General features: G+C 66.4%; 50 protein-coding genes, 3 rRNA genes and 1 pseudogene. 45 read left to right on the top strand and 9 right to left on the bottom strand.

Annotated features, from left to right (window positions below):
• Positions 1-14: 14 nt before the first annotated feature.
• The 9 genes from BQ7388_RS08760 to BQ7388_RS08720 all read left to right on the top strand — a co-directional run bounded on the left by BQ7388_RS08760 (position 15) and on the right by BQ7388_RS08720 (position 7,890).
• Positions 15-485, top strand: coding sequence for a hypothetical protein (locus tag BQ7388_RS08760; protein WP_050796593.1), 471 nt, complete (start codon positions 15-17; stop codon positions 483-485).
• A 3-nt stretch (positions 486-488) separates the two neighbouring features.
• Positions 489-1,736 (top strand): serine/threonine-protein kinase, encoded by a 1,248-nt coding sequence (locus BQ7388_RS08755; RefSeq protein ID WP_062531485.1) that lies wholly within the window; start codon positions 489-491, stop codon positions 1,734-1,736.
• A 172-nt stretch (positions 1,737-1,908) separates the two neighbouring features.
• Positions 1,909-2,349, top strand: a complete 441-nt coding sequence (locus BQ7388_RS08750) for a hypothetical protein (RefSeq protein WP_062531484.1) — start codon at positions 1,909-1,911, stop codon at positions 2,347-2,349.
• Positions 2,350-2,435: 86 nt separating this feature from the next.
• Entirely contained in the window at positions 2,436-2,912 is a 477-nt protein-coding gene (locus tag BQ7388_RS08745) for a DUF5067 domain-containing protein (RefSeq protein ID WP_062531483.1), read from the top strand.
• Between the two features lie 67 nt (positions 2,913-2,979).
• Positions 2,980-3,342, top strand: a complete 363-nt coding sequence (locus BQ7388_RS08740) for a hypothetical protein (protein WP_062531482.1) — start codon at positions 2,980-2,982, stop codon at positions 3,340-3,342.
• Between the two features lie 267 nt (positions 3,343-3,609).
• Positions 3,610-5,595, top strand: a complete 1,986-nt coding sequence (dnaK, locus tag BQ7388_RS08735) for a molecular chaperone DnaK (RefSeq protein ID WP_255348642.1) — start codon at positions 3,610-3,612, stop codon at positions 5,593-5,595.
• Between the two features lie 83 nt (positions 5,596-5,678).
• Positions 5,679-6,449: a nucleotide exchange factor GrpE gene (locus BQ7388_RS08730; RefSeq protein WP_062531481.1), complete on the top strand. Its 771-nt coding sequence runs from the start codon at positions 5,679-5,681 to the stop codon at positions 6,447-6,449.
• 63 nt (positions 6,450-6,512) lie between these two features.
• Positions 6,513-7,469, top strand: a complete 957-nt coding sequence (locus BQ7388_RS08725) for a DnaJ C-terminal domain-containing protein (RefSeq protein WP_062531480.1) — start codon at positions 6,513-6,515, stop codon at positions 7,467-7,469.
• A complete protein-coding gene (locus tag BQ7388_RS08720) occupies positions 7,459-7,890 on the top strand; it encodes a heat shock protein transcriptional repressor HspR (protein WP_062531479.1) in 432 nt (143 codons plus the stop codon). The genes BQ7388_RS08725 and BQ7388_RS08720 overlap by 11 nt, the downstream gene beginning before the upstream one ends.
• A 273-nt stretch (positions 7,891-8,163) precedes the next feature.
• On the opposite strand, the gene BQ7388_RS08715 is transcribed toward BQ7388_RS08720, so the two are convergent.
• On the bottom strand, positions 8,164-8,529 hold the full coding sequence (locus BQ7388_RS08715) for a hypothetical protein (protein ID WP_062531478.1): 366 nt from the start codon (positions 8,527-8,529) through the stop codon (positions 8,164-8,166).
• Positions 8,530-8,696: 167 nt separating this feature from the next.
• Here BQ7388_RS08715 and clpB point away from each other — a divergent pair, with 167 nt between their 5' ends.
• From clpB to BQ7388_RS08700, 3 genes are all read left to right on the top strand, one after another.
• On the top strand, positions 8,697-11,315 hold the full coding sequence (gene clpB, locus BQ7388_RS08710; RefSeq protein ID WP_062531477.1) for an ATP-dependent chaperone ClpB: 2,619 nt from the start codon (positions 8,697-8,699) through the stop codon (positions 11,313-11,315).
• Between the two features lie 160 nt (positions 11,316-11,475).
• Complete coding sequence (locus BQ7388_RS08705) at positions 11,476-12,957, top strand: PASTA domain-containing protein (RefSeq protein ID WP_062531476.1); 1,482 nt, start codon at positions 11,476-11,478, stop codon at positions 12,955-12,957.
• A gap of 40 nt (positions 12,958-12,997) precedes the next feature.
• Positions 12,998-13,198, top strand: coding sequence for a hypothetical protein (locus BQ7388_RS08700; RefSeq protein WP_062531475.1), 201 nt, complete (start codon positions 12,998-13,000; stop codon positions 13,196-13,198).
• Positions 13,199-13,276: 78 nt separating this feature from the next.
• Here BQ7388_RS08700 and BQ7388_RS08695 read toward each other — a convergent pair whose 3' ends face one another.
• Positions 13,277-13,813 (bottom strand): hypothetical protein, encoded by a 537-nt coding sequence (locus BQ7388_RS08695; RefSeq protein ID WP_062531474.1) that lies wholly within the window; start codon positions 13,811-13,813, stop codon positions 13,277-13,279.
• Positions 13,814-14,092: 279 nt separating this feature from the next.
• Here BQ7388_RS08695 and BQ7388_RS08690 point away from each other — a divergent pair, with 279 nt between their 5' ends.
• The 8 genes from BQ7388_RS08690 to BQ7388_RS08655 all read left to right on the top strand — a co-directional run bounded on the left by BQ7388_RS08690 (position 14,093) and on the right by BQ7388_RS08655 (position 24,643).
• Positions 14,093-14,524 (top strand): Hsp20/alpha crystallin family protein, encoded by a 432-nt coding sequence (locus BQ7388_RS08690; protein WP_062531473.1) that lies wholly within the window; start codon positions 14,093-14,095, stop codon positions 14,522-14,524.
• A 295-nt stretch (positions 14,525-14,819) separates the two neighbouring features.
• Positions 14,820-16,043 (top strand): peptidase T, encoded by a 1,224-nt coding sequence (gene pepT / locus BQ7388_RS08685; protein WP_062531472.1) that lies wholly within the window; start codon positions 14,820-14,822, stop codon positions 16,041-16,043.
• Positions 16,044-16,113: 70 nt separating this feature from the next.
• Complete coding sequence (locus BQ7388_RS08680) at positions 16,114-17,661, top strand: YfcC family protein (protein ID WP_082719579.1); 1,548 nt, start codon at positions 16,114-16,116, stop codon at positions 17,659-17,661.
• A gap of 141 nt (positions 17,662-17,802) precedes the next feature.
• Positions 17,803-19,308, top strand: a complete 1,506-nt coding sequence (gene tilS, locus BQ7388_RS08675) for a tRNA lysidine(34) synthetase TilS (RefSeq protein ID WP_062531471.1) — start codon at positions 17,803-17,805, stop codon at positions 19,306-19,308.
• A 359-nt stretch (positions 19,309-19,667) separates the two neighbouring features.
• Entirely contained in the window at positions 19,668-20,222 is a 555-nt protein-coding gene (gene hpt / locus BQ7388_RS08670; protein ID WP_062531470.1) for a hypoxanthine phosphoribosyltransferase, read from the top strand.
• Positions 20,223-20,252: 30 nt separating this feature from the next.
• Positions 20,253-22,229 carry an ATP-dependent zinc metalloprotease FtsH gene (ftsH, locus tag BQ7388_RS08665; RefSeq protein ID WP_062531469.1) on the top strand — a complete coding sequence of 659 codons (1,977 nt, stop codon included), beginning with the start codon at positions 20,253-20,255 and terminating at the stop codon, positions 22,227-22,229.
• Positions 22,230-22,316: 87 nt separating this feature from the next.
• Complete coding sequence (locus BQ7388_RS08660; protein WP_062531468.1) at positions 22,317-23,510, top strand: pyridoxal phosphate-dependent aminotransferase; 1,194 nt, start codon at positions 22,317-22,319, stop codon at positions 23,508-23,510.
• Positions 23,507-24,643, top strand: a complete 1,137-nt coding sequence (locus BQ7388_RS08655) for a phosphatase (protein WP_197414971.1) — start codon at positions 23,507-23,509, stop codon at positions 24,641-24,643. The genes BQ7388_RS08660 and BQ7388_RS08655 overlap by 4 nt, the downstream gene beginning before the upstream one ends.
• Before the next feature lie 42 nt (positions 24,644-24,685).
• Here the strand turns inward: BQ7388_RS08655 and BQ7388_RS08650 are convergent, their stop codons facing one another.
• The 5 genes from BQ7388_RS08650 to BQ7388_RS08630 all read right to left on the bottom strand — a co-directional run bounded on the left by BQ7388_RS08650 (position 24,686) and on the right by BQ7388_RS08630 (position 29,579).
• Entirely contained in the window at positions 24,686-25,882 is a 1,197-nt protein-coding gene (locus tag BQ7388_RS08650) for a sensor histidine kinase (protein ID WP_159430820.1), read from the bottom strand.
• On the bottom strand, positions 25,869-26,576 hold the full coding sequence (locus tag BQ7388_RS08645) for a response regulator transcription factor (protein ID WP_062531466.1): 708 nt from the start codon (positions 26,574-26,576) through the stop codon (positions 25,869-25,871). The genes BQ7388_RS08650 and BQ7388_RS08645 overlap by 14 nt, the downstream gene beginning before the upstream one ends.
• A gap of 83 nt (positions 26,577-26,659) precedes the next feature.
• A complete protein-coding gene (locus tag BQ7388_RS08640; protein ID WP_062531465.1) occupies positions 26,660-27,271 on the bottom strand; it encodes a hypothetical protein in 612 nt (203 codons plus the stop codon).
• A 214-nt stretch (positions 27,272-27,485) separates the two neighbouring features.
• Positions 27,486-28,271: an exodeoxyribonuclease III gene (locus BQ7388_RS08635; RefSeq protein ID WP_009278198.1), complete on the bottom strand. Its 786-nt coding sequence runs from the start codon at positions 28,269-28,271 to the stop codon at positions 27,486-27,488.
• Positions 28,272-28,598: 327 nt separating this feature from the next.
• Positions 28,599-29,579: a patatin-like phospholipase family protein gene (locus BQ7388_RS08630; protein WP_062531463.1), complete on the bottom strand. Its 981-nt coding sequence runs from the start codon at positions 29,577-29,579 to the stop codon at positions 28,599-28,601.
• A 61-nt stretch (positions 29,580-29,640) separates the two neighbouring features.
• Here BQ7388_RS08630 and BQ7388_RS08625 point away from each other — a divergent pair, with 61 nt between their 5' ends.
• The 3 genes from BQ7388_RS08625 (at position 29,641) to BQ7388_RS08615 (ending at position 32,574) form a co-directional block, all read left to right on the top strand.
• The gene (locus BQ7388_RS08625) at positions 29,641-30,378 is read left to right on the top strand and encodes an NAD-dependent protein deacylase (protein ID WP_072500284.1); all 738 of its coding nucleotides are present in this window, start codon (positions 29,641-29,643) and stop codon (positions 30,376-30,378) included.
• 149 nt (positions 30,379-30,527) lie between these two features.
• Positions 30,528-31,964 carry a dihydropteroate synthase gene (folP, locus tag BQ7388_RS08620; protein ID WP_062531462.1) on the top strand — a complete coding sequence of 479 codons (1,437 nt, stop codon included), beginning with the start codon at positions 30,528-30,530 and terminating at the stop codon, positions 31,962-31,964.
• Positions 31,951-32,574: a hypothetical protein gene (locus tag BQ7388_RS08615; RefSeq protein ID WP_234946907.1), complete on the top strand. Its 624-nt coding sequence runs from the start codon at positions 31,951-31,953 to the stop codon at positions 32,572-32,574. The genes folP and BQ7388_RS08615 overlap by 14 nt, the downstream gene beginning before the upstream one ends.
• 63 nt (positions 32,575-32,637) lie before the next feature.
• Here BQ7388_RS08615 and BQ7388_RS08610 read toward each other — a convergent pair whose 3' ends face one another.
• Positions 32,638-33,429 (bottom strand): type III pantothenate kinase, encoded by a 792-nt coding sequence (locus BQ7388_RS08610; RefSeq protein ID WP_062531460.1) that lies wholly within the window; start codon positions 33,427-33,429, stop codon positions 32,638-32,640.
• 201 nt (positions 33,430-33,630) lie between these two features.
• Here BQ7388_RS08610 and rpmE point away from each other — a divergent pair, with 201 nt between their 5' ends.
• Complete coding sequence (gene rpmE / locus BQ7388_RS08605; protein ID WP_062531459.1) at positions 33,631-34,044, top strand: 50S ribosomal protein L31; 414 nt, start codon at positions 33,631-33,633, stop codon at positions 34,042-34,044.
• Between the two features lie 104 nt (positions 34,045-34,148).
• Positions 34,149-35,579: an NAD(P)/FAD-dependent oxidoreductase gene (locus BQ7388_RS08600; protein ID WP_062531458.1), complete on the top strand. Its 1,431-nt coding sequence runs from the start codon at positions 34,149-34,151 to the stop codon at positions 35,577-35,579.
• A gap of 48 nt (positions 35,580-35,627) precedes the next feature.
• Here the strand turns inward: BQ7388_RS08600 and BQ7388_RS08595 are convergent, their stop codons facing one another.
• Entirely contained in the window at positions 35,628-36,995 is a 1,368-nt protein-coding gene (locus BQ7388_RS08595; protein ID WP_062531457.1) for a hypothetical protein, read from the bottom strand.
• Positions 36,996-37,186: 191 nt separating this feature from the next.
• Here BQ7388_RS08595 and prfA point away from each other — a divergent pair, with 191 nt between their 5' ends.
• From prfA to rrf, 20 genes and pseudogenes are all read left to right on the top strand, one after another.
• The gene (gene prfA, locus BQ7388_RS08590) at positions 37,187-38,254 is read left to right on the top strand and encodes a peptide chain release factor 1 (RefSeq protein ID WP_072500282.1); all 1,068 of its coding nucleotides are present in this window, start codon (positions 37,187-37,189) and stop codon (positions 38,252-38,254) included.
• 75 nt (positions 38,255-38,329) lie between these two features.
• Positions 38,330-38,557, top strand: a pseudogene (locus tag BQ7388_RS13395) (peptide chain release factor N(5)-glutamine methyltransferase); the annotation flags it as partial.
• A gap of 186 nt (positions 38,558-38,743) precedes the next feature.
• Positions 38,744-39,202 carry an RpiB/LacA/LacB family sugar-phosphate isomerase gene (locus tag BQ7388_RS13390; protein ID WP_072500503.1) on the top strand — a complete coding sequence of 153 codons (459 nt, stop codon included), beginning with the start codon at positions 38,744-38,746 and terminating at the stop codon, positions 39,200-39,202.
• An 84-nt stretch (positions 39,203-39,286) separates the two neighbouring features.
• Positions 39,287-39,928 carry a uracil phosphoribosyltransferase gene (gene upp / locus BQ7388_RS08580; RefSeq protein WP_062531454.1) on the top strand — a complete coding sequence of 214 codons (642 nt, stop codon included), beginning with the start codon at positions 39,287-39,289 and terminating at the stop codon, positions 39,926-39,928.
• A 320-nt stretch (positions 39,929-40,248) separates the two neighbouring features.
• Complete coding sequence (locus BQ7388_RS08575) at positions 40,249-40,443, top strand: hypothetical protein (RefSeq protein ID WP_040656693.1); 195 nt, start codon at positions 40,249-40,251, stop codon at positions 40,441-40,443.
• A gap of 46 nt (positions 40,444-40,489) precedes the next feature.
• Positions 40,490-41,287 carry a F0F1 ATP synthase subunit A gene (atpB, locus tag BQ7388_RS08570; protein ID WP_009278184.1) on the top strand — a complete coding sequence of 266 codons (798 nt, stop codon included), beginning with the start codon at positions 40,490-40,492 and terminating at the stop codon, positions 41,285-41,287.
• Positions 41,288-41,381: 94 nt separating this feature from the next.
• A complete protein-coding gene (gene atpE, locus BQ7388_RS08565) occupies positions 41,382-41,576 on the top strand; it encodes an ATP synthase F0 subunit C (RefSeq protein ID WP_009278183.1) in 195 nt (64 codons plus the stop codon).
• Positions 41,577-41,621: 45 nt separating this feature from the next.
• Positions 41,622-42,230 (top strand): F0F1 ATP synthase subunit B, encoded by a 609-nt coding sequence (gene atpF, locus BQ7388_RS08560; RefSeq protein WP_009278182.1) that lies wholly within the window; start codon positions 41,622-41,624, stop codon positions 42,228-42,230.
• Positions 42,220-42,693, top strand: coding sequence for a F0F1 ATP synthase subunit delta (locus tag BQ7388_RS08555; protein WP_009278181.1), 474 nt, complete (start codon positions 42,220-42,222; stop codon positions 42,691-42,693). Before atpF ends, BQ7388_RS08555 begins: the two co-directional genes overlap by 11 nt.
• Positions 42,690-44,348, top strand: coding sequence for a F0F1 ATP synthase subunit alpha (gene atpA / locus BQ7388_RS08550; RefSeq protein ID WP_009278180.1), 1,659 nt, complete (start codon positions 42,690-42,692; stop codon positions 44,346-44,348). Before BQ7388_RS08555 ends, atpA begins: the two co-directional genes overlap by 4 nt.
• 6 nt (positions 44,349-44,354) lie before the next feature.
• Positions 44,355-45,269 carry an ATP synthase F1 subunit gamma gene (atpG, locus tag BQ7388_RS08545; protein ID WP_062531453.1) on the top strand — a complete coding sequence of 305 codons (915 nt, stop codon included), beginning with the start codon at positions 44,355-44,357 and terminating at the stop codon, positions 45,267-45,269.
• Entirely contained in the window at positions 45,269-46,747 is a 1,479-nt protein-coding gene (atpD, locus tag BQ7388_RS08540) for a F0F1 ATP synthase subunit beta (RefSeq protein WP_062531452.1), read from the top strand. Before atpG ends, atpD begins: the two co-directional genes overlap by 1 nt.
• A gap of 8 nt (positions 46,748-46,755) precedes the next feature.
• Positions 46,756-47,187: an ATP synthase F1 subunit epsilon gene (atpC, locus tag BQ7388_RS08535; RefSeq protein WP_009278177.1), complete on the top strand. Its 432-nt coding sequence runs from the start codon at positions 46,756-46,758 to the stop codon at positions 47,185-47,187.
• 14 nt (positions 47,188-47,201) lie between these two features.
• Positions 47,202-48,485: a UDP-N-acetylglucosamine 1-carboxyvinyltransferase gene (murA, locus tag BQ7388_RS08530; RefSeq protein ID WP_062531451.1), complete on the top strand. Its 1,284-nt coding sequence runs from the start codon at positions 47,202-47,204 to the stop codon at positions 48,483-48,485.
• A gap of 194 nt (positions 48,486-48,679) precedes the next feature.
• Complete coding sequence (locus BQ7388_RS08525) at positions 48,680-49,099, top strand: metal-dependent transcriptional regulator (protein ID WP_009278175.1); 420 nt, start codon at positions 48,680-48,682, stop codon at positions 49,097-49,099.
• A gap of 40 nt (positions 49,100-49,139) precedes the next feature.
• On the top strand, positions 49,140-50,048 hold the full coding sequence (locus BQ7388_RS08520) for a UTP--glucose-1-phosphate uridylyltransferase (RefSeq protein ID WP_062531450.1): 909 nt from the start codon (positions 49,140-49,142) through the stop codon (positions 50,046-50,048).
• Between the two features lie 15 nt (positions 50,049-50,063).
• Positions 50,064-51,467 (top strand): phosphohexomutase domain-containing protein, encoded by a 1,404-nt coding sequence (locus BQ7388_RS08515; protein WP_062531449.1) that lies wholly within the window; start codon positions 50,064-50,066, stop codon positions 51,465-51,467.
• 515 nt (positions 51,468-51,982) lie between these two features.
• A 16S ribosomal RNA gene (locus BQ7388_RS08510) occupies positions 51,983-53,497 on the top strand.
• A gap of 247 nt (positions 53,498-53,744) precedes the next feature.
• Positions 53,745-56,678 (top strand): 23S ribosomal RNA (locus tag BQ7388_RS08505).
• Positions 56,679-56,788: 110 nt separating this feature from the next.
• Positions 56,789-56,904, top strand: a 5S ribosomal RNA gene (gene rrf / locus BQ7388_RS08500).
• The 16S, 23S and 5S rRNA genes sit together here, the layout of an rRNA operon.
• Positions 56,905-56,991: the final 87 nt, after the last annotated feature.

Here is a 56,991-nt window from a genome sequence, read left to right as displayed (position 1 = left end):
GGGAAGGGAAGCGCATGGCCAAAGAGCGGTCGGAGGTCGATTCTTGCGGCCACGAGCACGTGACCGAGGAGCTCCTCGAGCGCCTGCTCGCGTCCACCTCGATAGAGGGCTATCTCAGCGCCGTCGAGCCCGACCTCGAGGGGCGCGACCTCGCCGAGTACCTGCGCGACCTCCTGGAGCGGAAGGGCCTCGGGCGCGCGCAGGCCATTGCCGCCGCCGGACTCAACGCCACCTTTGGCTACCAGGTCTTCCAAGGCACGCGGCACATCGGGCGCGACAGGGCCCTGATGCTCGCCTTCGGCATGGGCTGCACCCTGCACGAGGCCCAGAGGCTACTGCGTCTGGCGGGGCATGCGGAGCTGTGGAGTCGCCGGCGGCGCGACGCGATCGTCATCTTCTGCCTCGAGCGCGGGCTCAGCCGCGAGGACTGCGACGACGAGCTCTACCGCATGGGGGAAGAGACCCTCCTGCCTGCGGAGGGCTGACGCGTGGACGAGGGAGAGGTGTTGCACGCCCTTGTGCTGGACGACGCCTACAAGGTCGAGCGGGTGCTTTCCGAGCGAGAGGGGCTCAGGACCGAGCTCGTGACCCTTGGTGGGGCTGGCCTCTTCGTGCGCAAGTACTTCGCTGGCGGACTCGCCGCACCTGGGCTCTGGGGCACGTTGCTGGGCGTTGACGAGCCGGGGCTTCCCCGAGTGGAGACCGTCTACCGCCTTCCTGACCGCCTGGCCGTGGTGCTCGAGTACGTGGACGGGGAGTCTCTCGAGGGCCTCGTGACGCGGGAGGGACCGCTCTCCCTGCCGCGGGCGGTGCGGCTCATGGACGGAATCTGCTCCGCCGCACAGGCGCTCCACGAGCATGGCATCATACACCGCGACATCACGCCAAAGAACGTCATCGTGGATGGCGGGGGATGCGCCCACCTCATAGACCTGGGCATCGCGCGCCTGCGCTCGGACGAGGCGGGGCGAGACACGACGCTCCTGGGCACCTGGGGCTTTGCCGCACCAGAGCAGTTCGGCTTCGCCCAGACCGATGCTAGGTCCGACGTGTACTCCCTGGCGAGCGTGCTCGCCTACATGCTCACAGCTACCTGGCCAGGCGAGAGGGGCTTCGATCCTGCGTTGGGACTCGCCGCCGTGCCAGGGGAGGTGGTCGGGCTGATAGGCCGTGCCCGGTCGCTTGAGCCCAGCGCGCGCCCTCAGTCTGCGGCAGAGCTCATGGCTGAGTTGCGCTCCTGCGTCGAAGGTTCGGGCACGGCGGGACAGGATGATCGGGAGGGACCCGCTGCCGTGCCGGCCGTCGAGCTGCGCCCCAAGGGCGACCGGAGCCTCGCCCCCCACTCGCTCCACGTCTGGATGGAGCTCGCCCCGACCGTTCTGGCGCTGCTTCGTGCGCCTCGCTCCGTGCGCAAGACCGTCGCGCTCGTGTTCGCGGTGGTCCTCCTCGTGGTGTTCGCCGCGGGTCTCCTTGGCATGCCAGAGCAGGTGGGACGGCAGGTGGGGATTGCCCAGGAGTCGCTTGCCGCCATCTCGTACCTCGTGCTCATGGCCTGGTGGATACTCCTCCCCTCCTACGAGCTCGCTTGCGCCGTGGCAGGGGTGGGGGAGTACGCGGGTCTGGATCGGGGCGCGCTCCCGAGGCGTCTGCTGCTTCGTGTGGCGGAGGAGCTTTTCGCAGGCTTTGCGATTATGCTCGCGCTACAGATCCTTGCCCAGGCGGCCGGTCTCGTCTAGGCCCTTTGCGCAATGTCGCGCGTGGCGCGGAGGCTGCTCTGCCTTGGGTGCGCCTGGCCGCGCGGCCGCTCCCCACCCCCGCGCCACGTGGCCCTTCCGCGAAACAATGAGCTGCCAGCTAATGAATCGCCGCGTCGCGCCACCTACCCTTTCACGCGAAAGGGGTTGTGCAATGGATGAGTGGGGCTTCTTGAGGGACTGCGGTTCGGACGTCAGGCGCGCGTTGGAAAGCGCGCCGCTTGACGACCGAAACTTTGCCGGCTGGGCGGATGACGCCCTGCGCGAGCGCTCGCTCTCGCGTGGCGCGGTCGTGGGGCGCTCGGGCCTCAATCACACCTACGCGTATCAGATCCTCTCTGGGTCGCGAAGCCCCACGCGTGACAAGCTCCTCCAGGTCTGCTTCGGGATGGGGCTGGGCGTGGAGGACGCGAGCGACGCCCTGGAACGCGGCGGCCTGAGCGCCCTCAGGCCCGACCGCCGCCGGGATGTGGTCATTGCCTTCTGCCTCGAGCGCGGGATGGGCGTGACCTGCTGCGACCATCTCCTCTGGGAGCAGGGGGAGCGGCCCCTCACGGGCGGCGCGGCTCTGGGTGGCCCGCTCGCGAACAGTTAGCTGACAGCTAATGAACGGGGGTTCTCTCGCCCCTACCATCTCCTTTGTCCTGGCAGAAGCCAGCAAAGAGAAAGGTGAGAGAACACATGAGCGTCAAGAAGACCGTTTGTGCAGTTGTCGTTGCCACGCTTGTCGCCCTGCCGCTGGCGGCTTGCTCCGGCACCCCGTCGTCGAGCGGCGACGGCGCGGGCTCGGATCCCGTCCAGGCTCAGAAGGCGAAGTCCGACTACGAAGTGACAATCGACGGCTGCACCTCCGCCGTCGACTACCAGGGCAACCCTGCCGCGGTCATCGACTACAGCTTCACGAATAACTCCGACGAAGCGCAGTCGCTGATGGCGGTGGCGTCAATGGAGGTGTACCAGAACGGCATACAGTGCGAGCCGGGCATCGTCGACGGGGTCGATACTGCCGACTGGTCAAACAAGGTCAAGCCTGGCGGGACAATAAAGGTGCGCATCCCGTATGCGTTACAGGACACCTCGGACATCGAGGTCGAGGTGAAGGAGTACGTCTCTGCGAGCGACGAGCCCCTGGCCACCCAGACCTTCAGTCTCTCGTAGGGGCTACGACGGCTCATCGGCGGAGCATGTCAAGGCGCAAGACCACGCAATCGAAGGAAGCGAAGTCATGAAGAAGAAGCTCAACGTACTGCTGCTCATCTCGTTCGTGTTGGGGGCGCTGTACCTCCTGTACAGCGTCTACTACTGGGGTGGTGCGGGCTCCTCGGGGATGACCGCCTATCGAGCCGGCGCCGCGATTGCGACCTACCTCGTCATGCCCCACCTGGCATCCACTGCCGTGGCGGTCATCTTCAACGGGCTCGGGCTCTTCATGCACAAGCCCTCTTTCGCCTTGGTGGGAGCCATCCTCTACGCCGTGGCGATGGTTCTCTTCCCCATGTACTTCTTCTTCGTGGTCGCCCAGACCGTACTCTCGTTCGTTGGCTTCTCCCAGCTCAGGAAGGCGGGGAAGGAAGAGGGGGAAGAGTAGCGAACTCGTGCTGCCAGACGGTGCACGTGTATCGGGGTCCGAGGCGAGCTGCCGCGGACCCCTTCTTGTGGCACGACCCTGTTCCGTGCCGCCCCACCCACCCATGGGCGTCGTTCCCCGCAGGCGATGCGTCGCCACAAGCTCGATTGTCGGCGAGTGACCACCCCCTCTGGGTGGCTCAAGATTCCTCACTCATGAGAGAACAAAAAATCTAATGTGTAGAGACTTAGATTGCGTATAGAATCAGATACCGCGGGAACAATCGCAATGTACGAAGGCTCCGTCGGCGACTCGGCGGCAGCACAAGGGCAGACAAGCTCCCCGCCCCAGGGGCCAAGGGAGAGACAGAAGGGAATCGCAATGGGCAAGATTCTGGGTATCGATCTTGGCACCACCAACTCCGCGATGGCAGTCCTCGAGGGCGGCGAGCCCACCATCATCGTCAACGCCGAGGGCGACCGCACCACCCCGTCCGTCGTGGGCTTCCGCGCCGACGGCGACCGCATCGTGGGCAAGGCCGCAAAGAACCAGGCAGTCACCAACCCCAAGAACACGGTCTTCTCCATCAAGCGCTTCATGGGCCGTCGCTACGACGAGGTCAGCTCCGAGCTCAAGACCGTCCCCTACTCCGTGAAGGGCGGTACCGGCAACCGTGCCGTGGTCGAGATCGACGGCGAGGACTTCACCCCCGAGCAGATCAGCGCAATGATTCTAGCCAAGATGAAGGCCGACGCCGAGAAGTACTTGGGCGAGCCCGTCACCGACGCGGTCATCACCGTCCCCGCCTACTTCAACGACGCCCAGCGCCAGGCCACCAAGGACGCCGGCAAGATTGCCGGCCTCAACGTCCAGCGCATCGTCAACGAGCCCACGGCGGCGGCCCTCGCCTACGGCCTCGACAAGAAGGACATCGACCAGAAGGTCCTGGTCTTCGACCTGGGCGGCGGCACCTTCGACGTGTCCCTGCTCGACCTTGCCGACGGAGTCGTCGAGGTCCTGGCCACCAACGGCGACAACCACCTGGGCGGCGACGACTGGGACCAGCGCGTCATCGACTGGATGGCCGACAAGTTCCAGCAGGAGATGGGCATCGACCTGCGTCGTGACCCCATGGCGCTGCAGCGCCTGAAGGAGGCCGCCGAGAACGCCAAGAAGGAGCTCTCCAGCGCCCAGCAGGCAGACATCAACCTGCCCTTCATCACCGCCGACGCCACCGGCCCCAAGCACCTCAACTACACGCTGACCCGCGCCGAGTTCGAGCGCATCACCCGTGACCTGCTCGACCGCTGCAAGGGCCCCGTCACCAAGGCCCTCCAGGACGCCGGCCTGCAGATCTCTGAGGTCAACGAGGTCATCCTCGTGGGCGGCTCCTCTCGTATGCCCGCCGTGCAGGACCTGGTCAAGACCATGACCGGCAAGCAGCCCAACATGTCCGTGAACCCCGACGAGGTCGTCGCCGACGGCGCTGCCGTCCAGGGCGGCGTGCTCACCGGCGACGTGTCCGGCATCCTGCTGCTCGACGTCACCCCGCTCTCGCTGGGCGTCGAGACCATGGGCGGCGTCATGACCAAGATGATTGACCGCAACACCACGATCCCCACCAGCAAGACCGAGGTCTACTCCACGGCGGCCGACAACCAGACCTCCGTCGAGATCAACGTCCTGCAGGGCGAGCGCGAGATGGCTCGCGACAACAAGAGCCTGGGCAAGTTTAACCTGACCGGCATCCCCGCAGCCCGCCGCGGCGTGCCCCAGATCGAGGTCACCTTCGACATCGACGCCAACGGCATCGTGAAGGTCACCGCCAAGGACAAGGGTACCGGCAAGCAGCAGCAGATCACGATCTCTGGCTCCACCGCGCTCTCGGACGACGAGGTCGATCGCATGGTCAAGGACGCCGAGTCCCACGCCGAGGAGGACAAGAGGCACAAGGACGAGATCGAGGTCCGCAACCAGACCGACTCGCTGTGCTACAGCACCGAGCAGACGCTGAAGGACCTGGGCGACAAGGTGTCCGAGGACCAGAAGAAGGAGGTCCAGGACGCGGTCGACGCAGCCAAGAAGGCACTCGACGGCACTGACGTCGACGCCATCAAGGCCGCGGGCGAGAAGCTCCAGGAGGTCGGGCACAAGCTGGCCGAGATCGTCTACTCCGACACCCAGGCCCAGACCTCCGCTACCGGCGGAAGCTCGACCGACGACGTCGTCGACGCCGACTACGAGGTCGTGGACGACGACAAGAACAACCAGTAGGCCAAGGCCGCCTAGGCCCTAGGACAAGATGTTGGCTGGGGCGGCCCTTGCGGCCGCCCCTTTGGCAGCCCGAGGAGGGTGACGTGAAGGTGCCTATCGAGGGTGATGACATGAGGGACGAGGACGTCGTCGAGGCCACGGCGGCCGAGGGCGAGCCGGCGGTTGGGCAGGAGGTGGTCGCCGACGCCGCGCCCGAGGCAGAGCCCAGCGAGGAGGACCTGGTGGAGGCGGCGAAGCGCGCCGGCGAGCAGGCAGCTGAGACCGACTTCAAGGCCGACGCCGACAAGATCCGTCAGGAGCGCGACGACCTCCAGCGACAGCTCGACGAGGTTGCGGACAAGGTCGCTGCGGCGCAGAAGGAGGCCGCGGACTCGACTGACCGCCTGACGCGCCTGCAGGCCGACTGGGACAACTACCGTCGCCGCACCGCGCAGGAGCGCCTGGCCGAGAGGGAGCGCGCGGCCGAGAAGCTCGTGCTCAACCTGCTTCCGGTCCTCGACGACATGGAGCGCGCCTCTGCCCACGCGGCACAGACCGCCGATGGCGACGAGGCCCTGCTGCAGTTCGTCGCCGGCGTCGACGCGGTGCACGACAAGATGGTTTCCGTCCTAGGGAAGGAGGGCGTCGAGGTCATCGACCCAGCCGGCGAGCCCTTTGACCCCCTGGTCCACCAGGCCGTGGGTCGCGAGGAGAACGCCGAGGCCTATGACGAGACGGTGGCCCAGGTGTACCAGAGGGGCTATCGCATGGGCGGCAAGGTGATTCGTACGGCCATGGTCACGGTGACCTATGGCGGGCCCAAGCGTCCCGAGCCGGAGGGCGAGCCCATGGGCGACGACGAGGTCAAGGAGTAGTCGCACTTGGCGCGCCCGGGCACAAGCCCGGGCGCTGCCACCAGGAAGGAGGCGTTGGCTTCTATGGCAGACAAGAACTACTACGACGTCTTGGGCGTGAAGCGCGACGCCAGCCAGGACGACATCAAGAAGGCCTTTCGCAAGCTCGCTGCCAAGTATCACCCCGACGCGGGTGGTGACGAGGCAAAGTTCAAGGAGGTCAGCGAGGCGTACACGACGCTCTCTGACACCCAGAAGCGTCGCGAGTATGACCAGATGCTGATGTTTGGTGGCATGCCCGGCTCGGGATTTGGTGGTGCGGGCGGCAGGAGCGGCGGCTACAGCTACACCACCAACGTGGGCGGGGCCGACTGGGGCGACATCTTCGACAATATCCGCAACGGTGACGGCGCCTTCCCTGGCTTCGACTTCTCGTCGATCTTCGGTGGGCAGGCCGCCGCCAACCGTCCTTCCAAGGGCCGGGACATAACCGCCACCATAGACGTGAGCGCGGAGGCCGCCTTTGCGGGCGAGCAGCGCAAAATCAGCTACTCGATTCCCTCGACGGGCGAGCGCCAGACCCTCAACGTCAAGGTCCCCGCCGGGGCAATCGATGGTGGCAAGCTGCGCTATCGCGGACGTGGCGAGTACGGGACCAACGGCGGTGCCCGCGGCGACCTCGTGGTGACGACCCGCGTGGCCGAGCACCCGCTCTTCAAGCGCGATGGGGCCGACGTGCGCATGGAGCTTCCGGTGAGCGCCTTCGAGGCTGCCCTGGGGGCCACCATCGACGTGCCGACGCCCGAGGGGGCGGAAGTCCGCCTCAAGGTTCCCGCAGGCACGCAGGACGGCAAGACCTTCCGCTTCAAGGAGCTGGGCGCCCCCGACGTGCGTCGCAAGGGATCCCGTGGCGCCCTGTACGTGACCGTGAGGGTCAAGGTGCCCACGCGACTCTCGCAAAAGGAGCGTGACGCGCTGGAGGCCCTACGTGATGCCGACGGCCGCGACTACAGAAAGGACGTCGAGGCATATGGCGCGTAGTGACGCGAGCGGCAAGGACAAGCCGCTTTACATGATCAGCGTTGCGGCCGAGCTGACCGGCATGCATCCGCAGACCCTGCGCGTCTACGAGCAGAAGGGCCTGGTCAACCCCGGCCGCTCGCGTGGCAACACGCGGCTGTACTCCCAAGGCGACATCGAACGCCTCAACCTGATCAGCAAGCTCACCGACGAGGGCATCAACCTCGCGGGCGTCGTGCGCATCCTGGACATGCGCGAGCGCGCCCTCAAGCGCGACAAGGAGATCGACGAGCTGCGCGCGCGGGTCCGCTCGCTCGAGGACGACATCCACGAGCTGCGCATGCGCGAGCGCATCACGGCGCTTGCCCGCTACGACGGCACGGGTCCCGAACAGGTCATGCGCGGACTCCTGGAGACCCACCTCGAGGACGATGACGAGTAGCGGCGGCGACGTTCGCACCAGGTAAGGGGCATCGCGACTCTGTCCGTGATGCCCCTCTCGTCTGGCCTGGGTCTGCCCTTTGTGTCGCGCTGGGCGCACGCGACTCCGGTCGTCGTCCCTTTTACGCGATTAGTGTACACAAACGAGCGAAATCACTGATAAAAGGGCTTTTTTGGCGAGAAATGCTTTCAGATTCGAGCATTGTGCACACCAACATGTCCGATTTTGGACGGGGGTGCCATCGTGCCATCTCATCCAAGCTCCCACTCCTTGTCACAGCGCGATGATGCAGCTCTCGACGTGCCCCTGAGGGCGTTGGAGCTCCCGGACGAGCTGTTGTGAGATGCGCCGCCCCCTCTCGCCTGGAAGAAGCGACCAGACCAGCCGCTGCCGCTCCCGCACGAAGGGCCGTCTGGTCAGGACGCTCCTCTGCAGCGAGAGGTCCCTGCCGGCCGTTCGCTCGATCGCCTCCATGACCTGCCCCATGAGACGGTCCAGGCTTCGGGGTTGGTACAGGTCCTCGCTCGTGGCGGGTAGCACCGTGAGGCCGCGTAGCCAGAGGTCGCGGTCGCGGCGCTTGTCGTCGACGATCGCGCGTCTGACGGCGGCAAGCGCCTCGTCCACCTCGTTGGGCCCCATCGTCGCCGCCTCGGCGCCGGCGTGACGGACCTTTCGCAAACGTACAAGACAACTCAGATAATCTATTGTGCAGACACTTAGATTTGCGCATAGCGACCACCACTCCAGGGAACAATCAACTCAACAGACAGCGGTGCTCCCCGAGGGAGCCAGAAGGGGTGAGGCAGATGAGGTTTGACAAGTGGGCGGTCACCGCCCAGGAGGCCCTGCAGTCCTCCATAACCATCGCCGCCGATGCCGAGGCGGGGCAGGTTCGACCCATCCACCTGCTCAAGGCCCTGATAGAGTCGGGCGAGAGGAACCTCCGCGCCATCGTCGAGCGCGTCGGCGCGGACCCGGCGCAGGTCGAAGCCCAGGTGGACCAGGCCATCGCACGTGCCCCCAAGGTGAGTGGCGACCTGTCGCAGATGGGCATCTCGACCGAGCTCACGCGCGTGGGCGACGCCGCGGAGAAGCTTGCCGCCAAGCTCGGCGACTCCTATGTCACCTCCGAGCACCTGCTCTGCGCGCTTGCCGACGAGCGCGGCGAGGCGGGCAGCGCCCTCAAGGCCGCGGGCGTCACGAGCAAGCGCGTGCAGGAGGCCTATCAGAGCCTGCGTGGTGACGAGCGCGTGACCTCCCAGGACCAGAAGTCCCAGTTCGAGGCCCTTGAACAGTACGGACGCAACGTGACGGACCTCGCACGCCAGGGCAAGCTCGACCCGGTGATCGGCCGCGTGGAGGAGATACGCCGCACGATCCAGGTCCTGAGCCGCCGCACGAAGAACAACCCGGTGCTCATCGGCGAGCCCGGCGTGGGCAAGACCGCCATCGTCGAGGGCCTAGCCGAGCGCATCGTGGCCGGCGACGTGCCCTCGACCATCAAGGACAAGGACATAGTCGAGCTCGACATGAGCGCGCTGGTCGCGGGGGCGAAGTACCGCGGCGAGTTCGAGGACCGCCTGAAGTCGGTGCTCAAGGAGGTGGAGAAGTCCGATGGACAGATCATCCTGTTCATCGACGAGCTCCACACTATCGTGGGCGCCGGCGCGACCGAGGGCTCCATGGACGCGGGCAACATCCTGAAGCCCGCCCTCGCCCGCGGCGAGCTCCATGCCATCGGTGCCACAACGCTGGACGAGTACCGCAAGTACATAGAGAAGGACCAGGCGCTTGCCCGCCGCTTCCAGACGGTGCTCGTGAGCGAGCCCACGGTCGAGGACACCATCAGCATCCTCCGCGGCCTCAAGGAGAAGTACGAGCAGCACCATCGCGTGCGCATCACCGACGCCGCCTTGGTGTCTGCCGCGGACCTCTCGAACCGCTACATCAGCGAGCGCTTCCTGCCCGACAAGGCCATCGACCTGGTGGACGAGGCGGCGAGCCGCCTGCGCATGGAGCTCGACTCCATGCCGGCCGAGATAGACGCCGTCGACCGCCAGCTCACGCAGATGCAGATCGAGGAACAGGCCCTCATGAAGGAGGAGGACGCAGCGAGCCGCGAGCGCCTCGAGACCCTGCGGAAGGAGATCGCGACCACGCGCGAGAAGCTCGACGGCATGAAGGCAAGCTGGGAGAACGAGAAGGCGAGCATCGACCGCGTCCAGGACCTCAAGTCCAAGATCGAGGAAGCCAGAGGCGAGATGGAGCGCGTCACCCGCGCCGGCGACCTGGCCCGCGCGTCCGAGCTGCGCTACTCGACCATCCCCTCGCTCCAGGCCGAGTACGACGCCGCCGAGGCGGCGCTCTCGCAGAAGCAGGAGGCGGGCGGCATCCTCAAGGAGGAGGTCACCACCGAAGAGATCGCCGAGGTCGTGAGCTCCTGGACCGGCGTCCCCGTGTCGAAGATGATGCAGGGCGAGATAGACAAGCTCCAGAACCTCGAGGCCGAGCTCCACGAGCGCGTCATCGGACAGAACGAGGCCGTGAGCGCGGTCGCCTCGGCGGTGCGCCGCAGCCGTGCGGGGCTTGCCGATCCCAATCGCCCCCTGGGAAGCTTCTTCTTCCTGGGACCCACCGGCGTGGGAAAGACCGAACTCGCCAAGGCGCTCGCCGAGTGTCTCTTCGACGACGAGCGCGCGCTGGTGCGCATCGACATGTCCGAGTACATGGAGAAGTTCAGCGTCCAGCGCCTGATCGGCGCCCCTCCGGGATACGTGGGCTACGACGAGGGAGGCCAGCTCACCGAGGCCGTGCGTCGCAAGCCGTACAGCGTCATCCTCCTGGACGAGATGGAGAAGGCGCATCCCGACGTGTTCAACATCCTCCTGCAGGTGCTGGACGACGGTCGCCTGACCGACGGGCAGGGTCGCGTCGTGAGCTTCAAGAACACGATCATCATCATGACCAGCAACGTGGGGAGCCAGTTCATCGCGGCCGCCAACGCCACGAGCGATCCCAAGGCGGTCAACTCCCAGGTCATGGAGGCGCTGCGCCAGGCCTTCAAGCCAGAGTTCCTCAACCGCATCGACGACGTGGTCATCTTCCACTCCCTCGGGCTGGCCGAGATAGAGAAGATCGTGGACATCCAGCTTCGCGACGTGCGCAGCCGCCTCGCCCGCGAGCGCATCACGCTCAGGCTCTCGGACAGCGCGGTGCAGCTCCTCTCGCTCGACGGGCTTGATCCGGTCTATGGCGCGCGTCCGCTCAAGCGGCTCATCCAGCGCCAGGTCGTGGACAACGTCGCCAGCCTGATCATCGCCGGGGAGCTCCACGAGGGCGATACCGTCATGGTGGACGTCGGGGCGGACGGAAAGCTCTTCGCCGCCCGTGACGAGCAGGCGTTGGAGCCCGATTCCGTGGAGTAGCTGCTATCGCATCGACCTTCGTACCGCACGGTACCCGCCATTTCGCGAGGGGACGGACCCGAAGGCCCGTCCCCTCGCGCTTGCTGGGCCGGCCTGGCGCGAGCCGGCCCTTTGCGCGACCATAGGGAAGAATCGCGCGCACAACCCACCGGGAGGGCAGATGGAAGACCCCAAGAGCAGGCTCTCCGAGGTCCCGTCGGACGGGCTGGGCCCCTCCGTGGGAAGGTCCGAGCCGGCAGGCGACCTGGAATCGCCGTCCGATCCTCCCGTCACGGCCGTCCTCCCACAGGCCGTCGCGGCTCCCGTGTGGGAGCCCGAATCGCTGGAGCCCCCAAAGAGCGTTCCCGGCGAGGGCAAGAGCCGCAGCGTTTCTCGTCCCGTCGTGGCTGCCGTGCTCCTGCTCGCTGCCGTCACGGTCACCGCGCTCTTCGTCACCTATGAGGCGGAGCTCTGGGGCGGCCGCCGCGTCCCTTCTGTCACGGGCAAGTCCCAGGTGGTGGCCCAGCGCGACCTGGAGCAGCGCGGCTTCGAGGTCGTGCTGGCGGAGGAGCCCGTCGACGACGGGGTGGGCAAGGCGGTCCGCTGCGACCCTGCAAGCGGAACCAGGCTCGAGCGTGGCAGCGAGGTCACGCTGGTCGTCGGCACGAAGCGCGTGCTTCCCGACGTCGTGGGCATGCGACTCGACGAGGCTCGTGCCGTCCTGGCTGATGCGGGGGCGCAAGACGTGTCGATCCAGTACGAGGCCTCGTCCGCCGAGGAGGGAACGGTCACCAGGTCGACCCCCGAGGCGGGGAGCGCCTTCGTGGCACGCGACGCGATTGCCCTCACCGTGGCGCAGCCCTATACGGTCCCCTATGTCATGGGGAAGGGTGAGTCCGAGGCAAGGTCGCTCGTCGAGGCGGCGGGCCTCGAGGCCAGGATCGAGTACGTGAGCTCCGACGAGCCGGGCGGGAGCGTCGTCGGGGTGAGCCCTGACCAGGGCATGCGCGTCGGTGGGGACGACGTCGTGACCCTCAGGGTCTCAGAGCCCTATCCGTCCGACTATCACCACCTGGCCGAGTACTTCGAGTTCACCGCCAGCCAGATTGGGGACTACCTCCAGAAGCAGGGATTCTCCCTCCAGGCAAGCTATGCAAACGCGCACGGCAAGGCGCAGGCGCTCTATGAGGGCGAGGGGGGCAGGGTCACCTTGGGCTCGTATCCCTTCTCGGCGAAGTTCGACCTCGAGGCAGCAAAGGAGGGGGCGACCCCAGAGGCCGACGCCGGCTTCGAGGGCGTGCGCCTGGAGCTGCCCAAGTCAGAGTGGCCCGCAGAGGCGGGCAAGCTCAACCGCGATGCCCTGGAGGAGGTCATGGAGCTCTGCGGTCTCAGCGGGCTGAGCAGAAGCTGCAACATGCAGACGGTCGTCCTCCCGCAGGGACGGGAACGCAAGGGCACGCCCTTCGTCTGCGGTTACGGAGAGATGGGCGACGCCTGCTGGACGGTGCTCATAGCCCAGGGCGGGAAGGACGCGCGCGTGGTCGTGACGTCTGCTCCCAAGTCCCTGTACAAGAGCTATGACCTGGCTCCCTTTGGGGGGAGCGTCTGCGACTTCGTCGCCTATGGTGACGTCTACGGCAAGCGAGGGGCAGAGGTTGGATAGAGAGCGGATTCACAAGGACGCCGTTGGGAGAGGGGACGTCATGCCAGCGAGCAAGGCAGAGGGTGTCGGCCCCGTGCGAGAGGCTGACCGGCCAGACGGGACGGTGCCAGGCGAGAGGCCCGTCTCGTCATCTGACGCCAGCTTCCTTCGGGCGGAGAACGAGGACGACGACGGCTACGACCCCTACTCGGACCGTCCCGCCCCGCGCGAGCCCCTCTTCGACGCCGACCCCTGGGGCTAGGAGGGTCTCCGGCCGGCAGGAGGGTGCCGCCGTCGCCCGTGAAGCGCGCGTCAGATCGTCGGGGGCATCCCGTCCGGCCTACCTGGTGGAGAGCAGCCTCAGGATGATGAGGGCGACCACCACGAGCAGGGCCACCACGACGATGAGCGAGAGCACCGAGCGCCTGCGGCGGCTCCTCTCGCGCGACGAGAAGATGGAGCGCCGACCCTTGGGAATCTCGAGGTACTGGCCGTAGCGGCTGTTCTTGATCCTGCCCATGCCGCCGCGCGAGCGGCGGTACTTGGACGCGCCGGAGAAGACTTTGCCGCTCACGGCGACGTTTGAGTCGTGGGCGTAGCCGCTGGCGGAGGCGCCGTCCTGTCCGAGGTCGTCGATGGCGGCCTGGGAGCGGTGCGGGGCGCGCTGCCTCACGTAGGGCACGCGGGCGGCCACGGGCTGGAAGGTGGTGGCCGCGAAGTCGCCCTCGCCCGTCTCGCCCGTGGCCTCGGTCCCACCTTGGGTTGCCGAAACGACCGACGGCCGGGCCTCGGTCGCCGCCGTCTTGGGCGTGCCCTCCTCATTCGTTGCGTTGTTGGGAAGGGGCTCCCGAAGACCCTCGTCAAAGCCCTTGTCCATGGAGCACCTCCGCCGCCGTGGCACGCAAAGCCCGTACACATCAATGGCAGTCATGATAGAGCAGGTGAGGCCTGCCAAAGTGTCATGCGCGATAGCTACATCTAACGTCTAACGCCATCTTCCTTCGTAATACCTAATTTATTCTGACTTAGATTTGCTAAGCAAACTCAACTAAGAAAATATTGACTCGAGGTATAAGGTCACGCCATGAGGGGCATATATACCAACGAGAACAAAGGGTGTCTACCAGGGCATCCGCAAGCAGAAGGAGTGGTAAAGATGACGAACCTCATCCCTTACACCAGCTATGACAGGGCCCTTCGCAGGGCGTTCCCCTTCAACGCGTTCGACGACTTCTTCAACGCGCCGCTGGCCAGCCTCTCGAGCGATGCCGCATTCAAGATGAACGTCGAGGACGCCGGCGACAAGTACGTCGTCTCGGCCGAGCTCCCCGGCGTGAAGCGCGAGGACATCGACGTAGAGCTCAACGAGGGTCGCCTCTCGGTCTCGGTCGAGAAGAAGGAGACCGAGGAGGAGAAGGGCAAGAACTACCTCCACAAGGAGACGAACGAGTGGCAGGCCACCCGTGGCGTGTACCTCAAGGACGCCGCGATCTCCGGTCTCTCCGCAAAGCTCGACGGCGGCGTGCTCACCGTCAACGTCCCCAAGCAGGAGGAGAAGGCCAACGTCACCAAGATTTCGATCGACTAGCTCGAATCGGGGTTTGGCCAGGTTTGATCTGCTGACATAGCGAGGTGGGGGAGGCGATGCCACGGCGTCGCCTCCCCTTTTTTGTGTCCAGGAACCTCTCGCCTGGAATTTGGGGCGGCTCGCCCAGTTTTGACCCCTGGCGGAAGCCATCCTGGCGCTCACTCCCTAGTATTTCTAGACTGTTAAACGTCATTCAAATTGTCATGGGCCAGCCAATCAAAAGGCCGTTGCATCGACTGGCACCTCCAGTTCGCATGCGGCCGCCCGTGACATGCCATGGAGAGGAGAGCGCGACGTGAGGGCATACGAGAGACTCCTTGACTACGTCGTCGTGCGCACGCCCAGCGACGAGGGGAACGAGGCGCACACCCCCAGCAGCCCCGAGCAGTTCGAGCTCGCGCGCATGCTGGTGGAGGAGCTCAGGGGGTTGGGCGTCACCGACGTCCGCCTGAGCGACGACTGCTTCGTCTATGCGAAGGTACCGGCGACGCCAGGCCTCGAGGACAGGCCCAAGCTGGGGCTCATCGCCCACATGGACACGGTCTCGCAGTTCTGCGACCACGAGATCCGTCCCCAGCTTACGCCCGACTACGACGGTGGGGACCTTCCGCTCTTCCAGAGTGGGCGCACGCTCGCGGTGAGGGACTTCCCCCACCTGCCCACCCTCAAGGGCCGCACGCTCATCACCAGCGACGGGACGACGATCCTTGGCGCGGACGACAAGGCGGGCATCGCCGAGATTATGACCGCCCTCGAGACCCTGCTCGCCGAGGGCATCGCCCATGGCCCGCTGCGCATCGCCTTCACCCCTGACGAGGAGATAGGCTGCGGCGTGCACAGCTTCGACGTCGAGGGATTCGACGCCGACGTCGCCTATACCTTGGATGGCGACACCGAGGGCGAGATCCAGTACCAGAACTTCAACGCCTGCGAGGCCAGCTTCGAGGTCACGGGCGTGAGCGTGCACCCGGGCTCCGCCAAGGACGTCATGGTGAACGCCGTCCTCCTCGCCTGCCAGATCAACGGTATGCTCCCCGCCTTCGAGACCCCGCGCCACACCGAGGGCTACGAGGGCTTCTACCACCTGCTCCAGATAAACGGCGACGAGGCCCACGCGAGCCTCTCGTACATCGTGCGCGACCACGACGCGGGCTCCTTCGAGGCGCGAAAGCAGACGCTGCGCCACATCGAGAAGCTCATGAACGAGGAGTGGGGCGAGGGAACGGTCACCCTGACCATCAAGGACGAGTACAAGAACATGGCCTCGGTCATCGACGGCTGCATGTACATGATCGACAACGCGAAGCTGGCCGCGGAGCGCGCCGGCGTCAAGCCCGACGTGTCGCCCATACGCGGGGGCACGGACGGCTGCCAGCTCTCGTACCGCGGGCTGCCCTGTCCCAACCTGGGAACCGGCGGCCACGGATATCACGGTCCCTACGAGCACATCACGGTCGAGGGCATGGATGCCGCCACGAGGATGGCGGTCGAGCTCGTGAGGGTCTTTGCCGGGGAATAGCGGTCCGAGCGCGGGGGTTGCATCAGGGGCCGCCATGAGGGCGGCCCCTTTGGACGAAAGGGGTCTTGCTATGGCAGAAGAGGCGATGGTCGAAGCGGCTACAGAGGGGGGCGCGCCCAAGAAGAGGGACAAGCTCCACTTCCCGACCGCGATCACGGTGCTCTTCATCGTGATGCTCTTCGCTGCGGTGCTCACCTGGGTCGTGCCGGCGGGTGAGTACTCGAAGCTCAAGTACGTCGCGGACGACGACGTGTTCTCGATCACCAACGCGGACGGCACGACGGAGGAGCAGCCCGCCACGCAGGAGACCCTCACTAAGCTGGGCATCTCGGCGAACGTCGAGAGCTACCTCGACGGGTCCATCTCGAAGCCGACGGCGATCCCCGGCACCTACCAGCGAGTCGACCAGAACCCGCAGGGCGTCGTGGAGTTCCTTCTCGCCCCGATCAACGGTGTCTACGAGTCGATCGACATCATCCTGTTCGTGTTCTTGCTGGGCGGTTGCATCGGCGTCCTCAACCACATGGGCGCCCTCACCGCCGCGGTCGCCGCGCTCTCGCGCGTGACGAGGGGGCGTGAGTGGCTGCTCATCATCGTGCTGACGCTCATCATCGTTGCGGGCGGGACCACCTTTGGCCTCGCGGAGGAGACGATCGCCCTCTACCCGATCCTCATGCCCGTATTCATCGCAGCGGGCTATGACGCGATGACCTGCATCGCCGTCATCTTCATGGGCTCCTGCGTGGGCACCATGTATTCGACGGTCAACCCTTTCGCCATCGGCGTCGCCACTAAGGCGGCCGGCATCTCCATGGCCGAGGGCATGTCCTGGAGGTTCGTGGCGCTCGCCATAGGCACCGTCATCTCGCTCGCCTACGTCATGCGCTACGGGCACAAGGTTCGCCTCGACCCCTCCAAGTCCGTCGTCTACGACTTCAAGGAGAGGATCGAGGAGCGCTGGGGCCAGAGGGGTGAGGCTCCCGAGTTTACCACGCCCATGAAGGTCTCGCTCGCCGTCTTTGGCGTCTCGTTCGTCGTTCTGGTCTACGGCATCGTCGCCCACCAGTGGTGGTTCGACTACATGACCGCCGTCTTCCTAGCCTGCTCCATGATCCTCGCCTTCACCTGCGGCCTCGACGAGGAGGTCTTCATGGACGAGTACATCGGCGGCTGCGGCGACCTCATGAGCGTCGCGCTGGTCGTCGGCGTCGCCCGTGCGGTCAACATCCTGCTCGAGAACGGTCTCATCTCTGACACCATCCTGTACTTCTTCTCGGGTGCCATCGCGGGGATGAGCCCCGTGCTGTTCATCATCATGATGCTGGTCGTCTACATCATCCTGGGCTTCTTCATCAACTCGTCCTCCGGCCTCGCCGTGCTCTCGGTGCCCATCATGGCGCCCCTCGGCGGCGCGGTGGGCGTCTCGAAGACGGCCATCATCTCGGCCTACAACTACGGCCAGGGCCTCATCTCGTACGTCACGCCCACGGGCCTCATCCTCGCGTCCCTTGCCATGGTGGACGTGCCCTTCAGCCGCTGGTTCAAGTTCGTGACGCCGCTCTTGGTCATCACGGTCCTGCTCAACGCGCTGCTGCTCGTGGCTCAGGTCCTGGTCTAGCGGAGGCGGGGCCTCGCGTCGGGGCTTTGTGCGACGCGGGTATCATAGGGTTCCCAAGGGGCCCGGGCGACACTGGGGCGTCCGGGCCCCATGCATGGCCCGGCGTGCCCGAGCTGGGCCAAGACGAGGCTTGGAGGGCCCGTGACCAGCGTCATGCGCAGATATGCAAGCGTTCGGGGAAGGGGCGGCCGCCCTGGCCCCGCGGCCGACGACGAGGCACGCGCGCCCGTCGTGCTCATGGTCTCGGGCGGTGCGGACTCGACGGCCCTCCTGCTCCTGGCCGTGGGCTCCGAGCTCGACATCGACGACGGCCACGGCCGCGCGCGCATCGCCCGGGAGCGCCTCCACGTCCTGCACGTCAACCACCAGCTCCGTGGCGACGACGCCCTGGGTGACGAGGCCTTCGTGCGCGGGCTCTGCGCGGAGCTTGGCGTCCCCTGCACGGTGCGTAGGGTGGACGTGGCCGGCCTTGCCGCGCAGGCCGGTTCCGCCGGCGGCAACATAGAGAACGTGGGGCGAGAGGAGCGCTACCGCCTCGCCGGGGAGCTTGCCAACAGGCTCTCGGCAAGCTTGGGCACGCCGCGCTCCGCCGCGCGCATACTCACGGCGCATACCGCGAGCGACCGGGCGGAGACCTTCTTCATGAACGCCATCAGGGGCACGGGCACCTCCGGCCTCTCCTCCATACCCCGCCGCCGCAACCGCATCGTGCGCCCACTCCTGGAACGCACCCACGAGGAGCTCTGCGAGCTCCTCTCGCTCAAGGGGATCGCCTGGAGGGAGGATGCGACCAACGCGGACACGCGCTACCTTCGCTCCTTCGTGCGCCACGAGATCATGCCCGTTGCGCTGGGTCGCAACCCCCAGCTGGTCAGCGCCCTCTCAAACACCTGCGAGATTCTCTCGGACGAGGACGCCTACCTGGGACAGGTGGCCGCCCGCAGCTATCGCGAGCTCGTGAGACGCTCGGGCGAGGGGGTGGTCGCCTTGGACGCCCGCCGCCTCGGCGCGGCCGACGTGTCCATAGCCCGGCGCGTGGTGAGGCTCGCCATCCTTGGCCTGAGCCCCGCGGCACGCATCGAGTCCGCGCAGGTGGCAAGGGTCTTGCGCATCGTGGCCCAGGGATGCGGGTCCTGCAACGTGAGCTTGGGAATCGACGCGCGCGTCGAGTACGGCCTGCTCTTCCTGCGCGTCCCCCGGCGCACGGCCTCGGTGGGCCCGGCATGGCTCGACGTCCCGGGAAGCGTGCGCCTCCCCGACGGTCGCACCATCTCCGCGCGCCTGGCGTCGGTTCCGGCGGGCTCCTCCCCTGAAGAGGTGGCCCGCGCCCATGCCCTGGAATGGGGTGGCCGCTCGGTCTATCTCGACGCCGTGGCCTGCGGCGTCTCTCCCTCGGGGCAGGGGAGGCTGTGGGTGGACGCCCCCGCGGCGGGAGACGTCATGTGCCCCCTGGGCATGCACGGCCAGTCGAAGAAGCTCTCCGACCTCCTCAACGAGGTGCACGTACCCGCGGCCGACCGACCGGGAGTGCCCGTGGTGAGGAGCGGCCCCACGGGCCAGGTGCTCTGGGTCTCTCCCCTTCGCTGCGACGAGCGCGTGCGCTGCGTGCCCACCACCCGCCTCGTCCTCGAGCTCGCCCTGAGCTAGCACGTAAGAGCGCGCGGCCCGTCACGCGCGAACGCACGCTTCGTGTGGCGCGCCCGTCACGCGCGAAGCGCCCACGCTCCAACGCACGCCTCATGCGACGCGCACGCGGAAGAGCACGGACGCCTTCGCGTTTGCCCAGTTGTCAGTCGGGACATCCGTGCGTTCGAGCGTAGTGAGCGAAAGTTGCGTGCGTTCGAGCGTGGCGGACGAGAGGGGCGAGCGTTTGAGCATGCCGGCTAAGCTGCGCCTGCGTTACGTCGCACCCAACGGGGGCGGTCGCGCCCCGAGGGCGTAGTACCATAGGCGCATACGTCCAGCCAGCCGGCAAGACCGACTGACGCACAGGAAGGGCAAGGTCCATGGCAGACGAGCTCACCGCCGACATCAAGAGCGTCATCCTCACCGAGGACCAGATCAGGGGGATCGTCCAGCGCATGGGCGCAGAGATCAGCCGCGACTACGAGGGACGCAACCCCCTCATCGTCGCCGTGCTGCGCGGCGCCTTCGTGTTCACCGCGGACCTCCTGCGCTCCATCACCATCCCCTGTGAGGTCGACTTCATGGCGGTCTCGAGCTACGGGGATGGCGTGAAGAGCTCCGGCGTCGTGCGCATCATCAAGGACCTCAGCACCAAGGTCGAGGGTCGCGACCTCATCATCGCGGAGGACATCCTCGACTCCGGCCTCACCCTGAGCTACCTCGTCGAGCTGCTCAAGGGCAGGGGTCCCAAGTCCGTCAGCGTGGCTGCCTTCTCCATCAAGGACATCCCCAACCACACCCCCGCCATCAACCCCGAGTACGTGGGGGCGCACGTCCCCAACGAGTTCATCGTGGGCTATGGTCTGGACTATGCGGAGAAGTATCGCAACCTTCCCTACGTGGGGGTGCTCAAGCCCGAGGTCTACCAGGGGTAGCCTCCAGACCCTTCCAAGGAGCCCAGCCAAGTGTCAGACAACAACAACGGCCTCGATCCCTCGCGCCCGCCCATTCCCGGGCAGGAGGGCCCGGGGGGACGCCGTCAGCCAGCCATCATCGCCGCCCTCATGATCGCGTTGGTCGCCTACGTCGCTTACACCGCCGGTCAGTCGATGCTGGGGGCGAGCCAAGCGGACACCCTCACCACCAACGCCTTCGTCACCGCGGTCAAGGACGAGCGGGTGAGCGACGTCACCTACAAGACCTCCGACGGCAGCCTGAGGGGCAACTACCGCCATGACGGCAACGAGCAGAGCCGCTTCGTGAGCTACTACGTGGGTGCCGACAGCCTGCAGGAGCTCATGGCGCAGCATCCCGACGTGAGCTTCACCATCGACACGTCGAGCTCCGACCTGCTCCAGACCATCCTGGTGTCGATCGTCCCCACGGCGGTCATACTCGCCTTCATGATCTACTTCACCAGGCAGATGCAGGGCCAGAACGGACGCTCCATGAACTTCGGTCGCGCCAACAGGGCGCGCACGACGGAGGAGACCCGGCCCAAGGTGAAGTTCTCTGACGTGGCGGGCATAGACGAGGCGGTAGAGGAGCTCAAGGAGGTCCGCGACTTCCTGCGCGAGCCCGAGCGCTACCAGAAGATGGGTGCCAAGATTCCGCGTGGCGTGCTCCTGGTGGGTCCCCCGGGCACCGGCAAGACCTTGCTCGCCAAGGCCGTGGCCGGCGAGGCGGGGGTGCCGTTCTTCTCCATATCTGGCTCAGACTTCGTCGAGATGTTCGTGGGCGTTGGCGCGAGTCGCGTGCGCGACCTCTTCAAGCAGGCGAAGGAGTCCGCCCCCTCCATCATCTTCATCGACGAGATCGACGCTGTGGGACGCCAGCGAGGCGCTGGCTTGGGTGGTGGCCACGACGAGCGCGAACAGACCCTCAACCAGCTGCTGGTCGAGATGGACGGCTTCGAGGAGAACCAGGCCGTCATCCTGGTCGCCGCGACGAACCGTCCCGACATCCTGGACCCGGCGCTGCTGCGCCCCGGACGCTTCGACCGGCAGGTCACCGTCGACCGCCCCGACGTCAAGGGGAGGGAGAGGATCCTCTCGGTCCACTCCCAGAACAAGCCCCTCAAAAAGGACGTCGACCTCAAGCGGATCGCCAAGCTGACGCCAGGCTTCACGGGTGCCGACCTCGCCAACCTCATGAACGAGTCCGCGCTCCTCGCCGCCCGCCGGCACAAGGACCGCATCTCGATGGAGGAGGTGGAGGAGTCCATGGAACGCGTCGTCGCCGGTCCCGAGAAGAGGGGCCGCGTGATGACCCAGAAGGAGCGCGTTACCATCGCCTACCACGAGTGCGGGCATGCCCTGGTGGGGCACATACTCGAGAACTCCGACCCGGTGCACAAGATCAGCATCATCAGCCGTGGTCGTGCCCTGGGATACACCCTGCAGCTCCCCGAGGAGGACCACTTCCTCGAGACGCGCGACGGCATGCTGGACCAGATCGCCGTCTTCCTGGGGGGACGTACGGCCGAGGAGCTCTTCTGCGAGGACATCACCACCGGCGCCAGCAACGACCTCGAGCGGGCCACCAAGATGGCGCGCGAGATGGTCACTCGCTACGGCATGAGCGAGGAGCTGGGCACGCAGGTCTTCGGCGAGGCCCAGCACGAGGTCTTCCTGGGGCGCGACTACGCGAACCACAACGACTACGCCGCCGAGACGGCCAAACGCATCGACGACGAGGTCGAGCGCATCATGCGCGAGGCCCATGGTCGCTCGCGCGCGGTGCTCGAGGCGAGGCGCAGCCAGATGGAGACCATGGCCAAGGTGCTCCTTGCGCGCGAGACGGTGGAGGGCGACGTGGTCAACGCCCTTCTGGACGACCGCTGGGCGCAGTACGTCCTCGAGCACCCGGAGGTCGCGGTGGACTCGCCGCTCGGCGGTGACGAGTCTGTGACGGAATCGTCGCCCGTCCTCGGCGGCGAGTAGTCTGCAAGCTGGCGGCGCGGCTCATGCCGCGCCGTTCCCATATCGCGAGGCCGCGCCGGTCGACCGGTGCCGTGGAGGGGAGCGGTCGTGTCCATCAACCAGAAGAGCTACGAGTACGGGACCTCCAAGTCCAGCATCAGGGAGATCGCCGCCTACGGCGCCCAGCGCAAGGCGCAGATAGGGGCCGAGAAGGTCTTCGACTTCTCGCTGGGCAACCCCTCCGTGCCCGCGCCCGAGGAGGTCCGCCGCTCCATCGAGCGCTCCCTGGAGCTCCCTCCCGTGCAGCTGCACGGCTACACCCCCGCCGCAGGCCTCGTCGAGGTCAGGCAGCGCGTCGCGGAGTCGCTCAACCGACGCTTCGGCTGCGACTACGGGGCGGGCGACCTCTACATGACCTGCGGTGCCGCCGCCTCGCTCAGCATCAGCTTCAACGCGCTGGTCGATCCCGGCGACGAGGTCATCGTCATCGCCCCCTACTTCCCGGAGTACCGCGTCTGGATCCAGACCGCCGGGGCGTCCTGCGTCGAGGTCATGGCGGACCCCCAGACCTTCCAGGTGGACACGGAGGCCGTGTGCGCCGCCATCACGAGCCGCACCAAGGCCGTGGTGGTCAACTCGCCCAACAACCCCGTCGGGTCGGTCTACTCCCGCCAGAACCTCGAGGAGCTGGCGGACGTGCTTCGCGAGCGCGAGAGCGCCCTGGGGACCGCCATCTACCTGGTGTCCGACGAGCCGTATCGCGAGATCAGCTACGGCTGCGAGGTGCCTTGGATCCCCTCCTTGTACGACCGCAGCGTCGTCTGCTACTCCTACTCCAAGAGCCTGAGCCTGCCCGGCGAGCGCGTGGGCTGGGTGCTGGTCCCCAACACCAACCCCGACCACGACGAGCTTGTCCCCGCCATCGCCGGTGCCGGCCGCAAGCTGGGCTTCGTCTGCGCGCCGGCGCTCTTCCAGCGCGTGGTCATGGACTGCGTGGACGTCCCGAGCGACGTCGCCGCCTACGAGCGCAACCGCAAGGCGCTCACGGAGGGGCTCTCGGCGCTTGGCTACGAGTACATCGAGCCGCAAGGCGCCTTCTACCTCTGGGTGAAGTCCCTGGAGCCCGACGCCGAGGCCTTCTTCCAGAAGGCGAAGGCCCTGGAGCTCCTGCCCGTCCCGTCAAACAGCTTTGGCTGCGAGGGCTGGGTGCGCGTGGGCTACTGCGTGAGCCACCAGACCATCGTCGACTCGATGCCGGCATGGAGGCGCCTCGCCGAGCAGTATGCCCGGGGGGACGCGTGAGCTGGGAGCGCATCTGCCAGAACTGCAGCTTCTGCCAGGCAAAGACGGGGCTCCTGCGCACGCGCGGCGTCTGCGTCGCCCCAGACGGCAGAAGGGGAGAGGTGCATGCGTCCGACGCCGCCTGTCCCGCCTTCAGGATGACGCCCAAGGCGGGCTTCGGCCTCAGGGGACGCTGGGGCGAGGGCGTCTCGCGGTCGAGGGAGGCATCCCGTGCGGACGAGCCCGCGGCGCGGGCGGCAACGCGCCTCTCGCTTGCCGGGGGCGCTGCTAAGCTGGGAGGGTCTTCCAAGAGAGGAGCCCCCATGCTTCAGCTGGCCTGTGACGTCCACACCCACACCCTCTATTCGCGCCACGCCTACTCCACCATAGAGGAGAACGTGCGGGCGGCGGCGGAGCTGCGCCTCGAGCTGCTGGGGTCGACCGACCACTACTCCTCGATGCTCTTCTCCGAGGTTGGCAGCATGGAGCGTGCGCAGGGCTACGACCTGCGGGACTTCCAGTACTTCATGAACTACGGCGCCTGGCCGCGCGTGTGGCGAGGCGTGCGCCTGCTGCACGGCTGCGAGGCGGACGTCGTGGACCTCGACGGCCACCTCTTCGGCCATGACGTGCCCCTCACGCACGAGATAAACGGCAACCCCCTGCACCGACAGCTCACCCTCAAGGAGCGCGTCTTCCAAGGCTGCGACTACGTTATCGCCTCGGTGCACTGCGACGAATTTGCACGTGGCGCAAGCCTGGCGCAGACGACCCGGATGTACGTGCGGGCCCTCGAGGACCCCAAGGTGTTGATCCTGGGACACGCGGGACGTGCCGGCGTGCCCTTCGACGTGGGCGAGGTGCTCGCCGTGGCGCGCGAGAAGGGCAAGCTCGTCGAGATAAACGAGGCGACCCTTGCCAGCCACCCATCCGCGACGAGCACCTGCCGCAGGCTAGCCGAGCGCTGCGCGGAGGAGGGGGTCATGATCTCGACGGGCACCGACTCCCACATCTCGTGCGGGATAGGCCACTTCGACCACGTCCGCTCGATGCTGGAAGAGATCGGCTTCCCGCGCAAGCTCGTCGCCACGCGCGACGCCGAGACCTTCCTGGGCGTACTGGAACGGGCCGTGGGCACGAGCGTCGAGGTGTAGCTGAGCACCTCGTGCTGGGGGGCGCTGTGTCCCACCTCGTGCCTAGCCCAGGCGTACGCGTATCACCAGCCCGCCGTCCTCGTAGCGCGCCTCGACCCGCCATCCGTGCAGTTCGAAGACCTCGCGCGCGAGTGCGAGCCCTATGCCGCTGCCCCCCGCGGCGTCGGTCCTGAAGCGGTCGAAGAGGGCGTCGAGGTCCCGTGCGGCGGGTCGCGCGCAGTCGTTCCACACGACGAGCTCCCCGTTTCCAAGGAAGACGCGCAGTCGTGACCTCGCATGCCTGATCGCGTTGGTCACGAGGTTGTCGAAGGCGCGCTCGAACTGCCTCGCGTCGACCTCCGTCCGGATGGTGTGAAGGTCGAGCGACACGTCCAACTGGCGAGAGGCGACCGCCCCCTCGAAGGGCACGAGGCAGTCCTCCACGAGTTCGGCGAGGTCGAGCCTCTCGCACTCTAGCATGACCGCTCCACCCTCGAGCCTGCTGATGTCAAGCAGCTGGCCGACGCCCTCCGACATCTTGCGCACCTCGCCCAAGATCACCGCTCCCGCCTGCCTGTCATCCGCGATGACTCCCTCCCGGAGTCCCTCGGCATAGCCGCCGATTGCGGCAAGGGGGGTCTTGAGCTCGTGCGAGACGTTCTCGTAGAAGGTCCTCACCGCTCGCTCGCGGGCCTCGACCTGCCTCCCCTGCGCCCAGCCGGCGGCTGCGGCGCCTATGGTCGAGAGGAGCATGATGCCCAGAAGGAGCAGTCGCACCTGACCTGCCAGCGCCTCCTCGCCGGACACGTCCACGTAGGCGAGAAGCACCTCCGCGCCCTCATCCGACACAAGGCCGGCCTCGGTCTGTGGCGCGGGAATCGTTCCCTGGACCTTGAGGTAGCACTCGAGCCCATCCCGTTCCACGCGCACGAGTCGACCGGTCTGGTCGCGATGCTCCGATGCCCAGCTGGCGGCGAGCCTGTCAAGCGGCGTGTAAGGGTTGCCGTCCGATTCGTCGAGCTCCCACTCGGCCGTCAGCGCGAGGGGGATTGCAACGCGTGAGGGCTCCCCCTCCTCGTTGCCATCGCCCAGGAGGGCGTCAATCGCCTGCTCGGAGCCGTCGCGCATCTGCGCCTGCACGAGCTGGCCATAGGCGAGAACCACCACCAGCAGCGCGGCGGCGACGCAGCCCGCGAAGAGCAGGGCAAGCCGGAGGGCAGGACGCATGTTGCCGGCCCTCGGCCACCTAGCGCGGCGCATGAGCATCCCCCTCGCCCGCATCCACGAGGTGGTAGCCAAAGCCCCAGACCGCCTTCACGCCCACGCGGCTGCCGGCACCTCGCAGCTTCTGGCGTACGCGGCGTGCGCACTCGTCGGTGACGCGGGTCTCCACCTCCGCGTCCATCCCCCAGACCCTCCGGAGGAGCTCCGCGCGAGAGACGGGCTCCCCCGCCGCCTTCACGAGCACCCTCAGGAGCGAGAACTCCATCATCGTGAGGCGCAGCTCCCTGTCGCCCACCTCCACCACGTGCGTGGCGTCGTGCAGCACGAGGTCGGCGAAGCGCAGGGTGCCGCCTTCCTGTCCGCGTGACATGTTCGCCCTCCTGAGCAGGGCCCTCACGCGCATGACCAGCATGGAGGGCGAGAAGGGCTTGAAGAGGTAGTCGTCGCCCAAGGCGAGCCCGGTGATGTAGTCCATCTCTGACTCTCGGGCGGTGAGGATGACGATGGGCACGTCAGAGACCTCCCGGAGCTGGCGGCAGACCTCGAGGCCGTCCGTCCCCGGCATCATGACGTCGAGGATGACAAGGTCGGCGGGACGCTCGAGGAAGCGCTCGCGAAGGGCGTCTCCGATGGCAAAGCAGCTCACCTGATAGCCCGCGCCCTCGAGGAAGGCGCGTTGGACCTCGAGCAGGTTGAGGTCGTCGTCCGCCACGTAGATGAGCTCCGCCATCAGCCACCTCTCTTGGGACGAAAAGGGGCTGTCCCCGCAGGGCCAGCCCCGATTGTACGTTACGCACCACCAGTCGCGAGGTCCTAGAAGACGTTGCCGGCCTTCTCCATGTAGCCATCGAGACGCTGGTAGAGCTCGTCGAGCTCCTTGTAGACATCCTCCTCCTCGTTGTCGTTCAGGACGGCCTCGTCCTCGAGCAGCCTCTCCTCCAGCTGGTCTATGCGGGAGGCGTTCTCCTTGAGCGCGGACTTGGCCGCGTCGTCGAGCGAGCCGTCAGCGTCGATCGCCTCGTCGAGCGCTGCCCTCCAGGCCTTGCCCTCGAGCTCGTCCATGCGCTCGTACTGCTCGTCGCCGAGCCCCCTCTCGCCCGTCATCCCCATCCAAAGGCCCTTGAGCTCGGAGCGCTCGGCGTCGCTCAGGCCCTTCAGGCGCCCCACCGCCTCCTGGGCGTCCTTCTCGGTCATGCCCTGGGACATAGCCCGCGCCTCCTCCTCCGTGAAGGCGCGGGCGTCGGTGCTGACGTCGTCCTCGCTGATGGACTTGGTCTGGCAGTCCCCGCAGGCCTGGCAGCCCTGCGCTCCCTGGGCGCTCTGGGCGCGGGCCATCGCCAGGGTGGGGAGGGCGAGCGATCCCAGAAGCCCCGCGGTGCAGATTGCCGTTGCCAGCTGACGCTTGCCCTTGCTTCCCTTGGTCATGTTGATCACTCCTTTTCTTGGTCGCCTCCGATCGACGAGAAGAGTGTATGGGCAGCCAACGGCCCAAATCCTGCGCCAAAGCGTAAGAAAAGGGTCCACAGTCCTGTGACAGATTTCCCGGGCGCATGCGGCCTGCAGACAAGTGTCGGGCCCCGCACGCGGCAAAGGCGTGTGGGGCCCGATTTGGCACTGCGACGCGAGGGGCTCTTCTCGCCTATACCCTGAGCGTCAGCTGCACGGGGCAGTGGTCGCTGCCGTAGACGTCGTCCAGGATCGAGGCCTCGACGATGCCGTCCGCGGCGTCCTCGCTCACCAGGAAGTAGTCGATGCGCCAGCCCACGTTGCGCTCGCGGGCGCGCATGCGGTAGCTCCACCAGCTGTAGGCGTCCTCTCGGTCGGGGTAGAGACGGCGGAAGCTGTCCACGAAGCCCGCCTCGAGGAGCTTGCCGAAGCCCTCGCGCTCCTCGTCCGAGAAGCCTGCGTTCATGTGGTTGGTGTCGGGGTTCTTGAGGTCTATCTCCTCGTGCGCGACGTTGAAGTCGCCACAGGTGACCACGGGCTTCTCCTTGGCGAGGCCTGACAGGAACTCGCGGTAGCTCCTGTCCCAGACCATACGCTCGTCCAGGCGCAGGAGCCCGTTCTTCGAGTTGGGCGTGTACACGTCCACGAACCAGTAGCGCTCGAACTCGAGGGCGCACACGCGGCCCTCGTCGTCTGCGAACTCGCAGCCGATCTGCCTGATGACCCGCAGCGGCTCCTCGCGGCTGAAGACCGCGGTGCCCGAGTAGCCCTTGCGCTCGGCATAGTTCCATGTCTGATGGTAGCCGGGGAGGTCCAAGTCGAGCTGGCCCTCCTGCAGCTTCGTCTCCTGGATGGCAAAGACGTCGGCGTCCGCCGCCTCGAAGATCTGGGGAAAGCTGGGGTCCTTCTTCATGACGGCCCTGAGGCCGTTGACGTTCCACGAGACGAGCCTCAGCTCGCGCTCCTCGCTCTGTGCCATGCCGCTCCTCCTTGGCGGGGGCGTCGCCCCGCCGGCGTCGTGTCCGTTTGGGCGGGTGTCCGTGCCCGCTCAGGCCAGTATACGTGCTGGTCCAGGATATGGCACCACCTTGGCATCCGTTTGCGGGACGGGGCTGCGGCCAGGGTGCGCGACGAGGACGGGCCAAGGGAGAGAAGACAGCATTTCTCGCAGAATGCTGTCTCTTTTCTCGCTTACCTGGCCTTATGCGAAAAACGACAGCATTTCACGAGATTTGCCGTCTTTGGGCCCGTCCCCGCATGGCGCGACGGGTCTGCGCGACCTCCCGAGCACCGCCCCCTCGCCGTCTCAGCCCTCGATGATCACGTATCCGTCGTCGATGGCCGCGAGGGTGCGCGCGAGGGCCGCCTCGTCTGGGTGAGGTCCCGCGTCGGGCGCCCCAAAGAGGAACTCGCGGTAGCGGGGCAGGTCACGCATGGCCTGGGCATGCCCCTCGTTATAGGCGGCCAGGAGCCTCGCCTTGTCGGTGGTGCCCGAGCTTATGGGCATGTCGTCCGGGTACACGATGAGGCAGCGACCCTCGTCCGCGAGGCGCTCGATGCGCGTGAGCTCGCGGTTGTACCTCTCCCAGCGTGTGAGGAGGGCGTCCAGGAGGTAGGGTCGGCCGTGTGCGATGGCGCGGTAGACGCGGCGCTCCTGCTCGGTGGGAGGCTCCTTGCGGTAGCCGTGCGGGCGGGTCGCCACGAAGAAGAAGCGGTCGTAGCCGCCGCGCTCGGCCAGGTGCAGGGGAAGGCCTGCTCCCTCTCCCAGCCCGCCGTCCATGAAGAGCCGGCCGTCCACCGCCTTGGGGTGCATGACCCCCGGCAGGGTCGAGCTGGCGCGCACCTTGTCCACCATGTCGTACTTGTCGCGCATGTCGTCCTTTGTGAAGGTCACGCTGCGGCCCGTCCGCACCTCGAAGGCCTGGATGGCTACCTGGGCGGGGTTTGCCTGGAAGGTGTCCCAGTCGAAGGGCATGAAGCCGTCGGCGATGCATCCCTCGTAGAGGTAGTCGGCGTTGAAGTAGCCCTTGCCGCGCACCACCGAGCCAAAGCCCGCGATGGGTATGCCCTCGGGCCTCATGCCCAGGAAGGCGTTGCGCGTGCGTGCGAGGTCACGCGAGCAGTAGTCGACCGTGTGGCTGGAGCCCGCGGAGATGCCGCAGACGAAGGGGAAGTGGATTCCCTGCTCCAGAAGGACGCGGGCGATTCCCGCGGTGTATGCGGCGCGATAGCCGCCGCCCTCGAACACGAGGGCGCAGCCCTCCACGTTGCAGCTGAGCTTCTTCATGCCGGTACCTCGCCTTCCTGGTGCTAGAGTCAGAGCCGCTGGCAAACGACGGGAGGCCGCCATGGCAAGGACCATCACTGACCCACGGGAGGCGGCAGCGGCGCTCGGGGCGCTCGTGAAGGGCGCGGGGAACACGGTCTTCTTCGGCGGCGCGGGCGTCTCGACGGCAAGCGGGATCCCCGACTTCCGAAGCGCCGACGGCCTGTACAACCAACACTTTGACTACCCGCCCGAGGTCATGCTTAGCCACGGTTTTTACGTGGAGCACACACGGGAGTTCTTCGACTTCTACCGCAGCCGTATGTGCGCCCCCGACGCCAAGCCAAACCAGGCGCACCTCAAGCTCGCCGAGCTGGAGTGCGAGGGGCTCGTCAGCGCCGTCGTGACCCAGAACATAGACGGCCTCCACCAGGCGGCAGGCTCGCGCAACGTGGTCGAGCTCCACGGCTCGACCCATCGCAACGTCTGCCAGCGCTGCGGGCACGTCCACTCGCAGGAGTGGGTCCTCAAGACCGAGGGCGTCCCCCGCTGCGAGGCCTGCGGCGGGCCCGTGAAGCCTGACGTCGTCCTCTACGAGGAGGCGTTGGACGAGGCCGTCATCACCGCCGCCATCCGGGCGATTGCCAGCTGCGACCTCCTTATCGTGGGCGGCACCTCCCTGGTGGTCTACCCGGCCGCGGGGCTCCTGCGCTATTTCGGGGGAGACAAGCTGGCCATCTGCAACCTCCAGCCCACGCCCCAGGACGCGAGCGCGGACCTGGTCTGCGCCTGTGACATCGCCCGGGCCTTCGACTGGTAGGCCGTGGCCCCTCTCGCTCGGAATTCCCGTTCCGGGACTCGCCGGGCCAGGCCGAGCGGAAGGCCGGCCGCCGGGAGTCGCTACAATCACAAAGGAACACCCTGGGGGCGCGGGCGCGTCCCCCTCAGCCTTAGGGGAGGACCCGACCCATGCTTCGACAGGACTACTCGCTTTGGCGTTGCGGCCGTCACGAGATCTCGCTCTCGCGTCCCCGCATCATGGGCATCCTCAACGTCACCCCCGACTCCTTCTCGGACGGGGGAGAGAACCTCGACCCCAAGCTCGCGGTCGAGCACGCCCTCCGCATGCTGGACGAGGGCGCCGACATCATCGACGTGGGGGGCGAGTCCACGCGGCCCGGCCACGAGCCCGTGGCTGCCGACGAGGAGGCCGAGCGCGTCGTTCCCGTGGTCAGGGGCATCCTCGCCGCCGCGCCCAGCGCCATAGTCTCGGTCGACACGCGCCATGCCTCCGTGGCCAAGGTCTGCGTTCGCCTGGGCGCCTCCATCGTCAACGACGTCACGGGCTTCATCGACCCCGAGATGGTGCGCGTCGCCGCCGAGTCCGACTGCGGCTGCGTGGTCATGCATTGGAATCGCGGCAACGGGCAGTCCAGCCGCAAGTCCGTGCGCCTGGACAGCACTCCCGCGCGTGCGGTGGCGGCCCGCAGCGTCCAGGCGAGCGCGCGACGCTTCACCCTGCCCGAGGAGGCCCCCCTCATGCGCGAGATCATGGGCTTCCTGGGCGATCAGGCGCGCTCCCTCATGCGTGCGGGCGTTGCCCACGACCGCATCTGCATCGATCCCGGTCCGGGCTTCGACAAGGCGGCGGACCAGGACGTCGTGATCCAGCGCGCCACCCGCAAGCTCGTCTCCATGGGATACCCCGTGCTCACGGCCGTCTCGCGCAAGCGCATGGTCGGGGCCGTCTCGGGCGTGACGGACGCCCCAGCCCGCGATGCCGCCACGCTGGGCATCTGCCTGAGCGCCATCGAGTCTGGCGCGCGCATCCTGCGCGTCCACAACGTGGCCCTCACGGCCGAGGCGCTCAACTCCTACTGGGCGGTCAGCCGCGCCGACGCGCGGCAGGCCTTCGTCTCGCTGGGCTCGAGCGTGGGCGACCGCATGGACTACCTGAGCCGTGCCGTGGCGCTCATCAACGAGATACCGCTCACCTGCGTGGTGCAGGTGAGCCGCGTGTACGAGACCGAACCCGCCTACGGCATCAAGGTCCCGGTCGCCAACGCCGTGGCCGAGCTTCGCAGCGAGCTGCACCCCAGCGTCCTCATGGACGCCCTCCTCGGCGTCGAGGAGAGGCTCGGCCGCGTGCGCGACCCCGAGCAGGCGGGTCACGGCCCCAGGACCATCGACTGCGACCTCGTCTTCGTCGAGGACGAGGAGCACGCAGGGCGCAAGCTCACGCTTCCCCACGCGCACCTGGGCGAGAGGGACTACGTCCTGGTGCCTATGGAGGACCTCATGCACGACCCCGTCCGCTTCCTGATGCATGCCGGCGTGCCCGTCTATGCCCCCGAGGACCGCGTGGGGCATGTGGTGGGCGAGCTGGGCGAGCTTGACTGGCAGTAGGGGGGCTGGCGTGGGGGAGCTCGAGCTCACGCTGAGGCCAAGGGTGCCCATGGGCTACCTGGTGGCCCTTCCCGCCGTTGCGAGCCTGGGCGTGATGGACGCGCTCGTCGATGCGGGGAACTCCGAGGCGGGTCTGCTCTGGCCGCGGGACGTCGCCCTCGTCCCCGCGGGAAGGCCTGCCTTCGAGCTGGACGGTCGCGGCGGCTACGACGACGGGGGCGTCTTCGTCCGTCTCGCCATAAGGCGTACCTTGGGCGATGGGGACGACGCCGCGATGCCTGACGACGCCGCGATGCCTGACGACGCCGCGATGCCTGACGACGCCGCGATTGAGCGGGCGGTGCGCGAGCGCGTGTCCACCTGGGAGGGGGATGTCGCGGCTGGGAGGTCTGCGGGGGGACCGTGGGCGGCGTTTCTCCCCGACTACTTCGACCATGAGCTCAGGATGGGCCGGGAGGTCGAGGTGACGTATCCCAACGGGCGCGTGATGGCGCGAGGGCGCCTTGCGGGCTTCGACATCTGGGGCCGGGCCACCGTCGTGGACGAGTCTGGACACGAGCTCGAGTTCTCTGCCGAACAGGCGCTCCTGAGGTCGCCCGACCGCGAGTAGGCAGTTGTCGGGCGGGGGCCTGCCCGCGTGGGCCCCAGGCCCTCTGCGGGCAAACGGCCCTTCCTAGCGCACGGCACGCTTGCGGGCGCGATGCTCCCAGATGAGTTTGATGCCGCGGATGGTGAGGTCGGGGTCGAGGGCGTCGAAGAGGTCGGTCGCCTTCGCGATCTCGCGCGAGAGCCCTCCCGTGCCAACCACCGTCGCATCGGGCTCGCCGAGCTCGTCCTTGATGCGCCTCACCAGGCCCTCGGCCTGTGCGGCCGCGCCGATCACGATGCCCGACTGCACGGCGGCCTCGGTGCTGTTGCCAAGGGCGCGTTCGGGCACCACCAAGGGGACGCTCGAGAGGCGCGCCGCGTGCGAGAAGAGTGCCCCGGCGCTCAGCAGCAGGCCGGGCATGATGGCCCCGCCCCTGAAGCGTCCGCGCGCGTCGACCACGTCGATGTTGGTCGCGGTCCCGAAGTCCACCACTATGACCGAATCGCCGTAGGCCTCGCGGGCGGCGACGGCGTTGGCGATGCGGTCCGCCCCCACCTGGGTGGGGTCGGGCATGTCCACCTCGATGCCGCAGTCGCGGCGGGGATCAACCAGCAGCACGTCCCTGGCATCCAGGACGTGTCCCATCATGTAGAGCCATTCCTGGGTGAGGATGGGAACCACGCTGGCAATGGCCACGTCGTTCACCTCGGAGAGGCTGCGGCCCAGCATCATGAAGTAGCCGTAGAGTCGCTCGTGGAGCTCGTCGGCGGTGTCGGTCTTGTCGGAGGCCATGCGCCATTGGCGGGCGAGCTGGTCGTCCGGACCAAAGAGCCCCAACGTGGTCTGGGTGTTACCTACGTCAACGACGAGCAGCATCTCTCCTCCTCGGATCCGCCTGCGCCCAACCAGTGTAGCGTGGCGGGACCGGGCGCCCCGCGCGTGGGCTTGCACCACTTTTCCACAGTCTTGGTATGAGAATGCGACCACTGTGGTAACCTAGCAAGGCTCAATTGTCCTGGCGTTTGCCTCGACACCCCTTGTCTGGTCGGAAACCAGGCCGAAAGAAGGAGTCCTGAAATGAAGCAAGGAATACATCCCGAGTACGTCGAGTGCACCGTTCGCTGCACCTGCGGCAACACCTGGAAGACCCGCGCCACGGTGAGCGAGATGACGCTTGACCTCTGTGACAAGTGCCACCCGTTCTACACCGGCCAGCAGAAGCTCGTCGACACCGGAGGGCGCGTCCAGCGCTTCTCCGACAAGTTCGGTGGAGCCGCCGCGGCCCAGCTTGCCAAGGCCCAGGCCGCCAAGGAGGCCAAGGCAAAGAAGGCCGCCGAGCAGGCTGCCGCTCGCAAGGCCGCTGCCGAGGCGAAGGCTGCCGAGAAGGCCAAGCGTGCTGCCGAGTACGAGAAGAAGGCTGCCGCCGACGCCGCCAAGGTCGTCGAGGAGGCCCCTGTCGAGGCCACCGAGGAGACCCCCGCCGCGGAGTAACCCCAGCTAGACCAGAGCAAAGGAGGAGAGGGACGGCACAGGTCGTCCCTCTCCTTTTGTGTGCCGTTGGGGGACGGCGCCACAAGACCCGAGAGGAGACGCGCATGAGCGAAGCTTCCGGCGAGCATGGCCTCGCCACCATCAAGACCGACGTGCTCATCATCGGGGCGGGCCCGGCGGGCATCTTCACCGCGCTGGGGCTCCTGCGCAAGGGAGACTCGCGTTCCATCACCATGGTGGAGAAGGGGCTCCCCGTCGAGCGCCGCTCCTGCCCCAAGGAGAAGACGGGCCACTGCGTGGGCTGCAAGCCCTGCCGCATCACCACGGGCTTCTCGGGCGCCGGCGCCTTCTCTGACGGCAAGCTCTCGCTGAGCCACGAGGTTGGCGGGGACCTGCCCACGCTCATCGGCGAGCGCCTCGCGCAAGAGACCATCGGACGCGTCGACCAGATTTACCTCGACTTCGGGGCCGACCCCCACATCGAGGGGCTCGAGCACCCGGAGGAGGTCGCCAACATCCGGCGTCGCGCCATCAAGGCGGGCCTCAAGCTGGTCGACTGCCCCATCCGCCACCTGGGGACCGAGAAGGCGCAAGAGATCTATGGCCGCATAGAGCGGACCCTCGTCGAGGGGGGCGTGCATATCCTCTTCCAGCACGAGTGCGACGAGGTCGTCGTGGAAGGGGGTGGCTGCCAGGGTGCCGTGGTGAGCGACGTCCATGGCGTCAGGACCCGCATCGAGGCGGGCGAGACGATCGTTGCCACCGGGCGCCGTGGCGCCGCCTGGTTCGACGACATGTGCGAGGCCCATGGCATCGCACACTCCGCCGGCCCCGTCGACCTCGGCGTGCGCGTCGAGGTTCGCAACGAGGTCATGGACGACGTCAACCGCGTGCTCTACGAGAGCAAGCTCGTGGGCTATCCAGACCCCTTCCGGAACAAGGTGCGCACCTTCTGCCAGAACCCGGGCGGCTTCGTGAGCCAGGAGAACTACGACGGCGACCTCGCAGTGGTCAACGGCCACAGCTACAAGGAGCGCAAGAGCCCCAACACCAACCTGGCCGTGCTCGTCTCGTTCAACTTCCGCAAGCCTTTCGACCAGCCAATCGTGTACGCGCGCAACGTGGGGAAGCTCTGCAACATGCTCGGAGCCGGGCACATCTTGGTGCAGCGCTTCGGTGACCTGCTCGACGGCAAGCGCACCTGGCCCAAGGAGCTCACTCGCTCCAACGTGGTGCCCACCCTGCCCGACGCCGAGGCGGGAGACATCAGCGCCGCCATGCCCTACCGCGCGATGATAGAGATCGTCGAGTTCATCAAGGCCGTGGACAAGGTGGTCCCGGGCTTCGCCGCCGACGAGACCCTGCTCTATGCGCCCGAGCTCAAGTTCTACAGCAACCGCGTGGGCATGGACGAGAACTTCGACACCAACGTCGCCCACCTGCACTGCTTGGGCGACTCCAGTGGCTGGACCCGCGGCCTCATGATGGCCAGCGTGATGGGCCTGCTCATGGGAGAGAGGCTCGCGTCCGAGTAGCACGGACCAAGGGACGGCGTGGGAGGGTGTGGCGTCGGGGTCCCGGCGTCACACCTTTCTCAGCACGAACTCGTCCTCGTAGCGCGCCGTCCTCTGGTAGGGGACGAGCAGGAAGCTGTCTTGGTAGTCGTGGGTGGAGACGAGCGTCGCCGTCGCGGCGGAGGGGTTCTGCGCATTCCCGAACTCGAGCCTCAAGCTCACGCTCCCTCGCACGTCGTCCGCGGTCTCGCAGTCGAAGACGAGGCCGTCGGAGCCGTCCTGGAGCGTGCCCGTGAAGGCCAGGGACTCGAGCGCGGAGTCCCCGTCGCAGCCCGTGCTGTCCCGCTCGGGCTCGGGATGGAAGTGCGCGACGCCGTCCAACGTGCCTGCGATCATGGTGGTGTCGCCGCTCGTCGCGACCTCGTCGATGCTTAGCCGAAGCCCGGCGTCCCGTCCGGACAGGCACTTGTGTCCGCTCGACGACTGGGTTCGGAAGCTGCCGGACCAGCTGCCCTTGAGCGGCTCGTATCCCAGCTCCTTCGCCCCGTCGCTCACGCTGACGTCGGTGAGCTCCCAGACGCCGCTTGCCGTGACGAAGCGCAGGGTCAGGCTCAGGTCGCAGTTTCGCGAGGCGAAGCCCTCCTGCTTGCTGCAGCGGACGGTCATCTTGTCGAGGCGTGCCGCGACGTCGAGCTCGTCGTTGGTGACGCTGGCCTCGCAGTCCCGGTACAGGTTGGCGAGGCTCTCTTCCCCGTCGTCGCCCTGCGAGTCGAGCCTCGCCTCGGCGCGGGTGAGGAGCGCTTCCAGGGACGCGAGCAGCTTCTGATGGTCGGGGCCGGAGGTCGGCCTCCAGCTCGCGGCTTGGGGGACGTCGATGGACTCCAGCTCCCATGACCCGTCGGACCTCTGGTAGAGCAGGATGGCATCCCAGCTCGCCTCGACACTCCCGTCCGAGTAGGTCACGGTGGTGCGGGCGGAGATGCCCCCAGACGCTTCGGTCGACTTCTCCCTGAGCTGCGCGTCCGTGGCAATGAGAACGCCGTCATGGTTCCAGGGTCCCCCGTCGTGCGTGGGGACGGGCGTGTGCGCGAGCGCGTCGGCCCTCACGCGCGTGGCGTCGGGAGTGCCTGCCATGACAGGACTCAGCAGCGTCCCCACCACCACGAGGAGCGCGATGGCGGCGCCGGTCAGGAGAGTGGCCAGGCGATGTGCGGCAAGAAGGGCGCCCGCTCGGGCGGCGCCTGCCCCGGCCCGGGCGACTAGGCCGTCCTCGGGGCGGGGGAGAGACCCCTCGCCCGCCCCATCGCGTCCGCCGGCCCTCGCCCGCGCGTTGGCGACGGTGGGCTGGAGTGCGGTCTTCTGGGCCTCAGCATCCGCGTCCCTCCCATCTGCCTCCCCGCCTTCGGGGCGGAGCCTCCCGCGGCCGTCCTCGTCCATCGCGCCTCCCGCCCTCGAGCCCGCTTCCTCCCCAGTCTGCCACAGGGCTGCCAGCGATGGCATCGTGTGCGCAGCGTGGGACGGGACGCCCGGCGGAATAGCCGCGGGTTTGCGGTGGTAGACTTCGTATCGCTGAACACGAACGATTCGCCCTGGCGGGCTGCGCCGCGGCGCGTGCAAGGAGTGACACCATGCGAGACAAGCTAGAGAAGCTCATCGCCGCGTACGAGGAGCTCGAGAAGAGGATGGTCGATCCCGACGTCGTCTCGAACCCCAAGGAGTACGCGCGCATCGCCAAGGAGCATGCCAACCAGGCCGAGCTCGTGGCGAAGGCCCGCGAGTACGTGCAGGCGCTCGACGACATCGAGGTCGCCAAGGAGATGCTGCACGACGCCGCGGACACTGACGAGAAGGAGATGCTCCAGGACGACATCTCGTCCAACGAGGCAAAGCTGCCCAGGCTCGAGGACCAGATCAAGGTCATGCTGATTCCCGGCGACCCCAACGACGAGAAGGACACCATCGTCGAGATTCGTGCGGGCGTGGGTGGCGACGAGGCCGGCATCTTCGCGGGCGACCTCTTCAACATGTACGAGCGCTTCGCCTCCGCCCGCAAGTGGAAGGTCGAGGTCCTCTCGTCCAGCCCCTCCGAGGCAGGTGGCTTCAAGACCATCGAGTTCAAGGTCACGGGCGACAAGGTCTACTCCGTCATGAAGTACGAGAGCGGAGTCCACCGCGTGCAGCGCATCCCCAAGACCGAGAGCCAGGGGCGCATCCAGACCTCCACGGCGACCGTCGCCGTCCTTCCCGAGGCAGACGAGATCGACATCCAGATCTCCCAGGAGGACCTGAGGATCGACACCTATTGCGCGTCGGGTCCCGGTGGCCAGGGCGTCAACACGACCTACTCCGCCGTGCGCATCACGCACCTGCCCACCAACACCGTGGTGCAGTCCCAGGACCAGCGCTCCCAGATCCAGAACCGTGAGGTCTGCATGCAGATGCTGCGCGCTCGCCTCTACGAGATGGAGCTCGAGAAGCAGCAGGCGGAGCAGGGTGCCTCGCGTCTCGCTCAGATCGGCCATGGCAACCGCTCCGAGAAGATTCGCACCTACAACCAGCCGCAGGACCGCGTGACCGACCACCGCATCGGCTTCAACGGGACCTACAACGGCGTGCTCCTGGGCGACACCCTGCCCAGCGTGATCGACGCCCTCGCGGCGGCGGAGCGTGCGGAGAAGCTCGCCCAGGCGGTGTGACGGGGCAAGGAACAGGAATTGGGTTCGCGTGGCGTCGGCAGGGTCGGCGCCACGCCCGTCTTGAGAGGAAGGACGATGGCGGAAGAAGCCTGGACGGTGGGCAAGATCCTGTCTTGGACCACGGGCTACCTCGAGCGCAAGGGGGACGAGCACCCTCGCCTCTCGGCCGAGTGGCTGCTCAACAACGTGACGGGACTCTCGCGCGTCGAGGTCTATACCAACTTCGACCGGCCCCTCACCCAGGAGGAGCTCGACGGGATGCACGATGCGGTCGTGAGGCGCGGCTCCGGAGAGCCCCTCCAGTACGTCACGGGCGAGATGCCCTTCCGCCACATAGTCCTGCGCTGCGAGCGCGGCGTCCTCATACCGCGGCCCGAGACCGAGGTCCTCGTGGACGTGGCCCTCGAGGGCGTCGACCGCGCGGTCGCGGCGGGCCACTCCGCACAGGTGCTCGAGCTTGGCTGCGGGACGGGCTGCATCGCCTGTTCCATCGCCTCCGAGCGCGAGGGGACGCGCGTCGTGGCGACGNACATCGCGGGGCGGGGACACGAGGTCATCGACCTCGGGCCTTCCCAGGCCCTGCGCTGTGACTACCCCGACTTCGCCGACAAGGTCGCGCGCAAGGTCGCTTCCGGCGAGGCCGACCGTGGCGTGCTCATCTGCGGCACGGGCATCGGCATGGCGGTCACGGCAGACAAGGTCCCCGGCGTGCGGGCCGCGGTCATCCAGACGCCCCAGTTCGCCGAGCTCTTCCGCGAGCACAACGACGGCAACGTCCTCTGCGTGTCCGGACGCTTCACGCCACTTGCGACCAACGAGGAGATCGTGGACAAGTTCCTCGACACCGAGTTCGCAGGCGGACGCCACGAGGGCCGGGTCGCCAAGGCCATGCGCGAGGACGACCCGAGCTTCGCCGGCGTGCCCGAGGACCTGGACGTCCAGGGGTAAGGGCGTCTTGCGTCCGTGCCCTGGGCTCCACCTGAGATAGAATCAAGCGCGAACACGTTCAGCAAGAGGAGAAGGGTCCCTCACATGGAGTTCGACGAGAAGCGCCTGACCGTCATCGACCACCCGCTGGTGCAGCACAAGCTGCACATCCTGCGCGACGAGAACACGAGCACCAAGCAGTTCCGCGAGCTGGTGAGCGAGCTGGCCATCTTCGAGGGCTACGAGGCGATGAGGGACTTCCCCCTCGAGGACGTCGAGGTCAAGACCCCGCTCGAGACGACGATCTGCAAGCGCATCGCCGGCAAGAAGGTCGCGATCATCCCCATCCTTCGCGCCGGCCTCGGCATGGTGGACGGCATCCTGAGCCTCGTCCCCTCCGCGCGCGTGGGCCACGTGGGCATGTACCGTGACCCCGAGACCCACGAGCCCCACCAGTACTACTGCAAGTTCCCCCAGGACATCGAGAACCGCACCTGCCTCATCGTCGACCCCATGCTCGCGACGGGCGGCTCGCTCACCGCGGCCATCCAGTTCCTGCGCGAGGCAGGTGTTAAGGACGTGCGCGCCCTCACGCTGGTCAGCGCCCCCGAGGGCGTCAAGGCAGTGCTCGACTTCGATCCCGAGGTGCGCCTCTACACTTGTGCCCTCGACCGCCAGCTGAACGAGAACGCCTACATCCTGCCCGGCCTGGGCGACGCGGGCGACCGCATCTACGGCACCAAGTAGGGCTTCCCGCGGCATCCGTGCGCCGCAGGCGGTGCGCTTCACGGTACTGACACAGTTCGGTCGGCATGACATTTTGTATAGAAGCTGGTAGGGCGCCCATCCCACTCCTCGGAGCAGGCAAGGGGCGCCTTTCCCAAAGACAAGGCTCTGGTTTTTCGCAGTGGCAGAGACTAGAATCCAGACGTTTCGCGTTACGCGCCCGGAGGTCGGCCATGGGAGTGCCCATAGCAGCGCTTTTTGGCCTTGCCGTCGGTGCGGTCGGCGCGATTCCGGGCGCTCTGCTGTTTGAGGGGGTGCATCGTTGGGGTAAGAAGCCAGATATGGCACTCGGCGTCGCGGGCGTGCTCCTCTCGTTTGGCACCATGTCCTGCGCCATCGCGGTGGCCTATCTGGTCGACAGGGAGAACGTCTTCTCGTTTGGCGTCAGCGTCGTGGCGACCTTCCTCGCCATCTGGACGGCAGAGAGCGTACGTGCCTGGCACGCGGCAAACCCGCGCGACGGACAAGGCGGGTAGCCGCGCCGGCAGCCGCTGACGAGGCGAGAGGGAAAGGACAGGACAAGTGGACGCGCTTTCCAAGTTGCCCGAGGCCATGGATGAGCTTCTCGACGGCTTCATGACCCATGCCATCGTCGGTGACACGACGGTCGGGCTCACCAACTACATCTTCTGGATGTGCGTGGCCCTCGCCCTCCTGCTCGTCGTCATCTTCGTCTTCAAAAGGAAGCAGGCGTCGAGCCTCGTTCCGCAGGGCACCTTCGTCAACGGCATGGAGTACGTCGTCGAGTTCGTCCGCGACGACATGTGCAAGTCCATCCTGGGTGACACCTGGAAGAAGCACTTCCCCTTCCTCGCCGCCCTCTTCTTCTTCATCGTCTGCAACAGCATCGTGGGGGTCATTCCCGGCTGCCATCCCGGTACGGGCACCATCGGTGTGACCGCCGCGCTCGCGCTCTGCTCCTTCGTCTACTTCGTCGTCCTGGGCTGCAAGCGCCTCGGCGTGATCGGCTACATCAAGAGCCTCGCCCCCGAAGGCGTGTCGTTTCCCATGAACGTCCTCGTCTGGGCCATCGAGCTCGTCTCGACCTTCCTGCGCCTGATCACCCTGGCCGTCCGACTCTTCTGCAACATGTTCGCCGGGCACGTGGTCATGGGGACCTTCGCCATCCTCGCCTCCCTCTTCGTCCAGCCCCTGCTGCAGGGCTTCTCCGCGGCGGCGCTGGGTCAGGCTGGCGCATCCATCTTCTGGGTCCTGCTGCTCCTGATTATCTACATCGTCGAGATTCTGGTGGGCATCATCCAGGCGTACGTCTTCACGCTCCTCTCGGCCGTCTACATCCAGCTCGTCGAGAGCGAGTAGCCCCAACATAGGGCATCCAGCGGGGCCACGCCCGCTCGTGCATAGCAAGTCATGGTACTCGTCCCGTCCCGGGGCGAATGACAAAGGAGGAATCGTGGGAGTTATCGGATACGGTCTTGGTGTTATCGGCGCGGGTCTTGGCATCGGCCTGGCAGCGTACGGCGCCACTACCTCCATGGCACGTCAGCCCGAGGTTCAGGGCCGTCTGTTCACGACGTTCATCCTCGCGTCCGCCTTCGTCGAGGCCCTGGCACTGATCGGCTTCGTTGTCACGCTCATCGCTAAGTAGCGAGGCGTGCCGCAGGTACGCGCAAATCGCTAGTTGGAGGCATTCATGAGCAAAGACATACGGGTTGCCGGAGGAGGGGCGGTCGTCGCCGTCACCGCGGGTGCGGCGACGCTTCTGACGCCCGCCTTGGCTCTGGCGGAGTCGCCCAGCGGAGCCGACCTCCTGCTGCCGAAGCCCGCCGAGTTCGTACCGGCGCTCATCGCGTTCCTCATCATCTGGGTCGTCCTCGCGAAGCTCGCGTGGCCCTCGATCCTCTCGATGATGGAGCAGCGCCAGCAGAAGATCCAGGACGACCTCGACGCGGCCGCACGGTCCAAGGCGGAGGCCGCAGAGAGCGCAAAGAGCTACGAGGCACGCATCCTCGAGGCGAACCACGAAGCCGACGCGATCATCTCCCGTGCCAAGCGCGAGGCGGAGGAGGAGCGCTCCCAGATCCTCGCTCGCGCCCAGCGCGACGCGAGCGACGTCATCGCAAAGGCGCACGGCGCCGTCGACTCCGAGCGTCGCAAGGCGATGATCGAGCTCTCGAGCTCCGTCGTCGACCTCTCGGTCGAGATCGCGAGCAAGATAATCGGCAACGACCTCAGCGAGGACGAGCAGCGCAAGCTGGCCGAGAAATACCTCGCGGAAGTGAGTGCCCCAGATGAGCACTAAGCGCGGCGAAGACGAGAAGATCGAGGCGTATGCCAGGGCCCTCATCGAGGCCGGCCGCAGCGAGGGAAGGGCCAACGCCGACCTCGTCCAATGGCAGCATGCGCGCAAGTTCTCCCCGGAGGTCCTCGAGACCCTGAGCGCCATGCACGAGAGCGACGACTTGGGACTGGTGGACAAGGTAGCCCGGCAGTACAAGGAGATTCTGGACAGCGAGGACAACACCGTCTCGGTCACCGTGACCACCTCGGTCCCGATGGACGACGAGCTGCGCGCAAAGGTCAAGGCGAAGGCCGAGTCCGACCTCAAGGCGCCGGTGTACCTCGTCGAGCGCGTGGACCCCAGCATTCTTGGAGGCATCGTGTTCGAGGCGCGCGGCAAGCGCTTTGACGCCTCCGTGAGGGCCCAGCTTGCGAACATCCGCAAGACGCTCTCCTCAACCTTCATCGGAAGTGATGAGCAATGACAGACAAGATCAGCTCCGTCGAGATCATGGACACGCTGCGAACGCAGCTCGCCCAGATCAACGCGACGGTCGACATGCAGGAGGCCTCGGTCGTCACCGAGGTCGGAGACGGCATCGCGCACGTCTCGGGGCTTAAGACCGCCATGGCGGGCGAGCTCCTGCAGTTCACGAGCTCGGCCACGGGCCGCAGCGTCTACGGCCTCGCCCAGAACCTGGACGAGGACGAGGTCGGCGCCGTCCTCTTCGGTGACGTCGACGCCATCAAGGAGGGTGACGAGTGCCGCACCACCGGCCACGTCATGGACATCCCCGTGGGACAGGCCATGCTCGGCCGCGTCGTGAACCCCCTCGGACAGCCCATCGACGGCATGGGTGCGATCGACACCGCGCATCGTCGGCCCATCGAGTTCAAGGCGCCAGGTATCATGGAGCGCCAGCCTGTCTGCGAGCCCGTCCAGACCGGTCTTCTCGCCATCGACGCCATGGTCCCCATCGGACGCGGCCAGCGCGAGCTCATCATCGGTGACCGCAAGACGGGCAAGACGGCCATCGCCATCGACGCCATCGTCAACCAGCGCGAGACCGACATGGTCTGCATCTACGTCGCCATCGGCCAGAAGGCGTCTACCGTCGCAGCGATTAGGGAGTCCCTCGCACGGAGGGGCGTCCTGGACAAGACGATCATCGTCGCCGCCACGGCAGCCGACTCCGCCCCCATGCAGTACATCGCCCCCATGGCCGGAGCCGCCATCGGCGAGTTCTTCATGTACAACGATGCCAACGGGAACCCCGCCGACGCCGAGCATCCCGGCGGGCACGTCCTGGTGGTCTACGACGACCTTTCGAAGCAGGCGGTCGCCTACAGGCAGATGTCGCTCACGCTGCATCGTCCGCCCGGACGCGAGGCCTATCCTGGTGACATCTTCTACCTGCACTCTCGCCTGCTCGAGCGTGCCTGCAAGCTCTCCGATGCCAACGGCGGCGGGTCGCTCACGGCGCTCCCGATCATCGAGACCCAGGAGGGCGACGTCTCGGCTTACATCCCCACTAACGTGATCTCCATCACCGACGGCCAGATCTACCTGCAGTCGAACCTCTTCTTCCAGGGCCAGCGCCCTGCGGTCGACGTGGGCATCTCCGTCTCGCGCGTGGGTGGTGCCGCGCAGCTCAAGTCCATGAAGCAGGTGGCGGGCACGCTGCGCCTCGACCTCGCGAGCTATCGAGAGAAGCAGGCCTTCTCGCAGTTTGGCAGCGACCTCGACGCGACGACGCAGTACCAGCTCAACCACGGTGCCCACATGATGGAGCTGCTCAAGCAGCCGCGTTATGCCGCACTCGACGTGGCCGACCAGGTCATCTCGATCTTTGCCGCCAAGGAGGACTTCCTCGACGACATCGACCTCGAGCACGTGACGCTCTTCCGCGACAAGCTCGCCGCTTACATGGCCGAGCGCCATCCGCAGCTCCGCGCGAGCCTCAGGGACAAGAAGATCGACGACGAGACGGGCGAGCGCATCAAGGCCCACATCGCGCACTTCAAGGAGGAGTTCCTCCTCGAGCACCCCAACAGGGGTCAGGCGACGAACGTGGAGGAGCTTGCGGAGGACGTCGCAAGCGACTCTGCCGAGCCTTCGTCGGGGAAGACGCGGGGGTAGGCCGGCATGGCGAACCTTCGTGAGATATCGCGGCGCATGAGCTCCATCCGGAGCACCATGCAGATCACGCGCACGATGGAGATGATCTCCACGGCACGCATCCACAAGGCCCTCAGCAAGGCCGAGGAGGCGGGGCCCTACAAGGAGGCCATCACCAACATGCTGGCAAACGTTGCCAGCGCGGGCTTCGACGAGTCGCAGCCTCTCCTTGCGCGTCGTCTGAGCGAGAGGAACGTGCTCTTCGTGCTCGTCGCGTCCGACCGCGGCCTGGCGGGAGGCTTCAACATCCTCCCGCAGCGCTCGGTCGAACGCCAGATGCGCGATCTGCAGAAGCGTGGCATCGGCGCGTCGGTTATCACGTGCGGGCGCAAGCCCACGGAATACTTCACGTATCGCAAGATACGTCCCGTCCTCTCGTTCGTCGGCATGTCGTCCGAGCCAAGCCGCGACGAGGCCGATCGCATCGCCTCCTACGTCATGGACGGTTACGCGTCGGGCAGGTTCGACCGTGTCGAGCTGGTCTACTGGCACGCCAAGAACCGCGTGGACCAGACGCAGGTGAGCGAGAGGCTGCTTCCCGTCACCCGCGAGCAGCTCATGATGCCCAATAAGCCGCGCACTCCGGAGGCGATGAGCAAGGTCGAGCACGCCGCGTACACGGACTATGCGTTCGAGCCCTCCGCCAGCGAGGTGTTGGGCTACCTCATGCCGGCCTATATCAGGACCGTCATCTATCACGCCCTGCTCGACTCCGCAGCAGCGGAGCACGGCGCCCGCAGGCGGGCCATGCAGTCCGCCACGGACAACGCCAAGGAGGTCCTCGGCTCCCTGAGCCGCACCTACAACCGCGAGCGCCAGGCAAGCATCACCACCGAGCTGAACGAAATCATCGGCGGCGCTTCCGCATTGGAGGACAACTAATGTCAGAGACAACAGCGCAGGCGCGCTCCCTCCTCGAGGAGGCCACCTACAACCAGATGAACAGGAGCGTCGGCACCGGCACCATCGTCCGCATTGTCGGCCCCGTCGTCGACGTCAAGTTCGACGGCAAGGTCCCCAGCATCTACACCGCCCTCGTCGTGGATGACATGACACCGGTGGGCGAGGTGCACACGGTGCTCGAGGTGGAGTCGCAGCTGGCTGGCGGCGTCGTCCGCGCCGTCGCCATGTCCTCGACCGATGGCCTGCAGAGGGGCCTCAAGGTCAAGGACACCGGGCATCCCATGATGATGCCGGTCGGCCCCTCCACGCTCGGCCGCGTCTGGAACGTCATGGGCGACCCCGTGGACGGCAAGGGCGTGCCAGACGACGTCCAGTACTACCCCATTCACCACCCCGCCCCGGCCTTCGACGAGCTCACCACCCAGACCGAGATCTTCGAGACGGGCATCAAGGCAATCGACCTGCTCGAGCCCTACGTCCGTGGTGGAAAGACCGGCCTCTTCGGCGGCGCCGGCGTGGGCAAGACGGTCCTCATCCAGGAGCTCATCAACAACCTCGCCCAGGAGCACGGCGGCACCTCGGTGTTCACCGGCGTCGGCGAGCGCACCCGCGAGGGCACCGACCTCTTCCTCGAGATGACGGAATCCGGCGTCATCGAGAAGACCTGCTTGGTCTACGGGCAGATGAACGAGCCGCCTGGAGCCCGCCTGCGCGTCGGGCTCGCCGGCCTGACCACCGCCGAGTACTTCCGCGACCAAGGGCAGGACGTCCTTCTCTTCATCGACAACATCTTCCGCTTCTCGCAGGCGGGCTCCGAGGTCTCGGCGCTGCTGGGACGCATGCCCTCCGCCGTCGGCTACCAGCCCACGCTGGCAACCGAGATGGGTGACCTGCAGGAGCGCATCACGTCGACGAAGGAGGGCTCGATCACCTCGGTCCAGGCCGTCTACGTTCCTGCGGACGACCTCACCGATCCCGCGCCCGCCACGACCTTCACGCACCTCGACGCGACCACGGTCCTCTCGCGCTCCATCACCGAGCTGGGCATCTATCCGGCCGTCGACCCGCTTGCGAGCTCGTCCTCGGCGCTTGACCCCAGCATCGTCGGCGAGGAGCACTACCGCGTGGCCATGGCTGTCCAGGAGACCCTCCAGGAGTACTCGGACCTCCAGGACATCATCGCGATCCTGGGCATGGACGAGCTCTCCGAGGAGCAGCAGCTCGTCGTCGCCCGCGCGAGGAAGATCCAGCAGTTCCTCTCGCAGTCCTTCCATGTGGCAGAGAAGTTCACGGGCAACCCCGGGACCTACTGCTCCGTCGACGACACCGTCCGCTCGTTTGCCGCGATCGTGGACGGCAAGTGTGACGACCTGCCCGAGCAGGCCTTCCGCTATGCCGGCACCATCGAGGACGTGCGCGAGCGCGCTGCCAAGATGAGCGCGGAGAGCGCGGAGTAGGAATGCACATGGCAGAGCTTAACTGTCAGTTCGTCAGGCCCGACCGGCTCCTCTACGAGGGGCCGGTCTCCAGCCTGGTCCTGGTGACCCACAGCGGAGAGCTGGGCGTCTGGCCCGGCCATGCCGCCGAGATCTGCTCCTTGGGAGATGGCGTGGTGAGGTTGCACGCGACCCCGGAGGATGGTGGGGGAGAGGTGCGCGTCGTCATCTCCGGCGGCTACGCCGAGATTGATGACAAGAGCGTCATCATCCTCGCCGACCATGCACGTCGCACGGACGACATCGAGCCGGACGTCGTCCGTGACACGCGGCAGGACGCCATGGACTCGCGTGACGCCCTTCCCGAGGGAGACCCGCGTCGCGCATACTATGAGAACAAGATCAAGTGGTGCAACCTCCTCCTGAAGCATGCGGCTGGGGACGAAGAGGCTGCCTCATAGCCTGGGAGGGCGCTTTGGAAGTCATCGAGGTCGAGGGGGGCTACCCCATTGCCGGCGAGGTCACGGTGGAGGGGGCAAAGAACTCCGCCCTGAAGCTCATGGCGGCCACCATCATGGCCCCTGGCGTCACGACCCTTACCAACGTGCCCAACATCTCTGACGTCCACGTCATGGGAAAGGTGCTCAAGTACCTTGGCGCGCACATCGACGTCAGGGGCGAGCACGAGCTCGTCATCGACACCTCCGACGTCAACCGCTGGGAGACCCCGTATCACCTCGTGGCCCAGATGAGGGCATCGACGGCGGTGCTCGGTCCCCTTCTCGCCCGCTTCGGCGAGGCCGTCGTCGCCATGCCGGGTGGCTGCAACATCGGCGCCCGCAAGATCGACATGCACATCCTGGGCCTGGAGGCCCTGGGCGTGAGCTTCGACATCGACCACGGGAACATCCACGCCACCACGCCCGACGGCCTGGTGGGGTCTACGGTCACCCTGGACTTCGCGAGCGTCGGTGCCACCGAGAACCTCATGATGGCGTCGGTCCACGCAAGGGGGACCACGACCATAGACAACGCCGCCCGTGAGCCCGAGATCGTCGACCTCGCCAACCTCCTCAACGAGATGGGCGCCAAGGTGCGCGGCGCCGGGTCTCCCGTGATAGAGGTCGAGGGGGTGGGAGAGCTCCACCCCGTCAACCATCGGGTCGTTGGGGACCGCATCGAGGCGGGCACCTTCATTGCGATGGCCGGCCTCTGCGGGGAGCCCGTCACCGTCCGGGGCTTCGAGCCGGTCCACCTCGGGCTGGTCCTCAAGAAGTACGAGTCCATGGGCATCGGCATCGCGCGCGGCGAGCACTGCTGCACCGTGAGCCGTTCGCACCCCCTGCGCTCGGTCGACATCCAGACCCTGCCCTTTCCCGGATTCCCCACCGACATGCAGGCGCAGACGATGTGCCTCCTTGCCCAGGGGAGCGACTCCTGCGTCATCACCGAGAACGTCTTCGAGAACCGCTTCATGTTCGCGAGCGAGCTCCAGCGCATGGGCGCCGACATTCGCATCGAGGGGCACCATGCCATAGTCCATGGCGTTCGGCGATTCTCGGGTGCCGAGGTGCGTTCGCCCGACCTCAGGGGCGGAGCGGCGCTCGTCATGGCCGGCCTTGTCGCGGATGGCATCACGACGGTGTCCGACATCCATCACATAGACAGGGGCTACGAGAACTTCGTTCCCAAGCTCCAGGCGCTCGGCGCGCGTGTCAGGCGTCTTGCGGTAGAGAAGCCGGACGGCGACGAGGAGTAGCCGGCGACCCCGCTCGCTTGCCCGCCGAAGCCCCGGACGACGCCTTCGTCCGGGGCTTCGGCTTTGCGTCGGGTGGGCTCTCGGCCCGCTCGGCCGACTCGACGGTCGCAAAAAATGGCCCCAAGGCCGACAATTGGGTATAAGTCAGAAGCGTCTAAGTCTTAACGTCGTCCCCACTCGCAACGGAGGGCAGCATGCCAAGACCCACTGAAGGCGAGCGCCACGCGCTCACGATGGCCAACGAGGACTATCTCGAATCCATATACCGCATCATGACCGAGACTGGCGAGACCGAGGGCGTCCGCTCCGTCGACGTCGCCGACCAGCTCAAGGTCTCCAAGGCGAGCGTCAACAAGGCCATCGCCACCCTCAAGGAAGCCGGCTACGTGGAGCAGAACCGCTACGGCCGCGTCCAGCTCACCAAAGAGGGCACCGAGTACGCCGCCCACGTGTGGAAATGCCATCGCATGATTCGAGCCTTCCTGCAGCGCGACCTTGGGGTCGATCCCGAGAGGGCTGACGCCGAGGCCTGTCTCATGGAGCACGCACTCTCGTATGACACCCAGCAGAAGTGGCTGGGATACCTGGAGAAGCAGGGCATCTCCGTGGAGTAGTCCCGATCGTCGCAAAAACCGTCATCGAAAGGACAGGCAGATGAAGGCAGTCATACCGGCAGCAGGACTGGGGACGCGCTTCCTTCCCGCGACGAAGAGCATGCCCAAGGAGCTCCTGCCGGTGCTCAACAAGCCCGTCATCCAGTACGTCGTCGAGGAGGCGCTGGAGCCCGAGGGCGTGGACGAGGTCGTCATCATCAATTCCAAGGAGAAGCCCCAGATCGAGGCCTACTTCTCCGTCGACGGCGGCTTCGAGTCAATGCTGCGAGAGAGGGGCAAGGACAGCGAGGCGGACGCCGTGCATCAGGCAGGCAGCCTTCCCGTTTCCTTCGTGTACCAGAACGAGGCCAAGGGGCTCGGGCACGCCGTCCTCTGCGCGCGTGATGCCGTGCCGTCGGACGAGCCCTTCTTCGTCCTGCTCGGCGACTACTTCGTGCCCGACCGCAAGATGTGCGTGAACATGGCGGAGGTCTCGCGCGCGCATGGTGGCGCCTCGGTCATCGCCGTCGCCCCCGTGCCGGCAGACCAGGTGAGCCGCTACGGCATCGTCGGTGGCGAGTGCGTCGGGTGCCTGCCGGGCTGCGACGCCTCCGGCGAGGAGGAAGGGGCCGTCTGGAGGGTCACGGGCATGGTTGAGAAGCCCGCGCCAGAGGATGCGCCCAGTCACCTCTTCATCGTCGGCCGCTACCTCCTGAGCCCTCGTGTCATGGAGCTCCTCGCCACGCAGGGTCCTGGCGCTGGCGGAGAGATCCAACTCACCGACGCCATGGTGCGCCTTCTCGAGAAGGAGGAGATGTACGCGCTGGTGGTGGACCCGAGCGAGGGTTGTGATACGGGCACGCCTGCTGCTTGGGCCGCGACTAACGCGCGCGTCGCGCTCGCCGACCCCGCTTCCAGGGCGGCGTTCGTGGAAGCGCTCGGCCCTCGTGCCGCAAAGTCCCTGGCCTAGGGCAAAGCAGGCCACATGCGGCAGGTGCATCTGGGTCCCAATGGCTGGTTGGCCAGATATGACGAGGGGTTTGACGAGACGGGCGTAGCCCGTCTCGTGGGAGGGCTCGGCCTCTTTTGGGCGAGCGCCTCTCCCGCGGCGACGGTCCTCGTGGGCTATGACTCGCGCAGGGATTCGCCCGAGTTCGCCCGCCTTGCAGGTGGCGTCCTGGCTTCGTTCGGACTCAACACGGTTGTGTCAGACGCCCCCTGCCCCCTGCCCGCGCTTTCATGGGAGGCGGCGCGTAGGAAAGGCTGCGTCGGCGCGGTCATGGTCACGGGGAGCGAGGCCTCCTGCGAGTACGGTGGCATACTCGCGCGGGGCGCGGACGGTGGCCCCCTTGCGCAGACGTTCGTGGAGGAGGCCGACGCGCTCGTCACGTCCATGCCCGCCTTCGACTTGGGCAAGACGACGAGCGGCGACTTCACAGAGGCCTATCTCCTCGCCCTTCGGTCTCGCATCGACCAGGGCAAGGTCTTGAGCTCGCGTCTCAAGGTGGTGGTCGACCCCATGTACGGTCCAGGCCGAGGGGTTCTTTCCGGCCTGCTCCACTCGCTGGGCTGCGACGTGAGAGAGATTCACGCGGAGGAGTCCGAGACGATTGGCGGAATCCATCCCCGTGCCTGCGAGCCATGGGTCGACGATTGCGAGGCTGCGGTCGTCGATTCGGAGGCGGACCTGGGAATAGTGCTCAATGGTGACTGTAGTCGCTGCGCGATTGTCGACGCGGAGGGCAGGCTGGTTTCGCCTCATCACATGGTTCCGCTCGTGCTCGAGCACCTCGTGCACGACAGGGGCCGGCGAGGTCGTGTTGTGGGAACCCTTTCCTGTTCCGCGCGGCTTGAGCGGCAGGCGCGTCGGCTCGGATGTCCCTTCACCTTGGTTCCGGTCGGCTTCCAGCGAATCTACGAGGAAGCGCGCGAGGGCGACGTGCTTCTTGGCGTGGAGGAGTATGGGGGAATGGCGTTCCCCTCCTTCTTTCCGGGCAGGGATGGCCTGCTTGCCGCGCTCTATCTCATAGAGATGGTTGCAACGCGCAAGGTTGGCATCAGAGCCTTGGTAAACGAGCAAGTGGAGAAGATTGGCCATATGGACTACCGAAGGAAGGACCTGCGGCTCGAGCCTGCGGCGGTCCAATCGTTCAGGAATGTCCTGCCAGGACTCAATCCACACGTGGTCTGTGGCGAGGTGCCTCGCGAGGTCAGCCACGCAGACGGGCTGAAGCTGACGTTCGCCGACGACTCCTGGCTCTCGATTCGCCCCTCAAGGTCGAGCTCGGTGGTTCGCATCTGCGCCGAGGCGAGTGACATCGTCCGCCGGGACGAGCTGATCGATGCGGCATGCGAGATTGCGAGAAGGGGCATGCACTCGATGGAATGACGCCGCCGACCAGCGACGGGCATTCGACAGGAGGGGGAGGTCCCGGGGGGCCTCCCCCTCCTCGCGTTTCCGGGGCCCCGGCCCGCGCGGGGAGGGGAATGTGTGGGATTGGTGGAGGGTCGCCGCCGCGCCCCCGAGGCCCTCGACGCCGCCGACCAGCGACGGGCATTCGACAGGAGGGGGAGGTCCCGGGGGGCCTCCCCCTCCTCGCGTTTCCGGGGCCCCGGCCCGCGCGGGGAGGGGAATGTGTGGGATTGGTGGAGGGTCGCCGCCGCGCCCCCGAGGCCCTCCCGGATGCGTATAGTTAATTCCCGCGCCGCGAGCCGAGGCCCACGGCGGCGAACCTTGAAAACCGGATACTGCGATCGAAAGATCGACGAAAGACAGCGAATGAGCGAAGTTCGAAATGAAGTTCTCGAACGTCAATTCGATACCAAGCGAATCCAGATCAGCGGGATTCGGCCGGGTCCGGACCTCTTCCATTGAATCTTCCCCGGGGAGACCCGGGGGTGACTCGAACCGAGAGTTCGATCCTGGCTCAGGATGAACGCTGGCGGCGCGCCTAACACATGCAAGTCGAACGGTTAAGACGCCTTCGGGCGTGTATAAAGTGGCGAACGGCTGAGTAACACGTGGGCAACCTGCCCCTCGCACCGGGACAGCCTCGGGAAACCGTGGTTAATACCGGATACTCCGCGCACCCCGCATGGGGCGCGCGGGAAAGCCCAGACGGCGAGGGATGGGCCCGCGGCCTGTTAGCTAGTTGGTGGGGCAACGGCCCACCAAGGCGATGATGGGTAGCCGGGTTGAGAGACCGACCGGCCAGATTGGGACTGAGACACGGCCCAGACTCCTACGGGAGGCAGCAGTGGGGAATCTTGCACAATGGGCGAAAGCCTGATGCAGCGACGCCGCGTGCGGGACGAAGGCCTTCGGGTCGTAAACCGCTTTCAGCAGGGACGAGGCCGCAAGGTGACGGTACCTGCAGAAGAAGCCCCGGCTAACTACGTGCCAGCAGCCGCGGTAATACGTAGGGGGCGAGCGTTATCCGGATTCATTGGGCGTAAAGCGCGCGTAGGCGGCCTGTTAGGTCGGGAGTTAAATCCGGGGGCTCAACCCCCGTCCGCTCCCGATACCGGCGGGCTTGAGTCTGGTAGGGGAAGGCGGAATTCCCAGTGTAGCGGTGGAATGCGCAGATATTGGGAAGAACACCGGTGGCGAAGGCGGCCTTCTGGGCCACGACTGACGCTGAGGCGCGAAAGCTAGGGGAGCGAACAGGATTAGATACCCTGGTAGTCCTAGCCGTAAACGATGGACACTAGGTGTGGGGGGACGATCCCTCCGTGCCGCAGCCAACGCATTAAGTGTCCCGCCTGGGGAGTACGGCCGCAAGGCTAAAACTCAAAGGAATTGACGGGGGCCCGCACAAGCAGCGGAGCATGTGGCTTAATTCGAAGCAACGCGAAGAACCTTACCAGGGCTTGACATCTAGGTGAAGCGGCGGAGACGCCGTGGCCGAGAGGAGCCTAGACAGGTGGTGCATGGCTGTCGTCAGCTCGTGTCGTGAGATGTTGGGTTAAGTCCCGCAACGAGCGCAACCCTCGTCGCATGTTGCCAGCGGTCCGGCCGGGCACCCATGCGAGACCGCCGGCGTCAAGCCGGAGGAAGGTGGGGACGACGTCAAGTCATCATGCCCCTTATGTCCTGGGCTGCACACGTGCTACAATGGCCGGCACAATGGGCTGCCACCGCGCGAGCGGGAGCGAATCCCCAAAGCCGGCCCCAGTTCGGACTGGAGGCTGCAACCCGCCTCCACGAAGTCGGAGTTGCTAGTAATCGCGGATCAGCACGCCGCGGTGAATGCGTTCCCGGGCCTTGTACACACCGCCCGTCACACCACCCGAGTCGTCTGCACCCGAAGTCGTCGGCCCAACCCGCGAGGGGGGGAGGCGCCGAAGGTGTGGAGGGTAAGGGGGGTGAAGTCGTAACAAGGTAGCCGTACCGGAAGGTGCGGCTGGATCACCTCCTTTCTAGGGAGAACGACCTCCACAGAGAGACATACCTCACACAGACGGACGGACCCGCCAGTCCCGCTCATGCCTTTCGCCGCGCCCCCCGGGGCGCGCAGTGTCCGGTCTCGAGGGCTCGCCCTCGCCGTACCTTGAGAGCCGCATAGCGTGACCAAGACTAATTTAGATTCTTCTTCATCAAGAAGGACGCATCTGATCGCGCCGGCGCCTGCGCCGGCGAGTGTATGTTTGCACCGGACCATCTCGAAGAGAAGATGGTAAGGGCACACGGTGGATGCCTTGGCACAGGAAGCCGACGAAGGACGCGACAAGCTGCGATAAGCCACGGTTAGGGGCACATACCCGCTCGACCCGTGGATCTCCGAATGGGCGAACCCGCTGGGGGCCATACCCCAGCGCCCCGCGCTGAACACATAGGCGCGGCGGAGGCAACCCGGGGAACTGAAACATCTAAGTACCCGGAGGAAGAGAAATCAAACGAGATTCCCCCAGTAGTGGCGAGCGAACGGGGACATAGGCCAAACCGGCGGCCGCGCAAGCGCCGCCGGGGTTGTAGGGCCACTCACAGCGCAGTAAGAAACCGCCGCGGGAGCGGAACGGCCTGGGAAGGCCGGCGGAACAGGGTTAGAGCCCCGTACGCGAACCCGCCGCGGCTGCCGAGTGGATCCTGAGTACTGCCGGACACGTGAAACCCGGTGGGAAGCAGGGGGGACCACCCTCCAAGCCTAAATACTCTCCTGTGACCGATAGTGGACGAGTACCGTGAGGGAAAGGTGAAAAGCACCCCGGGAGGGGAGTGAAATAGTACCTGAAACCGTGTGCCTACAAGCAGTCGGAGCACCCCTCGGGGTGTGACGGCGTGCCTTTTGTAGAATGAGCCAGCGAGTTACGGCGTGCGGCGAGGTTAAGCTAGGAAGCGAGCCGCAGCGAGAGCGAGTCTGAACAGGGCGTTCAGTCGCGCGCCGTAGACGCGAAGCCAGGTGAGCTATCCATGGGCAGGCTGAAGCGGGGGTAAGACCCCGTGGAGGGCCGAACCCACCTAGGTTGAAAACTGGGGGGATGACCCGTGGATAGGAGTGAAAGGCCTATCAAACCTGGAGATATCTCGTTCTCCCCGAAATAGCTTTAGGGCTAGCCTCGGACGTTTACCTGCGGAGGTAGAGCACTGGATGGTTGCGGGGGCCTCACCGCCTACCAAGACCAACCAAACTCCGAATGCCGCAGGTCCAGAGTCCGGGAGTCAGAACATGTGGGCTAAGCTGTGTGTTCGAAAGGGAAACAGCCCAGACCGCCCGCTAAGGTCCCGAAATCCATGCTGAGTGGCAAAGGATGTGCGTTTGCTCAGACAACCAGGATGTTGGCTTAGAAGCAGCCATTCATTTAAAGAGTGCGTAATAGCTCACTGGTCGAGTGGACATGCGCCGACAATATACGGGGCTAAGCATGGTACCGAAGCGGCGGACCGATTCAATCGGTGGTAGGGGAGCTTTCCGTCTGGGGCGAAGCCGCGGGACGACCCGCGGTGGACCGGCCGGAAGTGAGAATGCTGGCATGAGTAACGAGAGGGGCGTGGAAAACGCCCCCGCCGTAAACCCAAGGTTTCCTGGGCAAGGCTAATCCTCCCAGGGTCAGTCGGGAGCTAAGGCGAGGCCGGAAGGCGTAGCCGATGCACAGCAGGTCGACATTCCTGCACCTCCGACGCGGCGCTATCACCGACGGGGTGACGAAGAAGGGTAGCTCAGCGGGGTTCTGGACGTCCCCGTGATCGCACGTAGGCCGGGGGGTTGTGAAACGCGCCCCCCGCGAGGGCCGAGGTGCGGGACGAAGCCTCGAGGCGAAGTGAGTGAGCCCATGCTTCCGAGAAAAACCCCTAGGGAGCCGCCAGGAGCCCGTACCGCAAACCGACACAGGTGGGTGGGTAGAACATACCAAGGCGATCGGGAGAACCATGGTTAAGGAACTCGGCAAAACCGCCCCGTAACTTCGGGAGAAGGGGTGCCGCCGCCGGTGGAGGGACTTGCTCCCCGAGCCGGAGGCGGCCACAGTGAAGAGGCCCAAACGACTGTTTATCAAAAACACAGGACTCTGCTGAAGTCGTAAGACGACGTATAGGGTCTGACGCCTGCCCGGTGCCGGAAGGTCACGAGGAGCCGTCAGCGCGAGCGAAGCGGCGAATCCAAGCCCCGGTAAACGGCGGCCGTAACTATAACGGTCCTAAGGTAGCGAAATTCCTTGTCGGGTAAGTTCCGACCTGCACGAAAGGCGTAACGATTTGGGCGCTGTCTCAACCATGGACCCGGTGAAATTGCACTAGTCGTGAAGATGCGACTTACCCGCGGAAGGACGGAAAGACCCCGTGAACCTTTACTGCAGCTTGACATTGGCTGCCGGTTCGTCGTGTAGAGGATAGGTGGGAGACTTTGAACCCGGGACGCCAGTCCCGGGGGAGTCGCCCTTGGAATACCACCCTCGACGTTCTGGCATCCTAACCCCTCGCCGTGATCCGGGAGGGGGACCGTGTCAGGTGGGTAGTTTGACTGGGGCGGTCGCCTCCTAAAACGTAACGGAGGCGCACGTAAGGTCTGCTCAGGGTGGTCGGCAACCACCCCCTTGAGTGCAAGAGCATAAGCAGGCTTGACTGCGAGGCCCACAAGCCGAGCAGGTGGGAAACCAGGTTCTAGTGATCCGGCGGCTCAGAGTGGAATGGCCGTCGCTCAACGGATAAAAGGTACTCCGGGGATAACAGGCTGATCTTCCCCAAGAGTCCACATCGACGGGAAGGTTTGGCACCTCGATGTCGGCTCATCGCATCCTGGGGCTGGAGCAGGTCCCAAGGGTATGGCCGTTCGCCATTTAAAGCGGTACGCGAGCTGGGTTCAGAACGTCGTGAGACAGTTCGGTCCCTATCCTCCGTGGGCGTAGGAGAACTGAGGGAGGCTGCCCCTAGTACGAGAGGACCGGGGTGGACGGACCTCCGGTGAACGGGTTGTCAACCAATGGCACTGCCCGGTAGCTGAGTCCGGTCTGGATAACCGCTGAAAGCATCTAAGCGGGAAGCCAGTCCCGAGATGAGTTCTCCTTTCGGTAAGGCCCCTCGTAGACCACGAGGTTGATAGGCCGCAGCTGCAAGCGCCGCGAGGCGCTCAGGCGAGCGGTACTAATCGGCCGAGCTCTTCTTTTCCCCACATGGGCCGGATCGGTGCGGACTTCATGGTGAGGGAGGCGTCTTGGCGCGCTGTGCGGCCCCCAGGGCACGGCTCGGCCGTCCCGGGGATCGAACGCCCGACGCTGGTCGGCGGCCATGGCAGGGGAGGCACACCCGGTCCCATTCCGAACCCGGAAGTTAAGCCCCCGAGCGCCGATGGTACTGCGGGGCAAGCCCGTGGGAGAGCAGGACGCCGCCGACCAGCGACGGGCATTCGACAGGAGGGGGAGGTCCCGGGGGGCCTCCCCCTCCTCGCGTTTCCGGGGCCCCGGCCCGCGCGGGGAGGGGA

The organism is Olsenella phocaeensis (assembly GCF_900120385.1).
In the GTDB taxonomy this organism is placed as follows: Bacteria; Actinomycetota; Coriobacteriia; order Coriobacteriales; family Atopobiaceae; genus Olsenella_I; species Olsenella_I phocaeensis.
Note: the sequence above shows the minus strand (reverse complement) of the source record. Positions and strands in the feature narration are given on the sequence as shown.

Excerpts from the sequence above, each read along its gene's own strand:
- atpF (WP_009278182.1), top strand. The coding sequence starts at position 41,622 with ATGAGCAAAGACATACGGGTTGCCGGAGGAGGGGCGGTCGTCGCCGTC.
- BQ7388_RS08640 (WP_062531465.1), bottom strand. The coding sequence starts at position 27,271 with ATGACCAAGGGAAGCAAGGGCAAGCGTCAGCTGGCAACGGCAATCTGC.
- BQ7388_RS08760 (WP_050796593.1), top strand. The coding sequence starts at position 15 with ATGGCCAAAGAGCGGTCGGAGGTCGATTCTTGCGGCCACGAGCACGTG.
- BQ7388_RS08695 (WP_062531474.1), bottom strand. The coding sequence starts at position 13,813 with ATGGACAAGGGCTTTGACGAGGGTCTTCGGGAGCCCCTTCCCAACAAC.
- atpD (WP_062531452.1), top strand. The coding sequence starts at position 45,269 with ATGTCAGAGACAACAGCGCAGGCGCGCTCCCTCCTCGAGGAGGCCACC.
- folP (WP_062531462.1), top strand. The coding sequence starts at position 30,528 with ATGCTTCGACAGGACTACTCGCTTTGGCGTTGCGGCCGTCACGAGATC.
- atpA (WP_009278180.1), top strand. The coding sequence starts at position 42,690 with ATGACAGACAAGATCAGCTCCGTCGAGATCATGGACACGCTGCGAACG.
- BQ7388_RS08525 (WP_009278175.1), top strand. The coding sequence starts at position 48,680 with ATGCCAAGACCCACTGAAGGCGAGCGCCACGCGCTCACGATGGCCAAC.
- BQ7388_RS08650 (WP_159430820.1), bottom strand. The coding sequence starts at position 25,882 with ATGCGCCGCGCTAGGTGGCCGAGGGCCGGCAACATGCGTCCTGCCCTC.
- BQ7388_RS08725 (WP_062531480.1), top strand. The coding sequence starts at position 6,513 with ATGGCAGACAAGAACTACTACGACGTCTTGGGCGTGAAGCGCGACGCC.
- atpC (WP_009278177.1), top strand. The coding sequence starts at position 46,756 with ATGGCAGAGCTTAACTGTCAGTTCGTCAGGCCCGACCGGCTCCTCTAC.
- BQ7388_RS08740 (WP_062531482.1), top strand. The coding sequence starts at position 2,980 with ATGAAGAAGAAGCTCAACGTACTGCTGCTCATCTCGTTCGTGTTGGGG.
- BQ7388_RS08520 (WP_062531450.1), top strand. The coding sequence starts at position 49,140 with ATGAAGGCAGTCATACCGGCAGCAGGACTGGGGACGCGCTTCCTTCCC.
- prfA (WP_072500282.1), top strand. The coding sequence starts at position 37,187 with ATGCGAGACAAGCTAGAGAAGCTCATCGCCGCGTACGAGGAGCTCGAG.
- hpt (WP_062531470.1), top strand. The coding sequence starts at position 19,668 with ATGGCAGACGAGCTCACCGCCGACATCAAGAGCGTCATCCTCACCGAG.
- BQ7388_RS08705 (WP_062531476.1), top strand. The coding sequence starts at position 11,476 with ATGGAAGACCCCAAGAGCAGGCTCTCCGAGGTCCCGTCGGACGGGCTG.
- BQ7388_RS08515 (WP_062531449.1), top strand. The coding sequence starts at position 50,064 with ATGCGGCAGGTGCATCTGGGTCCCAATGGCTGGTTGGCCAGATATGAC.
- BQ7388_RS08575 (WP_040656693.1), top strand. The coding sequence starts at position 40,249 with ATGGCACTCGGCGTCGCGGGCGTGCTCCTCTCGTTTGGCACCATGTCC.
- BQ7388_RS08625 (WP_072500284.1), top strand. The coding sequence starts at position 29,641 with ATGGCAAGGACCATCACTGACCCACGGGAGGCGGCAGCGGCGCTCGGG.
- BQ7388_RS08750 (WP_062531484.1), top strand. The coding sequence starts at position 1,909 with ATGGATGAGTGGGGCTTCTTGAGGGACTGCGGTTCGGACGTCAGGCGC.
- BQ7388_RS08555 (WP_009278181.1), top strand. The coding sequence starts at position 42,220 with ATGAGCACTAAGCGCGGCGAAGACGAGAAGATCGAGGCGTATGCCAGG.
- BQ7388_RS08690 (WP_062531473.1), top strand. The coding sequence starts at position 14,093 with ATGACGAACCTCATCCCTTACACCAGCTATGACAGGGCCCTTCGCAGG.
- BQ7388_RS08600 (WP_062531458.1), top strand. The coding sequence starts at position 34,149 with ATGAGCGAAGCTTCCGGCGAGCATGGCCTCGCCACCATCAAGACCGAC.
- BQ7388_RS08715 (WP_062531478.1), bottom strand. The coding sequence starts at position 8,529 with ATGGGGCCCAACGAGGTGGACGAGGCGCTTGCCGCCGTCAGACGCGCG.
- BQ7388_RS08680 (WP_082719579.1), top strand. The coding sequence starts at position 16,114 with ATGGCAGAAGAGGCGATGGTCGAAGCGGCTACAGAGGGGGGCGCGCCC.
- clpB (WP_062531477.1), top strand. The coding sequence starts at position 8,697 with ATGAGGTTTGACAAGTGGGCGGTCACCGCCCAGGAGGCCCTGCAGTCC.
- upp (WP_062531454.1), top strand. The coding sequence starts at position 39,287 with ATGGAGTTCGACGAGAAGCGCCTGACCGTCATCGACCACCCGCTGGTG.
- BQ7388_RS08745 (WP_062531483.1), top strand. The coding sequence starts at position 2,436 with ATGAGCGTCAAGAAGACCGTTTGTGCAGTTGTCGTTGCCACGCTTGTC.
- rpmE (WP_062531459.1), top strand. The coding sequence starts at position 33,631 with ATGAAGCAAGGAATACATCCCGAGTACGTCGAGTGCACCGTTCGCTGC.
- BQ7388_RS08720 (WP_062531479.1), top strand. The coding sequence starts at position 7,459 with ATGGCGCGTAGTGACGCGAGCGGCAAGGACAAGCCGCTTTACATGATC.
- dnaK (WP_255348642.1), top strand. The coding sequence starts at position 3,610 with ATGTACGAAGGCTCCGTCGGCGACTCGGCGGCAGCACAAGGGCAGACA.
- BQ7388_RS08635 (WP_009278198.1), bottom strand. The coding sequence starts at position 28,271 with ATGGCACAGAGCGAGGAGCGCGAGCTGAGGCTCGTCTCGTGGAACGTC.
- BQ7388_RS08700 (WP_062531475.1), top strand. The coding sequence starts at position 12,998 with ATGCCAGCGAGCAAGGCAGAGGGTGTCGGCCCCGTGCGAGAGGCTGAC.
- BQ7388_RS08595 (WP_062531457.1), bottom strand. The coding sequence starts at position 36,995 with ATGGACGAGGACGGCCGCGGGAGGCTCCGCCCCGAAGGCGGGGAGGCA.
- BQ7388_RS08630 (WP_062531463.1), bottom strand. The coding sequence starts at position 29,579 with ATGAAGAAGCTCAGCTGCAACGTGGAGGGCTGCGCCCTCGTGTTCGAG.
- atpG (WP_062531453.1), top strand. The coding sequence starts at position 44,355 with ATGGCGAACCTTCGTGAGATATCGCGGCGCATGAGCTCCATCCGGAGC.
- BQ7388_RS08645 (WP_062531466.1), bottom strand. The coding sequence starts at position 26,576 with ATGGCGGAGCTCATCTACGTGGCGGACGACGACCTCAACCTGCTCGAG.
- BQ7388_RS08610 (WP_062531460.1), bottom strand. The coding sequence starts at position 33,429 with ATGCTGCTCGTCGTTGACGTAGGTAACACCCAGACCACGTTGGGGCTC.